Source organism: Spongiactinospora sp. 9N601 (assembly GCF_044326295.1).
Taxonomy (GTDB): domain Bacteria; phylum Actinomycetota; class Actinomycetes; order Streptosporangiales; family Streptosporangiaceae; genus Spongiactinospora; species Spongiactinospora gelatinilytica.
The window spans coordinates 1-53968 of sequence record NZ_JBIRBB010000006.1 but is presented as its reverse complement, the minus strand read 5'-3'; the positions used below and the strand labels follow the sequence as shown (position 1 = coordinate 53968).

Below are 53968 nucleotides of genomic sequence, written 5' to 3'. Positions count from 1 at the left end.
GCCGAAGGACTCGGCGCCCGCGTGGTGGCGGGCGGCGTGCCCGCGCCGCCGTGCTATCCGGCCACCGTGCTCACCGACGTGCCGGACGAGGCGGAGATCGCGCAGGGCGAGACCTTCGGGCCGGTGGTGATCGTGGAGGTGGCGGACTCCGCCGAGCAGGCCGTCGCCCGCGCCAACGGCTCCGACTTCGGGCTGGCGGCCTCGGTCATCACCGGCGACCAGCGCCGCGGCCTGGCCCTGGCCACGATGCTGGACGTCGGCATCGTCCACGTGAACGACCAGCCGGTCAACGACGAGCCGCACATGCCGTTCGGCGGGGTCAAGGACAGCGGGTGGGGGCGGTTCGGGCTGGGGTTCGCCGCCGAGGAGTTCTGTGAACTCCAGTGGGTCACCGTGCGCGACCAGGACCGCGCGTTCCCCTTCTAGTACATCCGGGTCAGCGGCTCCCGGTCATGCCGGAGACCCAGCGCCTGGACTCGGTGGGATAACCGTCGTCGAAGATCAGCCAGGTCCTGGTGGAGCGGACCCCCCGCACCGCGTGGATGCGGGCCAGCACGACATCGCGCAGTGAGGCGTTGTCCGGCGTGCGGACCAGCATGACCAGGTCGAAGTCACCGCCGACGAAGGCCAGGTGCTCGATGTGCGGGACCTCGCGCAGCCGGGTCAGGACCGCCCGCCAGGCGTGCTGGTCGATGGTGACCAGCACGTACGCCCCGGTGCCGAGCCCCGCGCGGACCGGGTCCACCCTGGCCGTGAACCCGGTGATCACGCCCTCGCCGAGCAGGCGCTCCAGCCGCGCGTAGGCGTTGGAACGCGACACGTTGACCCGTTCGGCGAGCGCGCGGATGGACAGCCGGCCGTCGGTCTGCAACTCGCGGATGATCGCCCTGTCGATGTCGTCCAGGACGGCCGCAGTTCGTCCTGCCGGAACCGGGGCAGGTGGGCCTGGGGTGTGCAACTGGTCCATGAAAGCTCCGCTCGACGGCCATATGTCCTTGCTTTCGGCCGAGTGTTGAGACTTATGGCCGAACTGCTTCATATTCCTAACACTGATGTAGTGCGGAGGTGAAGTCACATGACGGGTCCAGCGCAAGCCCTGCTTCCCTCGGCGGAACCGGTACGGTTCCTGACCGACGAGGGGGCCGTGGCCAAAGGCCGTCATCGGCACCCGCTCCCCGATCCCGGGCTGCTGCGCCGGGCGTATCGGGCGATGGTCGTCGGCCGCCGGTTCGACGCGCAGGCGACCGCGCTGACCAAGCAGGGACGGCTGGCGGTATATCCGTCCAGCCACGGGCAGGAGGCGTGCCAGGTCGGCTCGGTCCTCGTCCTTTCCGAAGGCGACTGGTTCTTCCCCACCTACCGGGAGTCGGTCGCGCTGGTGACCCGGGGCATCGACCCGGTGGAGGTGCTGTCCCTGCTCCGCGGCGACGCGCACTGCGGGTACGACCCGGTGCGCCATCACGTGGCCCCGCAGTGCACCCCGCTGGCCACCCAGTCCGTGCACGCGGCCGGGCTCGCGTACGCTGAGCGGCGCAAGGGCACCGGGCGCGTCGCGCTGGTCTGCGTGGGCGACGGCGCGACCAGCGAGGGCGACTTCCACGAGGCGCTCAACTTCGCGGCGGTGTTCAAGGCGCCGGTGGTCTTCCTGGTGCAGAACAACCACTACGCCATCTCGGTGCCGCTGGAGCGCCAGACCGCCGCCCCGTCGCTGGCGTACAAGGGCATCGGGTACGGCGTGCCGTCCGAGCGGGTGGACGGCAACGACCCGGTCGCGGTGCTCGCCGTGCTCACCTCGGCCGTCGAGCACGCCCGCGCCGGGCAGGGGCCCTACCTGGTGGAGGCGCACACCTACCGGCTGGAATCGCACACCAACGCCGACGACGCCTCCCGCTACCGCACCGACGACGAGGCCGAGAAGTGGCGGCGGCGCGACCCGATCGCCCGCCTGGGCCGGTACCTGCGGCGGCGCGGTCACCTCACCGACGCCGACGCCGACGCGTGGTCCGCCGAGGCGGAGGAACTGGCCGCCGGCCTGCGGGCGCGGATGAACGCCGATCCCGAACTCGCCCCGCTCGGGCTGTTCGACCATGTCTACAGCGCACCGACCCCGCAGCTCACCGAGCAGCGCGAGGTCCTGCGGGCCGAACTTTCGGCCGAGCGGGCCGCCGAAGAGGCCGAGGAGGCACTGACGTGATCACAATGGCCCAGGCGCTCAACGCGGCCCTCGGCGAGGCCATGGCCGAAGACGAGCAGGTCGTGGTCTTCGGCGAGGACGTCGGCGCGCTCGGCGGGGTGTTCCGCATCACCGACGGGCTGACCGCGAAGTACGGCGAGGACCGCTGTTTCGACACGCCGCTCGCCGAGTCGGGGATCGTGGGGTTCGCCGTCGGCATGGCCATGGGCGGCTTCCGGCCCGTGGTGGAGATGCAGTTCGACGCGTTCGCCTATCCGGCCTTCGAGCAGATCGCCTCGCACGTGGCCAAGACCCGCAACCGCACGCGCGGGCGGGTCGGGCTGCCGCTGGTCATCCGCATCCCCTACGGGGGCGGGATCGGCGGCGTGGAGCACCACTGCGACTCCAGTGAGGCGTACTACGCGCACACGCCCGGCCTGAAGGTCGTCACGCCCGCGACCGTCCAGGACGCGTACTCGCTGCTGCGCGAGGCGATCGACGATCCCGACCCGGTCGTCTTCATGGAACCCAAGAAGCTGTACTGGTCCAAGGCGGACATCGGGCGGCTCACGCGGACCGAGCCGTTCGGGCGCGCCGCCGTCCGGCGGGCCGGGAGTGACGCCACGCTCATCGCGTACGGCCCGAGCGTCCCCGTCGCCCTGGAGACCGCCGAGGCCGCCGCCCAGGAGGGCTGGGACCTGGAGGTGATCGACCTGCGCACGATCGTGCCGTTCGACGACGCGACCGTCACCGCGTCGGTCCGCCGTACGGGCCGTTGCGTGGTGGTGGGCGAGGCCGCGGGCTTCGCGGGCGTCGGCGCGGAGATCGCCGCCCGGGTGCAGGAGCGCTGTTTCCACAGCCTGGCCGCCCCGGTGCTGCGGGTCACCGGCTTCGACGTGCCCTATCCGCCTCCCATGCTGGAACACCACCACCTGCCGAGCGTCGATCGCATTCTGGACACCCTCGACCGGCTCCAGCGCGACGACCTGCCCGACACGCGGTTCCTGGCCCTGGGCGGCGCGGCGTGAGCGCGACGGTCTTCCGGCTGCCCGACCTGGGCGAGGGCCTCACCGAGGCCGAGATCCTGGAGTGGAAGGTGTCGGTCGGCGACACCGTGGCGATCGACCAGATCGTGGTGGAGGTGGAGACGGCCAAGGCCGCGGTGGACGTCCCGGTCCCGCTCGCGGGCACCGTGGCCGAGCTGTACGCCGAGGTGGGCAAGGTCGTGGCGGTGGGCTCGCCGCTCATCGCGGTGAGCGGGCCCGGCGAGGGGCCGGACCCGGCGGCGGCCCGGTACCGCGAGGAGGAGCGGGCCGGTTCCGGCAATGTGCTGGTCGGGTACGGCACGAAGGAGGGCAGGCGGTCGCGCAGGCGCGCGGCCCGCAAGGCGCCGCCCACAGAGACCGCCCCAGTGACCACCCCAGAGCCCGCCGTGGCGCGGGCGCGCGGCGAGGCCCCCCGGGTGATCTCGCCCGTGGTGCGCCGGCTGGCCAAGGAGGGCGGCGTCGACGTCGGCGCGCTCCCCGCGAGCGGCCCGGGCGGCGTGGTGCTGCGCCAGGACGTCGAGGCGGCCATCGCCGCCGGGCAGGCCCCCCGGCAGGACGACACCGACGTGGTACGCGTGCCCCTGACCGGGATACGGCGGACGATCGCCGACAAGATGTCCCGCAGCCGCCGGGAGATCCCGGACGCGACCACCTGGGTCGAGGTGGACGCCACCCCCCTGGTGCGGCTGAAGGACGACATCAAGCGCGCCGACCCCGACGCGCGGGTCGGCATGCTGGCCCTGTTCGCCCGGATCTGCCTGGCCGGGCTGCGCCGCTTCCCCGAGCTGAACGCCACGGTGGACACCGAGCGGCAGGAGATCGTCCGGATGTCGCGGGTCCACCTGGGGTTCGCCGCGCAGACCGACCGGGGCCTGGTGGTGCCGGTCGTCCGCGACGCCCACCGGCTGACGCTCGCCGAACTCGCCGCCGCGCTGCGCGAGCGCACCGACCGGGCGCGCGAGGCGCGGCTCGCGCCGGCCGACCTCACCGGGGGCACGTTCACGCTCAACAACTACGGGGTGTTCGGGGTGGACGGCTCCACTCCGATCATCAACCACCCCGAGGCGGCCATGCTGGGCGTCGGCCGGATCGCCGACAAACCATGGGCGTTCGAGGGCGAGGTCCGCCTGCGCAAGGTGGCGCAGCTCTCGCTCACCTTCGACCACCGGGTCTGCGACGGCGCCGTCGCGGGAGGCTTCCTGCGGTTCGTCGCCGACTGCGTGGAGCGGCCCGAGGTACTGGTCACCCACCTGTGACGGGTACGGCGGCGCGCGCCGCCGTACCCTGCGGGGTCAGCCGTCGTAGTCCAGGGTCAGCTCGTCGGAGGCCGGGACGGCCTGGCAGGTGAGGACGAATCCGGCGGCCAGCTCTTCGGGTTCCAGCGCGAAGTTGCGCCGCATGTCCACCTCGCCGCTGACCAGCCGGGCCCGGCAGGTGCCGCAGACGCCGCTGCGGCACGCGTACGGCGCGTCGGGACGGACCCGCCGCGCGGCGTCCAGCAGCCGGGTCTCGCGCGTGGCGCGCAGCGTGGTGGCCCGGCCGTCCAGCACGATCGTCACCTCGCTGCCCTGCGCCTCCTCGGCCGGCTCGTCGTGCCGCCGCGGGGCGGGGGCCTCGTCCTCGACGTAGAACAGCTCCTGGTGGACGCGCTCGCGCGGCACGCCGAGATCGGCGAGCACCCGGCGGGTCTCCATGACCAGGTCCAGCGGCCCGCACAGCCACCAGTGCCCCACCTCGGCCACCGGGTACAGCCTGGGCAGCAGACCCGCCAGGGCGGCGTGGTCGAGCCTGCCGCCGAGCCCGGCCTCCCTCGGCTCCCGCGACAGCACGTGCGCCACGTCGAACCGGTCCAGGTGGGCGTCCTTCAGGTCGGCCAGCTCGTCGGCGAACATCACCGTCTGGCCGCGGCGGTTGGCGTACAGCAGGGAGACTCGCGCGCCGGGGTCGCGCAGGACGGCCCCGGCGATGGACATGATCGGCGTGATGCCGGACCCGGCGGCGATCAGGACGTGGTGCTGCGGCCGGTCCAGGGGCGGGGTGAAGTTCCCGGAAGGCGGCAGTGCCTCGATCACGTCGCCGGGGCGGACCTCGTGGACCAGCCAGGAGGAGAACAGGCCGGAGGGCACCTCGCGCACCCCGATCCGCAGGGCCTCCCCGCCGGGGGCGCAGATCGAGTAGGAGCGGCGTTCCTCCCGGCCTTCGACCAGCCGCCGCAGAGTCAGGAACTGCCCGGGCGCGAAGGCGAACGCCCCGGACGCTGCCGCGGGGACGTCGAAGGTGATCGCGACGGCGTCGTCGCACAACCGCTCGACCTCCTGGACGGGCAGCGGGTGAAAGCGGCTCACGGCTTCAGATCTCCTTGACGCGTTCGAACGGTTCGAGACAGCGGCGGCAGCGGTGCAGCGCCTTGCAGGCGGTGGAGCCGAACGGCGACAGCTCGATGGTGTCGGCCGAGTCGCAGCGCGGGCAGCGCACCACCCGCCTGATCGGCCCCAGCTCGACCGCCCCCGGGCGGCGGGCCGCGCCGGGGGGCGCTATCCCGGCCGCGTGCAGCTTCTCCCGGCCCGCCGCGGAGATCCAGTCGGTGGTCCACGGCGGGTCCAGTACCGTGCGCACCTCGACCCTGGGGTAGCCCTCCTCGCGCAGCCGGGCGCGCAGGTCCTCCCGCATCGCCTCGATCGCGGGGCAGCCGGTGTAGGTGGGCGTGATGGACACCACCACCACGCCGTCCGTCTCGCGCACGTCGCGCAGCACGCCCAGCTCGGCCAGGGTCAGCACGGGCAGTTCGGGGTCCATCACGGTCTCCGCGGCCTGCCTGGCGGTCACCATGTCGCCTCCGGGTGGGCACGGGCCACGCTCTGCAGCTCGCCGAGCAGCGCGGGCATGGCGGCCGAGTGCTCGCCGTACCGGCCGGTGCCACCGCGCGGCGGCTCGGGCAGCGGCCGATGGCGCAGCGTGGCCGCCGCGGCGACCTGGGCCAGCACCTGTTCCAGTTCGGGGCGCGCGGTGGCCGGGTCGACGCCGATCCCGGCGACCGCCATCCGGAGTTCGACGGGGTGGGCGTGCAGCAGTTCGGCGGCGCCGTCCAGGATGGAGTCCCAGGCGAGCTGGGCGCGCCGGTGGGAGACGTCGGTGCCGTCGCCGAGCCTGACGACCCACTGCGCGGCATGGTCGCGGTGGTAGGCCAGTTCCTTGACGGCCTTCTTGGCCACGGCCGCCAGGCCGGCGTCCCGCGAGCGGGTCAGCCCGCCGAACACGGTCAGCCGCCAGGTGGCGAACACCAGCAGCCCGGTCATGGCCACCGCGAAGTCGCCGGTCGTCTCGGTGAACCGCACGTTGCGGAACTCCGCGGCCTCCCGGAAGAACGCCAGCCGGTCCTCGTCCCGCCCGGCCCCTTCGGCCTCGCCCGCCATGGTGAGCAGCAGGCGGGCCTGGCCGAGCAGGTCGAGCGCGATGTTGGCGAGCGCGACCTCTTCTTCGATCTCCGGGGCGCGGGCGCACCACTCCTGAAGGCGGTGCGACATGATCAGCGCGTCGTCGCCGAGCATCAGGCAGTACGCCGCCAGGTCCGCGGACTCGACGGGCTCTGTGGACTCAGATGTGAGGGACGTCATCGGGGATCTCGTAGAACGTGGGGTGACGGTAGATCTTGTCGGCGTTCGGGGCGAAGAACGGGTCGCGCTCCTCTGGGCTGGAGGCGGTGATGTGCTCGCTGCGCACCACCCAGATGCTCACGCCCTCGCCCCTGCGGGTGTAGAGGTCGCGCGCGTTGTGCAGGGCCATGGCCTCGTCGGCGGCGCGCAGCGAGCCGGCGTGCACGTGGTTCAGGCCGCGCCTGGCGCGGACGAACACCTCCCACAGCGGCCAGCTCATGCCGCCCGCCCTACCTGCTTGGCGGCGTGCGCCGAGGCCGCCTCGCGCACCCAGGCGCCCTCCTCGTGCGCGGATCGCCGTACGGCGATCCGCTCGGCGTTGCACGGCCCGTCGCCGGCGATCACGCGGCGGAACTCCTCCCAGTCCACCTCGCCGAAGTCGTAGTGCCCGCGCTCTTCGTTCCAGCGCAGCTCCGGGTCGGGCAGCCGGATCCCGAGGGCGCCGGCCTGCGGCACGCTCATGTCCACGAACCGCTGCCGCAGCTCGTCGTTGGAGTGCCGCTTGATCTTCCAGGCCATCGACCGGGCGGTGTTGGGCGACTCGGCGTCCGGCGGGCCGAACATCATCAGCGACGGCCACCACCACCGGTCCACCGCGTCCTGGACCATCTCGCGCTGCGCCGGGGTGCCGCGCATCATCGTCATCAGCAGCTCATAGCCCTGCCGCTGGTGGAAGGACTCCTCCTTGCAGATGCGGATCATCGCCCGCGCGTAGGGGCCGTAGGAGGTACGGCACAGCGGCACCTGGTTGCAGATCGCCGCCCCGTCCACCAGCCAGCCGATCACCCCGACGTCGGCGAAGGTCAGGGACGGGTAGTTGAAGATGGAGGAGTACTTCTGCGCGCCGGAGATCAGCTTGGCGGTGAGGTCGGCCCGGTCCGCGCCGAGGGTCTCGGCCGCCGCGTACAGGTACAGGCCGTGGCCGGCCTCGTCCTGGACCTTGGCCAGCAGGATCGCCTTGCGCCGCAGCGAGGGGGCCCGGGTGATCCAGCGGCCCTCCGGCTGCATGCCGATGATCTCGGAGTGGGCGTGCTGGGCGATCTGCCGGACCATCGTGGTGCGGTAGGCGTCCGGCATCCGGTCACGGGGCTCGATCCGCTGGTCGCGGGCGATGATCGCGTCGAAGTCGGTCATTCCGTCCCCTCCTTTCCGACCATGGTGAGCACGTCGTAGGCGGCCACCACGGCCCCGTCCTGGTTGGTCACCCGGGTGTCCCAGCGCACCTCGCCGTAGTCGGCGTCCTCGCGGGGGGTGATCTGCTTGGCGGTCAGGGTCACGCTCAGGTCGTCGCCGGGGTAGACGGGCGTCAGGAAGCGCAGGTTCTCCAGGCCGTAGTTGGCCAGCACCGGACCGGGGTCGGGGTCCACGAACAGGCCCGCGGCCAGCGAGACGATCAGGTAGCCGTGCGCCACCCGGCCCTCGAAGAACGGGTTGGCGGCGGCGGCCTCCTGGTTCATGTGCGCGTAGAAGGTGTCGCCGGTGAACTCCGCGAAGTGCTCGACGTCCGCGAGCGTCACGGTGCGCGGGCCCGCGGTCACCGAGTCGCCCACCCGGAGTTCGCCGAGGTGCTTGCGGAAGGGGTGGACGCCCTCGGCGCGCGGCGCGCCCTGGGTCCACCGCCCGGTGAGGGCGCTCATCATGGCCGGTCCGGCCTGCACCGCCGTGCGCTGCATGTGGTGCAGCACGCCCCGGATGCCGCCCAGTTCCTCGCCGCCCCCGGCCCTGCCGGGACCGCCGTGCACGAGCATCGGCAGCGGCGAGCCGTGACCGGTGGACTCCGCGGCGTCCTCGGCGTTGAGCACCAGGATGCGGCCGTGCCAGGGCGCGACCCCGAACACCACCTCGCGGGCGAAGCCGGTGTCGGCGGTCACGACCGAGCCGACCAGGCTGCCCCGGCCGCGCGCCGCCAGTTCGACCGCCTCCCGCGTCGAGTTGTACGGGATCAGCGTGGCGACCGGTCCGAACGCCTCCACCTCGTGGACCTCGCCGCGCCCGGGGTCGTCCGCCCGCAGCAGGATCGGCGACAGGAACGCCCCCCGCTCGGCGTCGGCGTCGATCACCGCCACCCGGCCGGGGTCGCCGTAGATCGTGTCGGCCGCGCCCATCAGGGCCTTGACCGCGCGGCGGACCTCGTCGCGCTGCTCGCGGGCGGCCAGCGGGCCCATGGTGACCCCGTCGCCGGCCGGGTTTCCGATCTTCACGGCGGCCAGGCGTTCCGCGGTGGCCTCGGCCACCGCGGCGAGCAGGCCGGCCGGGACGATGGCGCGGCGGATCGCGGTGCACTTCTGCCCGGCCTTGGCGGTCATCTCGGTGACGAGCTGCTGGACGTACAGGTCGAACTCCGGCGTGCCGGGCCGGGCGTCGGGGCCGAGCACGGAGCAGTTCAGCGAGTCGGCCTCGGCGTTGAAACGCACCGAACGGGCCGCGACCGTGGGGTGGTGGCGCAGCCGGGCCGCCGTGGCGGCCGAGCCGGTGAACCCCACGACGTCCTGCTCGGTGAGGTGGTCGAGCAGGTCGCCCGCCTCGCCGCAGAGCAGTTGCACGGTCCCCTCGGGCAGCAGACCGGACGCAACGATCAGCTCGACCAGCTTGTGGGTGAGGTACGCCGTCGGGGTGGCGGGCTTGATCAGGCTCGGCATCCCGGCCAGGAAGGCGGGCGCGAGCTTCTCCAGCGGCCCCCACATCGGGAAGTTGAAGGCGTTGATCTGCACCGCGACGCCCGGCAGCGGCGTGCACAGGTGCCGGCCGACGAAGGTGCCGCCCTTGCCCAGCGGCTCCACCTCGCCTTCGACCAGCACGGTGTCGTTGGGCAGCTCGCGGCGGCCCTTGCTGCCGTAGGAGAGCAGCACGCCGATGCCGCCGTCCACGTCGATGCGGGAGTCGGCGAGGGTCGCGCCGGTGCGCGCCGACAGCGTGTACAGCTCCTTGCGGTGCTCGCGCAGGTACAGGGCGAGCTGCTTGAGCAGCAGGGCGCGCTGGTGGAAGGTCAGCTCGCGCAGCGCGGGGCCGCCGGTCGAGCGCCCGTACGCGAGCGCCGCCGCCCGGTCCACGCCGGTGGCGGAGATCCGGGCCACCTCCTCCCCGGTCACCGCGTCCAGAACCGGGCGTCCCTCATCCGGCGGGACGTGCCATCGGCCTGACACGAAGCTACGCAGTGCGGTCAACGTGGCCTCCTTGATTAACCTACCGGACGTTCAGTTAGTAATGTAACGTAGCCACATGACAGATGGAAGCCTCATCGCGGTCTCCACCGAGGGGCCGGTGGCCACGGTCACGCTGACCCGTCCCGCGCTCACCGCCCCGCTGAAGGACGAACTGCGCGACGCCGCCGACACGCTGGGGCGCGACCCCGAGGTGCGGGCGGTGGTCCTCACCGGCACGGGAAGGGCCTTCTGCGTGGGCCAGGACCTGGCCGAGCACGCCGCCGCGCTGGACGCCGATCCGGAGCACGCCTTCGACACGCTGCGCGAGCACTATCACCCCATCGTCCAGGCGCTGGCCACGATGCCCAAGCCGGTGATCGCCGCGGTGAACGGCTCCTGCGCGGGGGCGGGGCTCAGCATCGCCCTGGCGTGCGACCTGCGGATCGCGGCGGAGGGGGCACGGTTCGCCACCGCCTTCACCGGCATCGGCCTGACCTGTGACTCCGGGCTGTCGGCGAGCCTGGTCCGGGCGGTGGGCACGGCCCGCGCGGCCGAACTGGTGCTGCTCGGCGAGCCGTTCACCGCCGGGCAGGCCGCGGAGTGGGGCCTGGTGACCCGCGTCGTACCGGCGGGCGAGCTGACCGCCGCGGCGGCGGAACTGGCGGCTCGGCTGGCCGCCGGGCCGACCCTGGCCTTCGCCGAGGCCAAGCGGGCCATGGCCGCCGCCGCCACCCCGCCGCTGCCGGAGATCCTTGAGCGGGAGGCGGCGGCCCAGGCCCGGCTGGGGCGGACCACCGACCATCGCGACGCCGTGCGGGCCTTCCTGGACAAGCGCCGGCCGGTGTTCACCGGCCGCGCCGATCAGCTCCAGTCGTGAAAGCCCCGGCCGGTCTTGCGGCCCAGCTCGCCGCGGGCCACCTTGTCGCGCAGCAGTCGCGGCGGCGCGAACCGCTCGCCCAGCGTGCGGTGCAGGTACTCGGCGATGGCCAGGCGAACGTCGAGGCCGACCAGGTCGGTTGAGCGCAGCGGCCCCATCGGGTGCCGGTAGCCGAGTTCCATCGCCCGGTCGATGGACTCGGCGTCGGCCACGCCCTCTTCGAGCATCCTGATGGCCTCCAGGCCGAGCAGCACGCCGAGCCGGCTGGTGGCGAATCCCGGGGAGTCCGCCACCACCACCTCGGACTTGCCCAGCGCGCGCACCCAGCCCAGCGCCCGGTCCCGGGTCCGCTCCTCGGTGGCGGCGCCCATCACCACCTCCACCAGGCGGGAGGCGGGGACCGGGTTGAAGAAGTGCATGCCGAGGAAGCGCCCGGGGCGGCGGAGCACGGCGGCCAGCTCGCCGATCGACAGCGAGCTGGTGTTGCTGGCGATCACGGTGTCCTCGGTCACGACCCGTTCGGCCGCGGCCAGCACCTCCGCCTTCAGGGCGGCCTGCTCGGGCACCGCCTCCACGACGAGTTCCGCCGTGGCGGGCAGTTCGGCCACGGCGGTGACCACGCGCACCCGGCCGAGCACCACCACCGCGTCCTCGGCCAGCCTGCCCTTGCCCGCGGCGGTCCGCACGCCTTCGGCGATCCGCTCGGCGGCGGCCTCTGCGGCGACCGGCTCCGCCACGACCACCCGGGAACCGAGCGCCGCGAAACACTGGGCGATGCCCGCGCCCATCCGCCCGCCGCCGATCACCCCGACCTCGGCCGGGATCCCCGTCATGACGACCTCCTGTCCAGGAAGGCCCGCATGCGTTCCGCCTTGTCCTGCCCCTCGAAGAGCACGGCCTGGGCCAGGTCGTCGGCCACCGGGTGCGGGCCGCGGGCGTCCAGCACCAGCTTGGTCAGCCGCAGCGCCACCGGGGAGGAGGACGCCATCCGGTCCAGCAGCGCGTGCGCGCGCTCCAGCAGCCGGTCGGCCGGTACGACCTCGGCGACCAGCCCGGACCCGTGCGCCGCGGCGGCGTCCAGCCGCCTGCCGCCGAGCAGCACCTGTTTGGCGACCGACCGGCCGGCCAGCTCCGCCAGCCGCCAGCACGCCCCCGCCGCGGCGAGGATGCCGAGGCCCGGCTCGGGGTTGCCGAACACCGCCGACTCGCTCGCCAGCCTGATGTCGCAGGCGTAGGCCAGTTCGGCGCCGCCGCCGAGCGCGTAGCCGTCCACCGCGGCCACGGTGGGCATCGGGAGCCGGGCGATCCGGTCGAACAGCCTGCTGTTGATGCCCGCCAGCGCCTCCTCCCGGCCGCGCTCCAGCAGTTCCCGGATGTCCGCGCCGGCCGCGAACACTCCACCCGCCCCGGTCAGCAGCAGCAGGCGGGGACGCCGCTCCAGCTCGCCGCACAGCGTGTGCAGTTCGTCGACCATCGCGGCGTCGATGGCGTTACGCGCCTCAGGTCTGTTCAGCGTGACGACGACCCGGTCGTCCCGTTCTTCGACCAGTAGCGTCCGGTGGCTCATGCGTGCTCCATCCTTGCGACCTGGGCCCACCATATACTTACCGTACGTTCGGTTGGTTAGCTGGATCCGGACATGCCCCATAATGAACAAGGTGACGACGTTGGACCGAAGCCGGCCACGGCGGGGACGCCCGGGCTACAACAGGGAGAGCCTGCTCCAGGTGGCGGTCCAGGTCTTCAACGAGCGCGGCTATGACGGCACGAGCATGGACGACCTGTCCAAGAAGCTCGGCATCAGCAAGGCCGCCATCTACCACCACGTCTCCAGCAAGGACGAGCTGCTGGAGCTGGGCGTCAACCGCGCTCTCGACGGGCTCTTCGCGGCGGCGGCCGACGCGACCGCCGCCGAGGTCCCCGCGATCGACCGCCTCGCACAGCTCATCCGGGCCAGCGTCACGGTGCTGGTCGAGCGGCTGCCGTACGTCACCCTGCTGCTCAGGGTCCGGGGCAACACCGAGGTGGAGCAACGCGCGCTCGACCGGCGGCGGCAGTTCGACCGGCTGGTGGCCGGGCTGGTCGCCGAGGCCAAGGCCGACGGCGACATCCGCCCCGACGTCGATCCCGCGATCGCCGGCCGGCTGCTGTTCGGCATGGTCAACTCCGTGGTGGAGTGGTACCGGCCGAACGAGGCGACCAGCGCGGCCGAGCTGGCCGAGGCCATCCGCACGATGGCCTTCGACGGCTTCCGGCGCTGAGCACCCGGCGTGGCGGGCCGCCCGCCCCGCCACGCACGGCCTGCGGTCACCTGCCCACGTACACCGGGTCGCGCCCCTCGCGCAGCGCGGCCAGCCGCTCGGCGAAGTCCTGGGTGCCGAGCAACCGGTAGAGGGCGGGCACCAGTTCGGCGAAGACCTGGTGCGCGTGGCCCTCCAAGGCCAGGCGGCCCACCCGCAGCGTCTCGCGCAGCGCCAGCGGCGGGTGCGCGGCGATCGTCTCGGCGAGCGCCACGGCCCTGGCGAGCTGCCGCCCCGGCTCGACGACCTCCTGGACCAGGCCGAGCCGTAGCGCCTCGGCGGCGTCCCACGGCTCGCCGGTGAGGATCCAGCGCATCGCGTTGCCCCAGCCCACCTCCAGCGGCATGCGCAGGCCGCCGCCTCCCGCGGGCGTGGTCCCCCGGCTCACCTCCCCCTGGCTGAAGCTGGTGTCCGACGCGGCGACGCGGATGTCGGCGGCGAGCATCAGCTCGTGCGCCATCGCGCCGACGCGTCCCTGCACGGCGGCGACCAGGGGTTTGGACAGCCGCGTCGTCGTGCCGAACGGGTTGATCCTGCCCGGGCCGTCGGGGCTGTAGGTCCGGGCCTGGAGGGTGGGCAGGAAGCTCACCGGGTCCAGGCCGACGGAGAAGTCGGGGCCTGCCGCGTGCAGCACGACGACCACGACCGCCTCGTCGTTGTCGGCCCGGTGGTAGCACTCGCCCAGGGCCTGGAGCGTGGGCGGGTCTATGGCGTTGGCGGCGTCCGGCCGGTCCAGCCGGATCAGCGCCAGCCCGTCCCGCCGCTCGTAGCGGACCGTTTCCTGCTCGGTCGGGTTCATCTGTGGGTGTGACTCCTCGCTCATAGGGCCGGGCGGGGCAGCGGCGGCAGCGCCCGCTCGACCGCCTCGCCGATGGCCAGCAGCCGGCCGTCGGAACGGGCGGGGCCGACCAGCTCAAGGCCGATCGGCAGGCCGTCGGCGGACAGTCCCGACGGGACCGACAGGCATGGCAGCCCCGCGTTGCTCGGCGGGTCGGTGTTCCTGATGTAGGTGAAGAAGGTGTCCACGCTCGCGCCGTTGAGCTCCACCGTGCGGTCCTCCCCCGCCGGCCGGTGCGGGCGCGCCGGCAGCGGGGTCGTCGGTACCACGACGGCGCTCACGTCGTGGTCGGCGAAGTAGGCGCCGTAGGCCGCGCGCAGCGCCGGACGGTGGACGGTGAGCGCCTCCCGGTAGTCGGCGGCGGAGATCTGGTCCTCGTCCAGGATGGACTCCAGCGTCTCGCGTACCGTGTCGGTGGCGACCTGGGCCACCAGGTCGCGCAGCGAGATGGGCGCGGAGTGCTGGTAGAGGTAGGCCGACAGCTCCCGGCCCACCTCGTACAGCACCACGGCGAAGCTCACCAGCTCGTTGAGCCGCCGTACGTCCGGGATGTCCCGCTCGACCAGCACCGCGCCGCGCGCGGCCAGGCCGGCGAGCGCGCGTTCGGTCACCGCCGCGACGTCCGGGTCCAGGTCCTCGTAGAAGTGCCCGGCGGGAACGCCCAGCCGCAGGCCACGGAGGTCGGCGGTCACGGTCGGGTCGTCGCCCGCGGGGGCGCAGATCGCGTCGATCAGCCGGACGTCCGCCACCGAGCGGGCGATCGGCCCCGCGGTGTCCCGGCTGGAGGAGATCGGGATCATGCCGCGCCGGTCATAGCGTCCGTGCGAGGGCCGGAAGCCGACGCAGCCGCACAGCGCGGCCGGGATGCGGCAGGACCCGCCCGTGTCGGCCCCGATCCCGGCGGGGACCAGCCCGGCGGCCACCCCCGCCGCGGTGCCGCCGCTGCTGCCGCCCGGCAGGTGGCCGGGGGCGTAGGGGTTGCCCACCGCGCCGAACGCGGGGCTGTTGCCGGTGATCCCGAACGACAGCTCGCCGAGGGTCTGCTTGCCCATCAGCGTGCCGCCCGCGTCCAGCAGCCGCTGCGCGATCGGCGCGTTGCTGCGGGGCCGCCACTCGCGCAGCGCGGGCGTGGTCGCCGTGGTGGGCAGGTCCGCGGTGTCGATCGCGTCCTTGAGCGCGAACGGCAGGCCGTACAGGGGGCCGGGCCGGGGCCTGGCCTCGCGCACGGACCGCCGGATGAGCGCGGGGTCGTGCGTGACGTAGGTGTTGAGCGCCGCCAATCGGGCGGTCCGCTCGATCAGGGCCTCCACATAGTCTTCCAGCTTCAGATCACCGTCGCGCAGCAGGCGCACGGCCTCGACCGCGGACAGCCAGTGCGGCTCGGTTCCCATCGGATCACCCGCCTACAGTGCGATGGTGAGCGCGAACGGGACCATGCCGCGACGCCGCATGATCGCCGTGGCGAGCAACATGCCCGCCTCCGGACCCCTCGCGGTGGTGACGTCCCCCAGGTCCTCGATCCACTCGGCGGGCCACCCGAGGTCGCCCAGCAGCCCGGTGACCTCCGCCTTGGCGTCGTCGTCATCGCCGGACAGGAACGCCCGGGGGGCCTCCTTGAGCCGGTGCGGGTCGGTCATGACCGGGAAGAGCATGGTGCTGAGGGCCTTGACGACCTTGGTGTCCGGCAGCGCGGCCTGCAGGTGCTCGGCCAGGCTGCTGTTGGGGTAGGTCAGCGGGCCCGGCATGCCGCCCGGCCCCCGCTCGGTGGCGTTGGCCACGTCGATCAGGATCTTCCCGGACAGCTCATCGCCCAGCGCGCGCAGCCGGTCCACGGACGAGTCGCCGGGCGTGGCGTTGACGACCACCGAGGCCGCCCGCACGGCGTCGGCCGGGGTCGTGACCGTCACCGGCCTGCCCTCCCAGGCGGCGGAGACCTCGGTGGGGTTCCTGCTGCCGATGGCGACCTCATGCCCGGCCTCGGCGAACTTGGCGGCCAGGGTGCCGCCGACGCGCCCGGAACCGAGAACGGCGATGTTCGTCATTGTGTGCTCCTCATGGTGAGTGGGGGTGGTGGGGGTTCGTGGGGGGACCGGCGGGTCAGCCGGTTCCGTTCCGGGACAGCCACTGGTCGGCCTTGGCCAGCGTGGCCTCGCGGTCGAAGGAGTTGATCTGCTGGAGGAGGTCCCGCTTCAGGAACGCGTTCAGATCGACGGGACGCTCGATCACCTTGGCCTCCAGCAGCAGCCGCTGGGCCTCTCCCCAGCGATCGGCCTTGACCTCGCCGAAGGACTTCCCGTCGAAGGGGACGAGGGTCTTAGCCAGGGCTTCGAGCAGCGCCCGGGACTGCTCCGGCTCGCTCCACTGCTCGGGGGCCACCTGCCGCAGCGCCGCCTCGGCCACCTTCGGGCGCTCGATACCGGCGTAGGTGCCCCTGGCCAGCGCCCGGAAGAACCGGACCAGAGTGTCGCCATCGCTCAGCGACCGGGCGCGCACGATGTAGCCGCCGACGGGCAGCCCGCCGAGTCCCTGCGGGGTGATGTCCCGCACCGGCAGGCCCGCCTCGTCGAAGGCGAAGAAGTCGGTGAGCGTCCCGGCGTAGGCCGCGATCCGCCCGGACTGGAGTGTCTGCGCCACCGAGGGACTGCCCGGCCCGACCATCGTCGTGGTGACGTCGCCGATGGTCATGCCGGCCTTCTTCAGCGCGGCGGTGAGGTAGGCCCGGTCCTGGTCGGGTGAGGCCAGGCCGACGTTCTTGCCCTTGAGGTCGGCGACGCTCCTGATCCCGCTCTTCTCCGGGACGACGAGGCCGATCAGGAAGCCGTTGCCGCCGGTCCGCTCGTCGTACGGCAGGCGCAGGTCGTCCGTGCGGAGTGCGGCCGAGATCGCGTCCGTGGCCGCGACCAGGCCGATGTCGGCCTTGCCGTTCTGCACCAGGGCGGCGATCGGGATGTTGTCGGCCACCGGCGCGAGTTCGACCTTGAGCCCTTCCTCCTCGAAGAACCCGAGCTTGCGGGCCAGGACCTCGTTGAAGGTGAACAGCGAGTTCGGCGCCGGGGTGGCGAGCGTGAGCGTGCCGTCGGCCGCGCCGTCCGCGCCGCCGGTGCCGCCACCGGAGGAGCCGCAGGCGGCCAGGGCGAGCGCCAGCAGCGGGGCGAGCAGGCGGGCACGGCGGGGCCGCGATCTTTTCATGGGAGCCTCTTCTTCTGGGCCGCCGGATACGTGGGGGACCCGGGGGGCGCCGCGAGCCGGCGCAGGACGCGCTTCTCCCTGCGCCTGGTCATGGCGGGCAGGCCGGCGGCGTGCCGCCAGAAGACGACCGTGTGGTCGGCCCGGTTGATGGCCCCGTACAGCAGCAGGCCCATCCCGGTGAGGATGAGGACGACGGCGAAGGCGTCGTCCTGGTTCAACTGGGCGCTGTAGCGCTGGACGAGGAAGCCGAGCCCCTCCTGCGAGGACACGATCTCCGCGACGACCGCGCCCGCCAGCGCAAGGGTCAGCCCGATCCGCAGCCCCGCGAAGATCATCGGTGCGGCGGTGGGCAGCAGCAGGGCGGTGAAGGTCCGCTTCCTGCCGACGCGCAGGGACCGGAACAGCTCTTCGGCGTCAGGGTCGGGGGTCAGCAGGCCGGTGAGCGCGTTCACGAAGATCGGGAAGAAGGCGATCAGCCCGGCGATGACGATCTTGGAGGTGTACCCGAAGCCGAAGGCCGAGATCAGGATCGGCGCGATCGACAGCATCGGGAGAACTTGCAGGGTGACCGCGTACGGATAGATCATCTGGCGGAGCGGCCTGGACGACCCGGCCGCGATGGCGAGGCCGGTCCCGAGCACCGCGGCCAGCGCGAACCCCGCCAGCGTCTCGAAGAGGGTGGCCCCGAAGTGCGGCCAGATCAGGCCCTCGGCGAGGTGTTCGTAGATCGAGGCCACGACCTCGCCGGGCCTGGGCAGGATCAGGTCGCTGATCCAGCCCTGGGTGTTGGCGAGGTCCCAGAGGACCACGATGACCACGAACAGGGCGACCGGGGCGGCCACCCGGCCGCGGCCCGACGTCGGCATGCCGTTCGCGGCCGGGCGGGACCGCGCCGCGGATGTGAGTCGCCGGAACATTCCGATCAACCCCCTTCGCCGCAGGGAGGTTCGAGGCCGGCGCGCACGGTCAGGGCGAGTTCCTGGAACTCGGCCGTGTGCGCCGTCGCCAGTGAGCGGGGCCGGGGCAGCGGGATCGCCACGTCGGCCGCGATCGTCCCGGGCCGCGCGGTCATCACGATGACCCGGTCGGAGAGCAGGACGGCTTCGGAGATGTTGTGGGTGATGAAGACGGTGGCCGAGGCCGAGCGCTCGTGGAGCCGCGCGAGCTGGAGGTTCAGGCTCTCCCGGGTCAACTCGTCGAGCGCGCCGAACGGCTCGTCGAGCAGGCGGACGTGCGCTCCGGTCATCAGCAGCCGGGCCAGGGCCACGCGCTGCTGCATGCCCCCGGACAACTGCTGCGGAAAACGGTGCTCGAAGCCCTGGAGGTGGAACAGGCCGAGCAGCCGCATGGCCTCGCGCAGATCGTCCTCGCGTACCCGGCGGTGCAGGCCGACCGGGAGCAGGACGTTCTCCAGGGAGGTCTTCCAGGCCAGCAGGGCGGGGCGCTGGAACATCATGCCCACGTCCCTGCGGGGCGCGGTGACCGGCTCGCCGTCCACCTCGACCGAGCCGCTGGTGCTGGGGACCAGCCCGGCGATGATCCGGAGCAGGGTCGACTTCCCGCAGCCGCTGGAGCCGACGATCGAGACGAACTCCCCGGGCGCAACGGTGAGGCTCAGGTCCTTCACCGCCTCGACCCCGCTGTCGAACCTCTTGCCGACCGCGCGCAGCCGTACGGCGGCGCCCCCGGACACCTCGCCGGTGGTCACGGCGGCGCTCGCCGCCTTCGGGTTTGCGGGTGTGGTGTTGATGTGCGCCTCCTCGGGTGAGGCCAACGGAACGACCGTTCGCCGCGGGCCGATCGCTCTCTCGGTGGCGTGGGTCTATCTACCGGGCTCGGCCGGGCCCGTGCGGGGCGGCCGTTCATCGAGGACGCGCCGCATCTTCCCGGCCGACCGCTCGATCTCGCCGGGCGCGACCACCTCGACCGCGACGCTGACGCCGATCACGTTCTTGATCGACTTGCGCAGGTCGGCGGCGGCGCCCACCGCGTCGCGGGCGGTCGCGGCGGGCCGCCGTTCCACCCGCACGGTCAGCGCGTCGAGCGCGCCCTCGCGGGTCAGCACGCACTGGAAGTGCGGGGCCAGGTCCGCCGTCGTGAGCAGCAGTTCCTCGATCTGCGTGGGGAACAGGTTCACCCCGCGCAGGATGATCATGTCGTCGGTGCGGCCGGAGATGCGCTCGATCCTGCGCATCGGCCGGGCGGTGCCCGGGAGCAGCCGGGTACGGTCGCGGGTGCGGTACCGGAGCACCGGCATGGCCTGTTTGGTCAGCGAGGTGAACACCAGTTCGCCTTCCTCTCCGTCCGGCAGCACCTCGCCGGTCTCCGGGTCGACGATCTCGGGGTAGAAGTGGTCCTCCCAGACGTGCAGGCCGTCCTTGGTCTCGACGCACTCCTGCGCCACGCCCGGCCCGATGATCTCCGAGAGCCCGTAGATGTCGACCGCGTCGATGCCGGTCCGCTCCTCGATCTCCCGCCGCATCTCGTTCGTCCACGGTTCGGCGCCGAAGATCCCGATGCGCAGGGACGTCGTACGCGGGTCCACGCCCTGGCGTTCCATCTCCTCGATCAGCGCGAGCATGTAGGACGGGGTGACCGAGATGATGTCCGGCCGCAGGTCCTGGATCAGGCGGACCTGCCGTTCGGTCATCCCGCCGGAGACCGGGATCACCGTGCAGCCCAGTTTCTCCGCCCCGGCGTGCAGCCCGAGACCGCCGGTGAACAGGCCGTAGCCGTAGGCGTTGTGCAGGCGGTCGCCCGGCCGGCCGCCCGCCGCGCGGATGCTCCGGGCGACCACGGTGGCCCAGGTGTCCAGGTCCTCCCGGGTGTATCCGACGATGGTCGGCCGCCCGGTCGTGCCCGATGAGGCGTGGACGCGGGCCAGCCGCTCCGGCGGGACGGCGAACATACCGTACGGATAATCGGCCGCCCGCAGGTCGTCCTTGGTGGTGAAGGGGAGCCTCGCGAGGTCGGGCAGGGCCCTGATGTCGCCGGGGGCCACGCCCGCCTCGTCCAGGGCCCTGCGGTAGTGGGGCACGTTGTCGTAGGCGTGCCGTACCGAGCGGCGCAGCCGCCTGAGCTGCAGATCGCGCAGCTCGCCGATGGTCGCCGTCTCTATCGGCTCAAGGTTCCCTGCGGAGGTGGACGAGGTCATGGGGGCGCCTTCCCGCCCGAGGGGGATCGGGCATCGGGTGGTTTCACGAGAAGATGGCCGAGATGCGGGCGTGGTCCTTCTCATCGAGCCGGATGGTCTGGGCCTCCTTGACCGCGTCCCACTGCTCGAAGGTCCGTGGCGCGACGATCGGCGCGCTGACCGCCGGGTGGTCGCGGAGCCAGGCCAGCGCGAGACCGGAGACGCTGACCGTCAGTTCGCGCGCGATCTCCCGGAGCGCGGTGACCCTTTCCAGGTTCTCCGGTGTGTAGAAGCCCTTGTAGTAGATGTTCCCGGCCACCGCGATCCGGCTGCCGGCCTGCGGCTCGGCGCCGTCGAGGTAGCGTTCGGACAGCACCCCGCCGGCCAGCGGGGAGAACGGCGTGTACCCCAGGCCCTCGCTCATCACCAGCGGGAGGACCCGCGCCTCGTCCTCGCGATCGAGGAGGTTCAGCCGGTTCTCGACCGTGACGGGCCGGTGCAGCCCCTTTGCGTCCGCCGTGTGCAGGATGATCTCCAACTGCTCGCCACTGACGTTGCTGACACCGTACGCCCCGATCGCCCCGGATTCCTGGGCGCGGCTGAACGCCTCCAGCGTCTCCTCGATCGGCGTGTCCGGGTCGGGCACGTGCGACAGGAACAGGTCGACCCGGCCCAGGCGCTCGGCGCTCCGCGCCAGCCGCCCCTCGATGTGCTCCCTGGACAGGTCGAACCCGCGGGAGCCGTCGGGCCTGCTGATCAGCCCCACCTTGGTCGAGATCAGGACGCCGGCGGGCCGCCGGTCGTGCAGCCAGCGCCCGACGACCTTCTCGCTCTCGCCCCCGCCGTAGGAGTCGGCGGTGTCGATCATGTTGATCCCGAGGTCCATCGCCTCGTCGAGCCGCTCGAATCCCTCCTCGGCGCTCAGGCCGAAGCGGCGGGTGCTCGTGGACGCGCCGATTCCGCCGATCGAACCGGCGCCGAAGACGAACTCGCTGATCTCGATGCCGGACGCACCGAGGGGGACCTTACGCATGGCTCGAACACCACTCTTCCTGGAGGTCTGCTGGTTTCAATGGGGACTTACCGCTTCTGACCGGCGGGAATACGCGCTCAGCCGATCGTGGCGAGGACTTCGACCACGGCCGCCTGTAGCGCCGGGGTCGTCGCCAGGAAGTCCTCGCTTTCCAGGCTCCAGGGCCGCCCGCGTGTGTCGGAGACGACGCCGCCGGCCTCCGCGACCAGCAGCGCGCCCGCGAGCAGCCCGGAACGCACCTGGCTGTACTGCCAGAACGCCTCCATCCGGCCGGCGGCGATCTGGATGAGCTGCAAGGTGGCGGGCACCGAGACCCGGATCACCATGGCGGCGTTGAGCATCGCGGTGACGGAGGCGCCGATGCGCTCGAAGGTCTCGGCGGACTCCCCCGGCCTGGCCTGGCCGGTTCCGACGAGCGCGCCCTCGATGCCCTTCTTCGGGGAGTGCCGCAGCGGGACGCCGTCGAGGAAGGCGCCGCCCCCCTGGACGGCGGTGTAGGTCTCGCCGGTCAGCGGCAGGTGCACCGCCGTGAGGACGGGCGTGTTGTCCCGCACCAGCGTGGCCGTCACGCCCCAGTCGTGCATGCCGTGGACGTGGTTGATGTTGCCCTCGACCGGGTCGGTCACCCACCACTCCCCGCCGGGGAGCGCGCCGCTTTCCAGCTCGTCCTCCACCCAGCCGGCCTCGGGCCGCAGCCGGGCGAGTTCCGGCCGCAGCACCGCGAGCGAGGCGTCGTCGTTGGCGTGGATCCCGGCCACCACCTCGTCCCGTCCACCGAGGTCGGGCGTCGTGGAGAACCGTTCGAGCACCCGCGCTCCGGTCTTGCGCACCACGGCGGCGACCTCCAGGGCGAGCTTCCGGTCGCCGGGGGTCCGCGCGCCGGGTTTCGTCGTGCCGTTCGGGTACGGTGACATGCTCGATCACTCCAATGGGGGTACACGCCGGGCGGGGCCGTGCGCCCGGCGGGCGGGTCGGGAGGTACCGCTCAGCGCGAGCCGGCCGGCTCGACGGGGATCGCGAGGCCGGCCCGGGCCTCGATCACCTCCGACGCCGTGAACACGGCCTCTTCCTCGAAGGGGCGGCCGATGACCTGCACACCGACGGGCGCGCCCGCCGTACCGAGGGCGACCGGCAGGCCGAGCGCCGGCAGACCGAGGACCGGCACGGACATCAGCGGCCACTGCCGTCCCATCAGCTCCGCCGTACGCTCGGCGGACTCGGCGTCCGCGCCCATCGTGAACGGCGGCTCGCCGGACACCGGGGTGAGGACGAGGTGGTGGCGGTCGGCGAAGACCGACATCTCCCGGCGCAGCATGCCGCGCCGGGACCACCCGGCGACGAACCCGGGCAGGTCCACCTGCCCGAACTCCTCGCGGTAGGCGGCGTACATGAGGTCGAAGAAGCGCCGGAAGCCGGGGTCGCCGACGCGCGCGACCTCCGCCACCATGCCGATCTCGAACTCGGTGAGCGCCAGCAGCCACCACAGCCGGGCGGCCTCGCCGAGCAGCGGCAGCTCGACCTCCTCGACCGTGTAGCCGGCGTCGGCCAGCCAGCCGGCGGCGGTGCGCGCGGCCTCGACGCTCTCCGGCGTGGATGAGCCGCGCAGCCCCGGCCCGCCCGGATCGGTCACGACCGCGACCCTGGGGCGCTCCGGCGAGCCGGGGATCCGGCTGCCTGCGGCGACCGCCCGGGGGTCCCTGGCGTCGTAGGTCTCCATCGCCCGCAGCCCGAGGCGCAGGTCGGCCACGGTCCGCGCGATCGGGCCCTGCTCGACGAACGCCTGAACCGCCATCGGCGGGTCGAAGGACGGCGACCCGGACCAGGCGGGCACCCGCCCGGGCGTCGGCCGGAGGCCCGCCACCCCGCAGCACGCCGCCGGGTAGCGGATCGAGCCGCCGATGTCGCTGCCCTGCGCGAGCGCGCACATGCCGAGCGCCACGGCCGCCGCCGCGCCGCCGCTGGAGCCGCCGGGGGTCACCGCCGGGTTCCAGGGGTTGACCGTCGCGCCGTACAGGTCGTTCTCCGTGGTCCAGCGGGTGGCGAACGGCGGGCTGTTGGTACGGCCGACGAAGATCGCTCCGGCATCGAGCCAGCTCGACACCTGCGGGTCGTTCTCGGTCGCGATGTGGCCGGCGTAGGCCGCGACCCCTTCGGTGGTGGGCAGCCCGGCCACGTTGGTGTTGACCTTGAAGGTCACCGGCACGCCGTGCAGCGGGCCGAGCGGCGCGCCCCGGCGCTGGCGGTCGTCGGCCGCCCGCGCGGCGTCGAGCGCCTCGTCCGCGCGTACCTCGACGAGCGCGTTCGCCTTGCCGTTGACCTCCTCGACGCGGGCGAGCACCGACCGGGTCGCCTCGGCCGCCGAGAAGGCGCCGGTACGCACTCCCCGGGCCATGTCCATGGCGGACATCTGCCAGATCTCCATGCCGCGCCGCTCCTTGCTCATCCGCCGGCTGGGGTACAGCCCCGACCCTAGGAGCGGGCAATGCTTATGGCCAGTGCATGTTTGGTAGGGGTAAATTTACTCTGGTGCAATTGGATTTGAATCTGCTCACCGCGCTGGACGCCCTGCTGGAGGAAAGCAGCGTGGCGGGGGCGGCGGAACGGCTCAACCTCTCCGCGCCGGCCATGAGCCGGACGCTCGGCCGGATCCGGCGCATCACGGGCGACCAGATCCTCGTGCGCACCGGCCGCACGATGATCCCGACACCGCACGCCCTGGCGATCCGTGATGAGGTCCACCACCTGGTGCAGCAGGCGCGCGGACTGCTCCAGCGGGAGCGCGAGCTGGACCTCGCGCACCTGAACCGGGTCTTTTCGGTACGCGGCCACGACGCGGTGACGGCCGTGATCGGCCCCAGCCTGACCACCGCCTTCCGCGAACAGGCCCCCGGTGTGTCGATCAGGCTCCTGGCCGAGGCCACCACCGACACCAACGAGCTACGGCACGGCCGGGTCGATCTGGAGATCGGTTCGACGGAGCCCGCCCTGCCGGAGATCAGCCACGACACGGTCGGTCACGACCGGCTCGTCGCGGCGGTCGGGCCCGGCCATCCGCTGGCCACCGGCGACCTCACCGCCGAGCGGTTCGCCGGGGCGGATCACGTCATCGTCTCGCGGCGCGGCAGGCTGAAGGACCCGCTGGACGACCTGCTCAGACAGCGCGGGCTGCGGCGGCGGGTCGTCGCCTCGGCCCCCTCCAGCACCGCCGGGCTGTACATGGCCGCCGGCAACGAACTGGTGGTCGCGGTGCCCGAGCACATGTGCGCGCCCACGATCGGCATGCTGGGCCTGCGCGTCCGGCCGCTGCCGTTCGACCTGCCCCCGGTACCGATCATCATGGCCTGGCACCAGCGCTACGACAACGACAGGGCGCACATGTGGCTGCGCGACCGCATCCGCGACGCGCTGGCGTTCTACGAGCGCGGGGAGTGAGGCGACGGCATGGACCGGGAACACGGCGAGGCGGTGGTGGTTCAGAGGGTCGGCGGCCTGGAGGTCATCGCGCTGCGCGACTCCGCCGACGTCTTTCCCTCCGGCAGGGAGGAGATGTTCCCCGATGCGACGGCGGCCGACTGGTCGCGGGCGCGGGGGGCCGACCCCGGGGCGTTCGGTCCCGGCCTTGTGTGGCGGCTGGACTTCCGGTGTTACGCCGTCCGGCGGCCGGGGGGCGAGGTCGTGCTCGTGGACGCCGGGGTGGGGCCGCCCGGTAGCCCCGGGTCGAAGTGGGCCGCGCCGGGGCGGCTGCCCGAACTCCTCGCCACGGCCCGTATCGACGTGGCCGATGTGGATCTGGTGGTGCTGACCCACGTACACGAGGACCACATGGGCTGGTCGGTGAGCCCCGCCGGGGTGCCGATGTTCCCGGAGGCGGAGTATGTGGTCCAGCGGACGGAGGTGGCGCGGCTCGCCGCGGACGGCCCGATGCGGGAGTACCTGATCGTCCCGCTCCAGCGGGCCGGCCTGCTGCGGGAGATCTCCGGCCGGCGGCGGCTGGCGGGCGCCGGGGGCGGCCGGATCACCGCCGTCCCGACGCCTGGGCACACCGCCGGACACCAGTCGGTCCTGGTGGAGGACCGCGGCAGGCACCTGGTGATCACCGGGGACGTGCTGGTGCACGCCGTGCAACTGGTCAGCCCGCGGGTCGGCTACGCGCTGGAGGACGACCGGGCGGTGGCCGCCGCGACCCGCGTGGAACTGCTCGCGGACGCGCGGCGGCGCGGTGCCACGCTCGCGACGGCCCACCTGACCCGCCCGTTCGTCGGCTTCGCCGAGGCAGGTGTCTAGCGGTACACCCTGGCGCGCTTGATCTCGGCGGGCAGGACCGGCTTGCCGTCCACCGGCGGGGTCGGGCCGTCGGGCGCGGGCTGGATGCCGCCGGCCGCGACGCGGTCCAGGGCGGCGAGCCCGGGGCCGTCGACCGTGCCGAAGACGGTGTACAAGGGCGGCAGCCCGGAGTCGCCGTAGACCAGGAAGAACTGGCTGCCGTTGGTGTCGGGCCCGGCGTTGGCCATGGCCAGCACGCCGCGGGCGTACGTCTTGCGGGTGCCCGTGGTGTCGCCCGGCCACGGCGGCAGGTCGGTGGGCAGCTCGTCCTTGTAGCGGTAGCCGGGGCCGCCCTCGCCGGTGAAGCTCGGGTCGCCGCACTGCAGGACCTTCAGCCGGTCGTAGGCGGTGAGCCGGTGGCAGGCGGTGAAGTCGTAGAACTTGTGCCTGATCAGGTGGACGAAGCTCTGCACCGTGCAGGGCGCCTTGGCCGCGTGCAGGGTCAGCCCGATGGGGCCGTGGTTGGTCTTGAGCACCGCGTGGACGGGACGTGTCGGGGTGCGGCGCGGGTCGGGCGGGAGCGGCACCCTGCGCACGGGCGGATCGTCGGGGGTCTGCGTGTAGGCGCAGGGGCCCTTGGTCGTCCGGGGCGGCTTGTCCCCGCCGGCCGAGGCGGGCATCGCGCCCGCGGCGATCAGCGACCCGGTCGCCACCGCGGTGACGGCGAGTCGTAACAGCGCTCTGCTCGGCATGCTGTCCTCCAAGGGGGGTGGCCGACGGGCTCCCTGAGGTTTATTCGATCTGTTGCACGCCGTCAAGGGTCTCTGTCTCCGGGCCGTCGGCGAGGCGGGCGAGGGGGACGCCGGGCCTGCCGCCGAGGGCGGCGCTGATCAGGTCGCTGACTCCGGGCAGGCCGGTCAGCCGGATTCCGGCCCGGCGGATCAGCAGGGCGGCCGGCGAGGCGGGCAGGAACCAGTTCGCCCCGCGCCGGGCGCCGCGCTGCCGGGAGGCGACGATCGGCCGCCATACGCGCTCGTAGGCGGCGAGCGCCGCCTGGACACCGCCCGTGGTCTCCAGCCGCCGCGCCAGCAGGTGGCCGCCGGCCAGCGCGAGCGACGCGCCCTGGCTGGCCAGCGGGGACACCGCCGCGCACGCGTCGCCGAGCAGGGTGACCCTTCCCCGGCTCCAGCGGGGCAGCTCGATCTGGGCCATCTGGTCGTAGTAGATGTCCTCGGCGGCGGGGAGCGCGCCGAGGGCGCGGGGCACGATCCAGCGCAGCGAGCCGTACTCCTCGCGCAGCGCCTTCCGGACGTCGGCGGGGATGCGGGGATCGCCGGTACGGTGCACGGCGAAGGCCGTCACCCGCCCGTCCCCGACCCCGTACACGCCGAGCTGCCTGCCGTAGGAGTCGGTGAAACAGAACCGGCCCGCCAGCCGCCGGTGGACCTCCGGGTCGTCGAACAGCCAGGCGGCCATGTGGAAGCCCAGATGGCGAAGGTACCGGCGCTCCGGCCCGAAGATCATGCCCCGGACCGCGGAGTGGACGCCGTCCGCGCCGACCAGCAGGTCGGCCTGCTCCGCCGTGCCGTCGGAGAGGGTGAGGCGCACCGGGCCGCCCGCCTCCCCGGTGTCCTGCACCGACGCGATCGTGCGGCCGTAGCGGAGGTCCACGTCGCCGCCGATCCGCTCGCGCACCGCCAGTTCGATGTGCGGGCGCGGGACGGTCAGCAGCCGCCCGCGCTGGGCCTTGAGGAAGCCGCGCTGGTCAAGCCCGGCGACCCGGACGCCGGACTCGTTCACATACGTCCACTCGCGGACGGGGTGGCTCAGCTCCTTCAGCCGGGGCAGGACGCCCATCAGCTCGGCCGCGTCGTACCCCAGGCCCCAAAAATCGATCATGTAGCCCTGCTCGCGGGGCGCGGGGGCCTTCTCCACGACCACGACCCGCCAGCCCTGCGCGCCGAGCCGCTGGGCGAGGCCGAGCCCGGCGATCCCCGCGCCGGAGATCACGGCCTTCATCGGGGGCTCCCTTCCGAGGGCCGGCGGGGGACGAACCGCACGAACGCGATGAGGCGCCCCACCTCCTCGTAGTCGGCCGTGCCGCCGTCCACCGCGAACCCCATGAAGCGGGCGAGCCTCCTGGCCAGGCGGGGATGCCTGCGCCCGTAGCGGGCCATGAGCCGCGCGCCTTCCTCGGGGGACAGCGGCTCGGCGGTCATGGGCCGCGGGCGCGCGCCGAGCCGCACGACCACCTCGGGGTTGCGCAGCACGTTGCGGTACCAGTCGGAGCGGGTGCCGTAGCCCGACGGCCCGATGTGACCGCCGGTGACCGGGTCGTGCTCGATCGCCTCGATGACGACCTGGCGGGGCTTTCCGCTCACCCGGCCGATGTGGGTGAGCAGCATGAGCCGCCCGCCGAACAGGCCGCCGAGGCGCGCCCGGAACAGCAGGACGGGCAGCCGGAACGCCAGCCGCCGCAGGCCGGTGGGCGGGGCCGGCGTCGCGATTCGCCTCATGATCACCTCCCGGTCCCGGCAATCGACTTGGACGATCGCCTTGGGCAATTGTCCAAAACAGTAGCACGACCTCGCCCGGTGCTACTTTTGGGCGACCCCCCAGGGCGGTCGCCCGAGAAGCCGGAGGGTCCCGGGGAGGGGTGGAGATGGCGGAAAGATCGGCGGACCGGGGGCGGGCCACCCGGCAGCGCCTGCTCGCGGCGGCCGGCCCCCTGGTGGGCGAGGTGGGCTGGAGCGGGGTGACCACCCGGCTGGTCGCCGAGCGGGCGGGGCTCGCCCCGGGCCTCGTGCACTACCACTTCGCGTCCGTGACCGACCTCCTGGTCGCCGCGTGCACGGCCCATGCCCGCGCGATGCTCGACGAGACCGCGCGGCGGCTGACCGCGCACACCGACGTGTCCGCCGGCATCACCTGGCTGCTCGGCGAGCTGTCCCGCTACACCGGCGCCGACCCGGCCTCGCTCCTGCTGAACGAGGCGTTCATGGCCGCGGCGCGGGTGCCCGCGCTGCGGGCCGAGCTGGCCGGGCTGCTGGCCGGTTTCCGCTCGGAGGTCACCGGCTGGCTGCGCCGCGAGCGGCCGGAGGCGGACGCCGAGGCGCTGGCCGTACTGCTGGCCGCCGTCATCGACGGCATCATGCTGCACCGGGCCGTCGATCCCGCAACGGATCTGGCGGCGCTGGAAGGGCCGCTGCGCCTGCTGTTCGCCGGACGCGGCTGACCCGCCCGTACCACGCCCGCATCCCGGCCATATCGCCCGGCGATAACCGAAATGGACTGTTGACCGGCCCCTGGCCCCCACCTAGCATCCGAGCCGCAAGGCCGATCGGGCCGGAGTGACACGTCCGCCGCTCGTTCGAGCCTCCTGTCGCGGCGGCCGGAAAGAGGCATCGTGAGGTCATCCAAGGGATCGGCGGTCGCGGTCGCGCTCGCCGCGGGCATCGGCGTCGCAGCCGTCCCGGCGCAGGCCGACGCGCGATCCGCTACCGACGGCCCGGTCACGATCACCGCGACCGGCCACCACAACGGGCCGGTGCGGATCGACGTCACCGAGTCGGGTGAGAACTATCTCCTGATCGATCCGACCCGCCCCGGCACCAGGTGCGCCACCCCGGACGGCAGGACGGTGTCCATTCCCAAGGACCGCCCGCCCGGCCCCGGCAGCGAGACCTTCACGGCCTGCGTGGACATCATGTACGGCGCTCAGCGCCAGTGGGACATGCTGCGCGACTGGCTCGGCCGCAGCGGCCAGCTTGGCAACGGCCGCAACGCGCCCGCGGTCTACGACCCCGGCGGACGCGGCCCGATCTGGGGCGGTTACGTGGTGTTCGGCCGCATGCCCACCGGCGGAGCGCCCGCGACGACTTTGGACCTGGCCGGCCACCAGTTCGGCCATCTCGTCTACCAGAGCACGCCGGGCGGGACGGGCTCGGGCAACGAGAGCGGCGGCCTGTTCGAGGGGGCGTCCGACATCTTCGGCGTGCTCACCGACCACTACGCCGACCATCCACGAAACCGGCCCAACTATGTGATCGGCGATTCCCCGAGCCTGATGGGGAACCGCCCGCTGCGCTACATGTACAACCCGAGCCTGCTCGGTGATCCGAACTGCTACTCCAGCGCGATTCCCAGCACCGAGGTACACGCCGCGGCGGGTCCGCTGAACCACTGGTTCTACCTGCTGGCCGAGGGCGCGAATCCGGGCGGCGGCAAGCCGTCCAGCCCGGTCTGCGGGGGCGACCCGGCGGCCCTGACCGGCATCGGCATCCGGCAGGCCGGCCGGATCTTCATGGGCGCGCTCCAGCGGAAGACCACCCAGTGGAGCTACGCCAAGACCCGGGTGGCCTCTGTGGCCGCCGCGATCGACCTGTTCGGTCCCGGTTCGGCCGAGTGCGCGATCACCAAGGCGGCCTGGAGGGCCGTCAACGTGCAGGAGCAGCCGGGCGAGGCGTCCTGCGCCGGACCGGCCCCCTCCCCGGCTCCGGCCGTTCCCTAGCGGCCGGTCCCGCCGTGCCCGTCCGGCGAATGTGGCCGGACGCGGGCGGTGGAACCGTTACGCTGTCGGCCCAAGGACGCCCAAAGACGCGCAGGCAGGCATCGCCATTCCGTGATACGCGCTAGCATTCCATTAAGCGGAATTGCGAGGAGAGAGTGCAGTGGCTGATGCCCAATCCCCCGTGGGGAGCGTCGATCGTGCCCTGTTGATCCTGCAGGAGATCGGCAAACACAGCAGAGGGATCACGCTGGACGAACTCGCGACCCGGCTCGGCCTGCCCAAGAGTTCCCTGCACCGGCTGCTCGGCGCGCTCAAGCACCGCGGGTTCGCCGCGCAGCCGGAGACCAGCGGGCCCTACTTCCTGGGCACCGAGATGCTGGCCACGGCCTTCCGGTTCTACGAGGCGATGGACCTGCGCACCCTGGTCCGGCCGCTGCTGCTGCGGCTGGGCGAGGAGTTCGCCGAGACCGTGCACATGGCCACGCTCGACGGCGGCGAGGTCGTCTACCTGGACAAGGTCGAGGCGATCAGGTCGATCACGATGACCTCGGTGATCGGCGGGCGCAACTCGGCCCACTGCACCGGCGTGGGCAAGGCGCTGCTGGCGTGGACGTACCCGACGGACGAGGCGCTTCGGGCGTGGGCGGACCGGTACGGCCCGCTGGGCACCCGGACCCGCAACACCATCACCAACCCCGCCAAGCTGGCCACCCACCTGGACCAGGTCAGGCAGCGCGGCTACGCGCTGGACCTGGAGGAGAACGAGCCGGGGGTGCGGTGCGTGGCGGCCCCGGTGTTCATGGGCCGGTCCGCCCCGGTGGCGGCGGTGAGCGTGACCGCGATCAAGGACCGCATGTCGCCGGCCAGGATGGAGGAGGTCGGCCACGGCCTGCGCCGCGCGATAGCCGAGCAGGTCTGAACCCCGCCCCCGGGCGGGGCGGGGTGTGGCGGCGGGTCCGGCACACGGCCCCGCCGCGTGTTCAGCCCTTGACCGCGCCGGTCAGCGCCTGGACGAAGCGGCGCTGGCCGACCAGGAACACCACGAGCACCGGCAGCGTGACCATGACCGCGCCCGCCATGATCGCGGGCCAGTTGGCCCGGTGCAGCCCCTGGAAGGTGGTCAGGCCCACCTGAAGGGTGTAGTTGGCCTCGGAGTTGATCGCCACCAGCGGCCAGAACAGGTCGTTCCAGGCGGTGATGAACGTGATGATGCCCAGCGCGGCCAGCGCGGGCCGCGCCACCGGGAGCACGACCCGGAACAGCACGCCGAGCCGGGAGCACCCGTCGATCCGCGCGGCCTCCTCCAGTTCGCCGGGGAAGGACCGGAAGAACGACGTCATCAGGTAGATGCCCACCGCCGAGCTGAGCTGCGGCACGATCAGCGCGCCCAGCGTGTCGGTGAGCCCCACCTTGCTGAAGATCAGGAAGGTGGGGATGACGGTGAGCTGGAACGGGATCAGCGAGGTCGCGATGACCAGCACCAGCGTGAGCCTGGAGCCGATGAACCTGATCCTGGCGAACGCGTAGCCCGCCATGCTGCACAGCACGAGCTGCGCGAGCACGATCGAGGCCGACACGATCAGGCTGTTGAGGAACCAGCGGGGGAAGTCGGAGCGCTCCATGACGCTGCGGTAGCCGTCCAGGTCGATGGCCTGCGGCCAGAACGCCGGAGGGAAGCGGTTCAGCTCTGTCTGGGTCATCACCGAGCTGAGCAGCAGCCACACGAACGGCAGCACGGTGACGATCGACATCGGCACGAGGATCAGGTGCCACTTGCTGGGGAGCCTGAGGCGCCGCCTGCGTCCGCTCATGCCCTGGCCCTCCTTCGCAGCAGCACGACCAGCCCGCCGAGCAGCATCAGCAGCAACATCCCGGCGAACAGGGTGTAGGCCACGGCCGCGCCGTACCCGGCCGCGGAGAACTTGAAGACCAGTTGCCAGACGTAGTAGACGATCGTCACGGTGGAGTTGGCCGGGCCGCCCTGCGTGGTGGTCATCACCAGGTCGAAGAACTGCAGGGCGTCGATCAGGCCCCAGACCGCCAGGAAGATCGTCATCGGCCGCACCGACGGCACGATGATGTGCCGGAAGGTGCTCCACCGCCCGGCGCCGTCGATCGCGGCGGCGTCGAGCACCTCCTTGCTGATCTCCTGGATGGCGGCCAGGTAGATCACCACGGTGAACCCGAAGCGGGTCCACAGGAACACCGCGGTCAGCACCAGCATGGCCTGCGACGGGCTGCCGAGCAGGCCCTGCACCGGCAGCCCGAGGGTCGCCAGCACGCCGTTCAGCAGCCCGAAGTCACGGTCGAAGATGTAGCCCATCAGCAGGCCGACGGAGGTGGCCGAGACCACGTAGGGGACCAGGAAGCAGGTGCGGTAGAAGCCGATCCCGCGTACCTTGCGGTTCAGCAGCACCGCGACCGTCAGCCCGATGACCAGCGACGCGGGGAGGTAGAGGACCACGATGAGCCCGGTGTTGCGCAGCGCCTGGAAGAACACCGGGTCCTGCAGCAGCGCCTGGTAGTTGGCCGCCCCGACGTTGGTGCCGGCCCGCATCAGGTCGGAGTCGGTGAACGACAGCGCCAGTGCCCAGGCCATCGGGACCAGCGAGAACCCCAGGAGGATCAGCGTGGCGGGGCCCGCGAAGGACCAGCCGGCCACGTGGTCGCCCAGCTTGCGCCGGTTCCAGCCGAGCGCGTGCCGGGCGGCGGGCGCACCGGCCGCGATGCCGCTCACGATCCCGGTACGGCCAGCGCCGCCTCCGACTTGCGGACCGCCTCGTCCAGCGCCGTCTTGACGTCGGACCTGCCCAGGAGTGCCTGGGCGATGGCCTCGGCCACGAAGGAGGACACCCGCGGGTACTTGGTGGTCGGCGGCCTGACCCGCTTGGCGTTGGCCAGGTTGGCGGAGATCACCTCAATGCCCGGATATTTCTTGAGATAGTCCTTGTATCCGGGCAGCTTGCTGATCGATTCGCGGATCGGCAGCGAGCCGGTGTCGATCATCCACTCCAACTGCCGCTCCGCCGAGGTCAGCCAGGACAGGAACTCCGCGGCGGCCTTCACCCGGCGCTCGTCGTGCTGGAACACCACCCAGTTGTCCGGCCCGGAGACCGTCTCGTGGTTGCCCGCGGTGCCCGGCAGTTGCGCCACGCCGTAGTCCAGCTCGGCCGCCTGGAGGTCGGGCAGCACCCACGGGCCGGACAGGAACATCCCGATCCGGTCGGACTCGAACAGCTTCTGCGACTTCTCGGCGGCCGTGCTGTCGAGGTAGATGGACTTGTCGTCGACCGCCATGTCCCGCAGCAGGCCGAGCGCCTTCTGCCCGGCCGCGGAGTTGAACACGGCCTTCTTGTGGTCGGGGGACAGGATGTCGCCGCCGTTCTGCCAGACCAGCGGCCACAGGCCCCAGACCGCCTCCTCGCCCCCGCTGATCGGCCAGGTGGTCCCGAAGACCCCCTTCTTCGCGTCGGTCGTCTTCTTGGCGGCGGCCCGGAAGTCCTCCCACGTCCAGTCCGGCCCCGGCTCCTTCACGCCGGCCTGGGCGAACATTCTCTTGTTGTAGAGGACGACCATGTTGTCCACCACGGCTGGAAAGCCGATGACCTTCCCCTCGATGGTGGCCGCCTCGCGCTCGCTGGCCCAGAAGTCGGACCAGCCGACGGCCGGGTTCTTGACGAACCCGGTGAGGTCGGCCGTCTTGGGGTTCCTGGCCACGTTGGGCGCCCAGGAGCCGTAGAGGTAGGCGATGTCGGGGTAGGCGTCGGAGGTCAGCGCCGCGGTGATCTTGGGCAGCATGCCATCGGGGGTGACGCCACCGGACTCGCTGCGCACCTTGATGCCGTGATCGCCCTTGTTGAACCGCGCGACCAGCTTCTCGATCGACTTGGCGGCCACACCCGCCTGGCCGTGCCACAGGGTGATCTCCACAGGGCCGCTCGCGGGCGGCTCCTCTCCCCCGCCACAGGCCGCGACGGCCAGGGACAGGGCGATCACCGCGGCGAGTACGGCCGGCCGCGTCGTACGCCACCTCATCGGACGCCCTCCGGCATCAGGTCGCCGTGGGCGGCGATCATCTCGTCCACGAGATCGTGGATCTGCTGGAGGGTCAGCGTGGCCGAGGCGTTCGGGTCCAGCATGGCCGCGTGGTAGACGTGGTCCCTGCGGCCTTCGAGCGCGGCTCGCACGGTCAGGTCGCCGACGTTCAGGAACGTCTGGTTCAGCGCGGCGAGCTGCGGCGGCAGCTCGCCGATGCGGGTCGGGCGCACCCCCGCCCGATCCACCAGGCAGGGCACCTCCACGCAGGCGTCGGGCGGCAGGTTGGCGATGAGCCCGTCGTTGCGGACGTTGCCGTGGACGACCCGGGGCGTGCCGGTCTCGATGGAGTGGATGACCTCCGAGGCCAGCTCCATCATCGGCTCGATCTCGACGCCCTCTCCCGCGTCGAGCCTGCGCCTGGTCTCGGCGTAGGTGTCGAGATTCTCCTCCGACCAGCGCAGGTAGACCTCCACCGGGATGCGGAAGTGGGCGACCTGGTCGTCGTGGTGCAGGAACCACGGAAGGTACTCCGAGCCGTGCTCGCTGGACTCGGTCGGGAAGTGGCCGAAGCGGCGGTACATCTCCACCCTGACGGTCCGGCGCAGCTCGGGGTCGCGCTCGATGACCTCGTCCAGGACCGGGTAGAGGTCACGGCCCTGGTGCTCGAAGCGGAGCACGAACGCCTGGTGGTTGGCGCCCGCCGTGACGAAGGAGACCTCCTCCTCCGGGACGCCCACCAGCGAGGCGAGCCGTTTTTGGGTGTCGCGCACCGAGTGGCACAGGCCCACCACGCGCCGGAACGGCGTGCCCTGGTAGACCGCGCGGGGGATCATCGCCATCGGGTTGGTGTAGTTGAGCAGCAGGGCGTCCGGGGCCAGTTCCGCCAGGTCGTTGCCCAGCCCGACCATGACCGGGATGGTGCGCAGCGCGCGGAAGATCCCGCCGACGCCCAGGGTGTCGGCGATGGTCTGGCGCAGGCCGTAGCGGCGCGGGATCTCGAAGTCCAGGCGGGTCGCCGCGTGGCCGCCGACCGCGATCTCGTTGATCACGTAGTCGGCGCCCGCCACGGCGGCGCGGCGGTCGGCGTGCGCCTCCACCTTGGCCGCGCTGCCCAGCTCGGTGACCATCCACCCGGCCATCGCCTCGGCCGTGGCGAGCCGCTGCGCATCGATATCGTGCAGGACCAGCGTGGACTCCCCCAGCCCGGGGAGGGTGAGGATGTCGGAGAGGACGTTCTTGGTGAATTCGACGCTGCCCGCGCCGATGAAGACGATGCGTGCCACGGGGTGATTCCCTCCACAGAGCACGGCGGGCATTTGGGGCCGCCCGCTGCGTGCGGTGAGTATAGCCATCCATCCGCCATGCAGACCAGAGTTCCACATTACGGAAAGATTGATTGAACGTTCAGCGAATGGCGTGGATCCGGCCGCCCATCAGGTAGACGGATCTCTTGACATCGAGATATTTGTTGACAACATCCTTTCCCCGTGTATTTTTCTAGATCACGGAACTTATTTCCACGACACGGAACGAGAGTGAGTGCATGGTCAGTCCTCGGAAGTTCTTCACGCGAGTGGCCATGGTCGTGGCTCTGGCCGCCGCCATGGGCCCGGTGGCGACCTCCACGGCCACCGCCGGTACGGACCCCGCGCCCGCGAAGGGCCCCGCGGCCGAGAACGCCATTTGGCGCCCGCCCCTGAACAGCCGCTGGCAGTACCAGCTCCAGGGCACCAGCGACTTCCCCGCGACGGGCGGCGTCAACGTCGACGTGTGCACGGTGGTGCAGCCCGGTGGCGAGTGCGTGCGACCCACCGTGTTCGATATCGACCTGTACGCCGCACAGGAGGTCACGGGCAACAACCACACGCTCAACACCGCGGCCGTCAAGGCCATCCACGCCAATGGGGCCAAGGCGATCTGTTACATCGACGCGGGCAGCATCGAGACCTACCGGCCCGACTACCAGCAGTTCCTCGACTGGCACAACGCCAACGGCAAGTCGCTGCTGGGCAAGCCGTTCGACGAGAACTTCCCCGACGAGAACTGGGCGAACATCAACAACGACCGGGGGCAGCGTGACTTCCTGCTGAAGATGATGGCGGCCCGCGTGGACAAGTGCGTCCAGGCCGGCTTCGACGGCGTCGAGTACGACGTCGTGCACGCGCACGAGGAGGACGAGTGCACCACCGGCTGGAAGATCTCCTACGACACCCAGCTCATCTACAACCGTGCGCTGGCCAAGATCGCCCACGACCGGGGACTGTCCGTCGCGCTGAAATACGACCTCGGCCAGATCAAGGATCTGTTGCCGGACTTCGACTACGCGGTCAACGAATCGTGCCACTTCGAGAACGAGTGCGCTGAACTGCTCCCCTTCGTCAAGGCGGGCAAGCCGGTGTTCCACGTCGAGTACAAGAGCGATCCGGCCGAGTACTGTTCCGACCCGATCGTCCGGCAGTTCAACTCGATCAAGAAGCCTGAGGACCTGAGCCTCTACGACGACTTCCAGCCCTGTAGCTGACCCCGCACGGTGGCCCCGTCCGGCACGGGGCCACCCCCGTGCGCCGTCACCGCACGGCCGGTGCCGGGCAAGGGCGCGTCCGCTGTGCTTCACGGGACGAGCAGCGCCTTGACCGGGACGGTACCGCCGTTCATCAGCCCGGTGAAGACCTTCGCGCCGTCTTCCAGCGGGAAGGCCTTCACCCAGCTCAGGTCCCAGTCGCCGACCAGGGCGGCGGCCGAGGCGAAGTCGGCGTCGCCGTAGGCGAACGACCCGATCACCCGCTGCTCGCCGCGCACCAGGCCGGAGGCGTCGAAACCGGCCGTCGAATCGGCGAGGCCGAGCCAGACGGCCACCCCGCCGGGCCGCAGCAGCGCGAGCGAGGCCCGGTGAGTGCCGGCCGTGCCGACGGCGTCGAAGACCACGTCGTACTCGCCGGTCAGTTCGGCCACCGCCGCGTGCGCGCCCAGCTCGGCCGCGATCGACCTGCGGTCCTCGGCCCGGTCGGCGATCTCCACGCGGGCGGCCCCGCCGGAGAGCGCGACCTGGGAGCAGGCCAGCCCGATCGCGCCGGCGCCGATGATCCCGACGCGGGCCCCGGCCGGCGCGCCGGCCAGTGACCAGGCGTGCACGGCGTTCGCCACGGGTTCCACCACGCCGGCCGCGTCCCAGGACAGGCCCGCGGGCATCTCGGTCAGGGCGCCGGCCGGTACGGCCGCCCGCTCGGCGAATCCGCCGGGCAGGTGGACTCCGATGATCCGCCGCCGCCGGCACACGTTGCGCAGGCCGAGCCCGCACACGTCACAGTCGCCGCACGACAGGATCGGGTTGACGATCACCTGCCGCCCGTCGTCGGTACGGCCCGCGAACTCGTGCCCCATCACCAGCGGGGGCACCCGGAAACCGGGCGTCTTGACCCCGTGGAGTTCGCTTCCGCAGATGCCCGAGGCCATCACGTGCACCAGGACCTCGCCGGCCCCGACCTCCGGCTCGGCCACGTCGCGCATCTCCACGGTGCCCGGCCCGGTGAAGACCAGCGCCCTCATCGGCGGCCACCCGCCGCGGGACCGGCCGTCCTGGCGAATCTCATACTGACCTCGATTCCGTATCACAGAATGCTATTCCGAATGAGCGACAGGACACCAGCACCCGGTGCCGCTGTCAAGAGCCATCGCAGCTTCACCCGAGTTCCGCTGGCCGGAATGCTGGTGCATGATACGGAATCAGTGTTAGCTTGAGGTGACGAGGAAGGAACGTCATGCGCGGACTCGCCGGCAAGAGAGTGCTGATCAGCGGCGGCAGCAGCGGCATCGGCGCGGCCACCGCCCGCCGGTTCCTGGAGGAGGGCGCCCGCGTGGTGCTGGGCGGCCTTGATCAGGCCGAGGTGGACCGTACCGTGGGCGAGCTGTCCACGCTGTCGGCCCTGTCCGGGTCGTCTGGGCCCGCGGAGGTGACCGGCCTGGCCGGTGACGTCAGCTCGGAGAGCGGCGCGGCGGCGCTGGTGGACGGCGCGATCGCCGCGCTGGGCGGGATCGACGTACTGGTCAACAACGCGGGCACGGCCTGGCGCGAGCCGTTCCTGGAGATCACCCCCGCGCACTGGGACCGGATCATCTCCGTCAACCTGCGCGGCATGTTCCTGGTCGCCCAGGCCGCGGCCCGCCACATGGTCGAGCGCGGGACGGGCGGGGTGATCGTCAACATGTCCTCCACCAACGGGCTCGGCGGCGAGGCGGACTACGCCCACTACAACGCCTCCAAGGGCGGCGTGCTGCTGCTCACCAAGACCATGGCGGTCGAGCTGGGCCGGCACGGCATCCGCGTCAACGCGCTGTGCCCCGGCTACATCAAGACCCCGCTCAACTCGCAGATCTCGGAAGGGCTCGCCGACGACTTCGTCTCCGGCTACGAGCGCGACCACATCCCGCTCGGCCGGGCCGGGCTGGCCGAGGAGGTCGCGGCCGGGTACGCGTTCCTGGCGTCCGATGACGCCTCGTTCGTCCACGGCACCGAGCTGGTGATCGACGGAGGCCAGTTGGCGATCATGTGATCGCCCCGTCGCACCGACCCGCGGGTGTGCCCCAGCTCCGCACCCTATATGATCACCAGAGCCATCGGACGAGCTGGTACGGAGGTCATACCATGGCCGACGAAAGCGCCTCGACGCCCCCCGTCACCCCGGAGGGCCGATCCACGCCGAAGATCAACACCAAGGTGGCCCACCCCGCGCGGATCTACGACTACTACCTGGGCGGCAAGGACAACTTCCCGTCCGACCGGGAGGCCGCGGAGAAGATGATCTCCGCCACCCGGGGCGGCGTCCGGGCGGGCGCGCGGCAGAACCGCGCGTTCCTGGTGCGCGCCGTACGCGCGCTCACCGATGCCGGGATCAGGCAGTTCCTCGACATCGGCACCGGGATTCCCACCTCGCCCAACGTCCATGAGGTCGCCCAGCAGGCCGTTCCCGACGCCCGGGTGGCCTATGTGGACAACGATCCGATCGTCCTGGTCCACGCCCGCGCGCTGATGACCGGGACCGGCGGGACCAGCATCATCCAGGCCGACCTGCGCGAGCCCGGCACCATTCTGGAGGACCCGCAGACCCGCGCCACGATCGACTTCACCCAGCCGGTGGGCGTCCTGCTGGTGGCGGTGCTGCAGTTCTTCACCGAGGCCGACGACCCGCACGGCATCGTGCGCCGGCTGCTGGCCGCCGTCCCCGCGGGCAGCCACCTGGTCGTCTCGCACTACACCGCCGACTTCAACCCCGCCGCCGCGACGCGCGGCGCGGTGGGCGCCTACGACAAGGCCACCGCTCCCCTGGTCCCGCGTGACCGCGAGGAGGTCGGCCGTTTCTTCACCGGGCTCGACATGCTCGACCCCGGTGTCGTACAGGCCTCCCAGTGGCGGCCCGACGGCCCGGTGCCGGACATCCCCGGCGGGCACCCGTGGGTGTGGGCGGGCGCGGGCGTCAAGCCCTGACCTCGGCCGGGCCTCTGGCGCGGCCTCAGCCCGGCTCGGTGGCGCGGGCCAGGACGATGCCGCCCACGATCAGCGAAAGGGCCGCGACCCGGGCGAGCGTGACCGGGTCGCGGTGGATCACGACGCCGAGGACGACGGCCCCGACCGCTCCGATTCCGGTGAACACCGCGTAGGCGGTGCCGACCGGCAGCGTACGCATCGACAGCGACAGCAGGTAGACGGCCACGGCGGCGAGCGCGAAGCAGATCAGCGTGGGCAGCGGCCTGGTGAAGTTCTCCGTCGGCTTGATGCTCTGCGACCAGGCGATCTCCACGGCTCCGGCGGCCAGCAGCAGCGCCCAGCTCATCAGTGCTCACCTCCCAGTGCGCGAGCGGCGCGCAGCGCGGCGGCGTAGGACTCCTCGTGCTCGGCCCGCAGGTGGGCGAGCGCCGGATCGACGCGGGCGTTGGTCAGTTCGGCGTTGACGAAGACGGTGTCGCGCACCGCGAGGTGCCCGGCGAGGAAGTCGCGCAGGTAGCGCTCCTGATGGTCGTAGGGCTCCTTCGGGGTGCCCGGGCCGTACGCGCCGCCGCGCGCGGTGGCGATCACGAACCGGCGGCCGGCCAGTGACATCCTCGGGAACGTCACCTGGTCGATCCACGCCTTCAGCGTCGCCGGGACCGAGTAGTTGTACATGGGCGTGGCGATCAGCACCACGTCGGCGTTCACCAGCTCGGCGAGCAGTGGCTCGACGATCGCCCAGGCCGCCGCCCCGGCCGGGCCGCGGACCGCGTCCTTGAGGCGGCCGATGTCGGTGATGCCGTGTTCGAGGACGTGATCGCACAGCTCGGTCCACGCCTCGCCGGGCGGCGGGACGGGCCGTTCGTGCAGGTCACGGTAGACGTAGCCGCCGTCGGGGTGGGCGGTCCGCCAGGCGTCGGCGAACGTCCGGCCCAGGTGGCGGCTGAGCGAACGGCGGCGGGCGCTCGCGTCCAGGTGCAGCAGGGTGGTCATGGGGAGGCTCCTCGAAATCAAGTGGACATTGTGTCCGCTTCTGACTGTAGCGGCCAACCGGACACTGCGTCCAGTTCTCTGGGTGGGCTACAGTCACCGGCATGCGACGCCGTACCGACCTGCTGTCCGGAGAGCCGACGCCCGAGCGGGCCGACGCCGCCCGCAACCGGGCCAAGGTGCTGCGCGCCGCCGCCGGCCTGTTCGCCACGCGCGACCCGCGCGGCGTCACCATGGACGAGATCGCCAAGGCCGCCGGCGTGGGCCGCGGCACCCTGTACCGGCGCTATCCCGACACGGGCTCGATCGCGCTCGCGCTGCTCGACGAGTACGAACGCGACCTTCAGGAACGGCTGCTGCGCGGCGAGCCGCCGCTCGGCCCCGGCGCGCCGCCCGGCCGGCGGCTGGCCGCCTTCTACGCCGCCATGGTCGACCTGCTGGAAAAGCACGGCCACCTGGTGCTCGGCGCGGAGGCCGGGCGGATGCGTTACGCCAGCGGCGCGTACGGCTTCTGGCACGCGCACGTCCGCGCGCTGCTGGTCGCGGGGGCGGTCCCCGACCCGGACGCGCTCACGGACACACTGCTCGCCCCGCTCGCCGCGGAGGTCTACCTCCGCCAGCGCGAACGCGGGCTCACCCCCGGGCGGATCGCGGCGGCGCTGGCCCGGCTGGCCGAGGGCGTACTGCCGCCAGGGTGAGCAACGCATGGTCATACCGCATGAAAAATGCCTATGCCTCCTGTGGGGACCGGTCGCTCATATATGAATGAGAGGACGACTCGCAGACAGGAGACCCCACGATGCGGGAAGTGATCGGGGCGGCCACCCCGGGAAGTGCGGCGTGACCGTCGGCAGGGCGAGCGCTTCCTGGCTGGGCGCGGCGATCGTGCTGGCCGTGGCCTTCGGGGCGGGCCTGGTGCTCCAACCGTTGCTGCCGGCGCTGCGGGTCTCCCTGTGCGAGCTGGTCTCCGTACGCCGGGCGGCGGTCCCCGTGCCTCCGAAGAACGCCACGCCCCAGGAGACCGTCACGGCGTACCTGCGGGCGGTGGCGGCCAGGGACGACGACGCGATCCAGGAGATGAGCACGCCTTCGTTCCTGCGCGCCCACGGCGCCCGGGGGCACGGCTGCGAATACCAGAGCCTGACCCGCATCCGTGTCGGCGCACCGTACCCGGACACGGTCCCGGGCTTCCGCCTGGGCGCGGGCGTCCCGGCCGAGTACTGGGTCGTGCAGGTCGACACCGGCCCGGAGCCCGACGGCCCCCGCGCCTACACCTTCCTGGTCGTCCGCGACACCCCCACCGAACGCTGGCGAGTAGCCGACTTCGGCCACGGCTGACCCCCACCCGCCGTACACGCCACCGGGCGGTCGGCGGGCCCGGTTTCAGGCGGTACCGCAGGCGGCCTTACCCGGCTTGACCTTGCCCCAGGGGCAAGGCTCGACGATGTTCCACATGAACAGCAACGCACTGCGCGCCGTCGAGGCCCAGATCCGCGAGCAGGCCGCCGCCTACTGCGAGTCCGACAGCGTCCCCGGGTTCGTCGCCGGCGTCCACCACGCCGGCGAGCAGATCGTCGTCGCCCACGGCACCGCGAACACCGCCACCGGCGCACCGATGCTCGACGACACCGGATTTCTCTTCGGCTCGGTCACCAAGGTCATGACCACCACGCTGGTCCTGCAGCAGGTCGATCGGGGACTGCTGGACCTGGAGGCGCCGGTGGTGAAGTACCTCCCCGAGTTCGCCCTGACCGCATCGGGCGCGGCGGACAAGATCCTGGTCCGGCACCTGATCTCCCACACCAACGGCATCGACGCGGACCTGTACTTCCCCGACGCCAAGGGCCGCGACGCCCTGAAGACCTACGTCACCGGCCTCGCGCGCGGCTGCGGCAGCCTGTTCGAGCCCGGCGAGCAGCTCAGCTACTCCAACGGCGGCATGATCGTCGCGGGCCGCCTGCTGGAAGTGGTGACCGGCACGCACTTCCCCGACCTGCTCGAACGCGACGTCTATGCACCCGTCGGCATGAAGGACTCCAGCACCTCGGCCGAGCGGGCCATCTTGCGCAGCACGGCTGTCGGCCACTTCCCGGACCCCGAGACCGGGGCGGCCAGGCCCACCGGCATGTTCATGCTGCCCGACACCTGGGGGCCGGCCGGCGGCACGCCGATCGGCACGATCGGCGACCTGCTCGCCTTCGGGCGCACCCACCTGGCGGGCGGCGTGTCCCCCTCTGGCACACGCGTCCTGTCGGTGGAGTCGACCGCGCTGATGCAGCGGGTCTCGCACGACATGGCGACCCCGAACGTCCCGCCGATGGGCCTGGGCTGGGTGCGGTACCCGTTCGGCGGCACGACCGTCCTGGCCATGTCCGGCGCGTCGCCCGGCGGCGTGTCCATCCTGTGCGTCGTACCCGAGCACGACCTGGTCTTCGCCGCCTTCGGCAACACCCCGGGGGCGATCATGCTGCAGGACCGGATCCTGCAGCGGCTGCTGAGCGAGCATCTCGGCGTCCAGATCCCCGCTCTGGTCACCGATGTACAGAAGGACGTCGACCTCACCCCATATGTGGGCACCTACCGCTCCGATCAGCTCCGCATCGACGTCGGCATCGTCGATGGCCGGCTTGAGGAGCGGACGACCTACGAACCGGCGGACGAATCGCAGGAGCAGATCTTCACCGAGTTCGCCGGCGGCACGACCTCCGCCCCGCCACAGCGCTACGTGCCCATCCGGCCCGGCCTCTTCGCGCCCGCCGGATACCCGCTGGAGACGTTCGACGGATACCTGCGGCTGCTGCTCGTCTCCTACCACGACATCCGCGACGGCCAAGCGCGCTTCCGCAACGGCGGCGGCCGCCTGACCCGGCGGGCCTGACCGTTCCGGCCGGCCTGACAGCCGGGTGGAAGGATGGCGAGCATGCTCACGATCGGCCAACTCGCGGACTACGCCGGGGTGACCACCAAGGCCGTCCGCCACTATCACGAGCGCGGCCTGCTCGCCGAGCCCGGCCGCGACTCCTCCGGCTACCGGCGCTACACCGCCCAAGACGCCATCGACCTCGTCAAGATCAGAACCCTGGCCAATGCGGGCGTGCCACTGGCCCGCATCAAAGACCTTCTTGACGCCGGCCCGGACGCGCTCACGGCAGCCATCGCCGAGATCGACCGAAACCTCCGAGATCGCATCGCACAGCTACGGCGAACCCGAGATCAACTCGCCCGGCTCCGCGGCGGCGACCGGCTTTTCGTCTCCCCGGAGGTCGCCGGCCATCTCGACGGCTTGCGTGAGCTCGGTGTCAGCGAGCGCCAGATCCACCTGGAACGCGACGGCTGGATCCTCATGCAGACCGCCTCACCCGAGGAGGCCTCCGTGTGGATCGCCGAAAAACGCGAGCTCATGACCGACCCCGAGTTCCGCGCCCTTTACCTCGAACATGACGCCGCCTACAACTGGTCGCCGGACGACCCCCGCCTCCCCGCCCTCGCGGACCGTACCCGGAACTGGTTCACCGGCCACCACAGCCGATCCGAGACCCGCCCCGTCCACAACCCGACCATCGCCCGATTGGCCGCGCAATCCCAGCCTGGAGCCTCATCCCCCGCTTGGGACCGCCTGGCCCGACTCATGGAAGGCTAGCCTCGATTCCGCGTCCTGCCTGGCAGCGGGCTCTGACGCGCAGTTCGTTCGGTGAGCGGGGTTTCTGTGACGCCATCGTGTACGTGGACCGCACCGGCGTCCCCTGGCTTCACCCGCCCACCTGACGCGTGCCGCCGAGGGCCGCGCCCTGGGATGGCTGATGTTCCACCGGCGCCCGGCCCGCGAACACGAGGCCCTGCCGGCCGGTTCCGAAGCCCTGATCCATATCGCCGTGACCGATCTCATCACCCGCCGTCTCACCAGCGAATCCACCCCGGCATGGCGCGGCGCCTGACTCCGGGATCAGACAGGGCTGAACACCCACCAAGGGGCATTTTTCCACAAGGCGGCCGCTCGGCCACTGCCGGAAATTGGAAACTTCGGCAGTAAAGAGGTAAACTCAAATTACCGAGGACTTTTCGAGCGTTGGCACTCAGGTCGGCGTCGCCCCCGGCGAACCACCACCGCGTCCTTCCAAGGGCCCGGATAGGCCAGGGCGACCATGACGCCGGGAGTTCCTGCTGATCGCAACCCACCGAACGCCGCCGCCGACGCTTCTGCCGCGATCGACTCTACGGTCCGGCTCAGGCTGGATCCTCGCCTTTGCCGGCGGGGCACCGTAGACGGGGCGTGGTGGCCTCGCTCTCGCGACGCCGCCGCCGAACTACCCGCTCTCATCGCCGTCGTCGACCAGCGGCTGGCGCAGATCACGATGCGCGTCGGCCTGCACGGCGACGCATGGGACGACGCTCCGCACCACATCCCGGCCCGCGGACGCCAGATCCGGGTGGGCCGGTTCCGCCACGCCAACGCACACCTGATCAGCCTGGTCTCCATGGGTGCCGAGCCGATCAGGCTGCTGGTCATCCCGCCGGATACCGCCGTCGGCCCGGCAGCCGCCGCGCTGGCCCTTTCCGTCCGTGGCGCGCCCGGCCGGCGCCCCGCCGACATCCTCGGTGCCGCACACCGCACGGCCGCGGCCGGCCTCGGTACCCCGGATGCGGACGGCCCAGTCCAGTGGGAGGACGAGAGCGGAAACATCAGCGATCAGCCGTCCACCGCCTGACACCGGCCTACCGGCACCCGGCCCGATCGGCCTGGCCGGCAAGCCCTTCCAGATGTTCTCCGAATGGAGCGATCATGATCATTATCGACAGGCCCATCATCGACAGACCCCGCGCCACCGTGGACGGCATGCGCACCGGCAAAGGCGGCCCGCGGGCCGGCGCCGTCCCTGCCGGGTCGTGCGCCGCCGCGACGACCATCCGCTTGACCGGTGAGATCGACATCTTCACCAGCCACGCGCTTCGTAAGCGTCTGCTGCGGGTCCTGTGCTACAGCACGAACCTGCTCATTCTCGACCTGTCCGAGGTATCGTTCTGCGATGCCTCCGGACTGGCCGTCCTGGTCGGCATCCAACGCCGCGCCCGGGCGATGGGCATCACCCTCGCCCTGACCACCCCCCGCCCGTACATGTCCAAACTGCTGCGCATCACCGGCCTGGACCGCAGCCTCCGGGTGCTGGCCTGACCGATCCGCGCACCAACTCCGCCAGGGACCCGCTGTCCACCCGAGCACGGGACCGGGCGGCGGGAGATCTCTATCCGAGCGCCGCTCCACCAACGCCTGCTCACTGAAAGGCCATCGTGGACATCCTGCACCGTCTCCGTAACAGATCCGAGCCATCCCCCGAAACGGCGGAGGGCACTGCGCCCCACGGTGATGAGGCACCGGCGACGGCCCCGCACCCTACGGACGTGGGCTCAAGCGCCGAGGACTCCAGGCCGGTACCCGTCACCCGCACCAGCGTGGCCTGGGCGGGCGTGTGGGCCGCCGCGCTCGCGTCCATCGCCTTCATCGTGTTCATACTGCAGAACACCACCCTTACGCAGGTGTCCTTTCTCGGCCTGCACGGCACGCTGCCGCTGGCGGTCGCGATGCTGATCGCCATGGTCAGTGGGATCTTGCTCACCTTGGTGCTCGGTACCGCCCGTATCACTCAACTCCGTCGCCTGGCCCGTCCGCGCCGGCATCACAACCGGTAACGGAGAGCGCTCCCCGCATCGGGCTCTTCGCCATGAGACCACCTTGGAAGTCCCGAACTTGCTGATCCCCAATAGCGCCAGGGGTGCGATCATCGTGTGAATGGGCAGGTGAACCGCCTCCAAGGGCGTGATAGGGGCACAGCCGTGCGGCCTCGCATGTCGAGCGCCAGCGCTGAGGCCCTGGCCGGTGTCCTGAAAGGCGATCGCCGCAGCCTCGCGCACTCTTGCCCTGCAGAACGCGGCGAACATAGCTGCCGCGGTGACCGGCAGCGACCGGTCGCCTGCCTGGAGGCGATGACCGCCTCTGCAACTCCTGGAGGTGGCCGCCGCCCGGTCGCTCGGCATCGCAACCGACCAGGCGCTCGCCAGGAGGGCCGTAGCGGTTGCGCGGCTTCCCGCCAGACGCGCGCTTAGGACGCGTAGTCGCCGCAGGCGGGCTGTCGGTGTCCGCTCGTCTTCATTGTCCCATTCTGCCTAGGCTCAGCGGTGGCATCGTGGCCTGCGGCGATGGGGATCCCACCGGGACGGGTACGCCCCCGAAATCGCCCGGCATCGCGTGGCGGTCATGCGAGCACCTTGTGAGCCACGCGGGGTGCTCGGTGCGAAGGTGGATCAGTATCCGAAGGAAGATGGCCATGAGCTCGTTCGTCGGCTGAGTGCCGCTCTGGGCGGCCTGCCCGCGTTCTATTCCCGGTCGGCGAGGGCACCCGCTGATCGACGTTCACGCACCGCGCGCGAAATGGTCCGCAAGGTGCACCGAGATCGTGGTCCATTGCTTCCGGGCGGTCCGTCGAGACGCGGGAGCGAGCCGGACGCGTGCCGGATACGGCACGTTGGCGACGCGCCTGCGGACGGCTATCGCCGCGAGTGATGAGACTTGCTCGGAATCGACGTTTCCACCGGCTCGCGGATCGCATTGACTGAGGAGTGATCAGCCGGCGCAGCTTGCGTCGCTGCCACCGTGGGGGGGGTCGTGATGAGCCTGGACGCAGAAGGGACGAACGCGACCGCGCGCGCCGGTCTGAACGGCCAGGAGCCGCGTTGCACTCACATCGACCTGCTCCCGGCCATGGAGCCCGGGTCGCCCGAATGCAAGGAATGTCTGGCCCTCGGCCGGACCTGGACGCGGTTGCTGGTGTGCCTGAGCTGCGGGTGGGTGGCCTGCAGCGACGATGCGCGGCCCGGTCACGCCAAGGCTCACTACCAGGAAACCGACCACCCGGTGGTCGCCGCCCTGGATCCGGGCTCGACCTGGCGCTGGTGCTACGTGCATCGGCGAACCGTATAGACAAGACAGAAGAGACCTCATGACCATTGACCAACAGCCGGTGAGAGATCGGCTGGACTATGACGGCGTATCCCCATTTCCCGGGGCGACGGAGCACCATGCGGTCGGCAGGGCTCAGCTCGGGCTGACGGCGGCGATCGTCATCCTGCCGTTGTTCGCGCTCGGCGCCGCGATCGTCCTGGCGTGGGGGCAGGGCGTCGCGCTCACCGACCTGCTGCTGGCAGCGGTCTTCTACGTGGTGACCGGGCTGGGGGTGACGGTGGGGTTCCACCGGCTGCTCACCCACGGCTCCTTCACCGCCCTGCCATGGCTGCGCACGGCGCTGGCCGTCGCGGGATCGATGGGATTTCAGGGCAACGTGATCGACTGGGTCGCCGTCCACCGCCGCCATCACGCCTTCACCGACCGGCCAGGCGATCCCCATTCTCCCTACCGGTACGGTACCGGCCTGCGCGGGCAGCTTCGGGGGCTTGCCCACGCCCACCTTGGCTGGCTGTTCACCGGCGACGCGACGACATCCGCCGAACGCTATGCCCCCGACCTGCTGGCGGACCCGGCGATGACCCGCGTGGCCCGCGCGTTCCCCGCGCTGTGCGCGCTGTCGCTGGCGTTGCCGTTCCTGGCCGGGTGGGCGATCACCGGCACCCTGCACGGCGCCCTGACCGCCTTCTTGTGGGCCGGGTTGATCCGCGTCGCTCTGCTCCAGCATGTCACCTGGAGCGTCAATTCCCTGTGCCACCTGATCGGGAACCGCCCCTTCACGACCCGCCGCTACGACCGGGCCACGAACCTGTGGCCGCTGGCCCTGCTGTCCTTCGGCGAGAGCTGGCACAACGGCCACCACAGCGAGCCCACCTGCGCCCGTCACGGCCTCGACCGAGGCCAGATCGACCCGTCCAGCGGGCTGATCCGCCTGTTCGAACGGCTCGGCTGGGTGAGCGACGTGCGCTGGCCCGACCCCGAACGCATCCAGCGCCGCCGTACCGGCCCGCTCTCACCGGCCCGCGCCCCGAACGCGGACTGAAACCGATGACCCTGCCGGTTCCGCCGCCGATATGGCCGCCGGCCGGTGCGGCGGTGGCCGTGGTGATCGTCATCGGCCTTGTGGCAGGGCCCGGCATGTGAGCGGGGGCGTCTGTCCCACTAGGGATGGTCGCCGGTGCGGATTCGGCGGTGCGGTTCTTCGCCGGTTTCCGCACCGAACACAGCCCGTCGGTCGGCGACCTGTTCGTCCTCGGGGTCGTCGTCGCGGGCTTCGCCGTGCCGACCGCGTTGCAGGCCCGCGTGCCGCTCGTCGGCATCGCCGCCCCGCTCGTCCCGCGCGGATCGTTGATACTGGCCGGAGCCGCCGCCACCTTCTACCCGTCGGCGCGTTCCTGATCTTCACCACGGTCCTGCCCGCTCGACCGGCTGATCCACCTCTCCCACGGGCCGGCGCTCCTCCCGGCCTCCAGCGGGGGCGAACCCGCTCATCGGTTCCGGTGACAACCGGTGCCGCCATTGCTCGTTTCCCCTACCAGACCGGGCCATGGCAGACGGGCATGCGGTTCACACGCCCACGCCGCGCCCTAGAGTGGGAGACAACGGCCCGGGGCGGCGCCGCCCGGACCGGGAAGGGGTGGCGGGCATGGAATTACGGCAGCTCCGCTACTTCGTGACGCTGGCCGAAGAACTCCACTTCGGCCGGGCCGCGGCACGCGAGCACATCGTCCAGTCCGCGCTGAGCCAGCAGATCCAGCGGCTGGAGCGCGAACTCGGAGTGCGGTTGCTGGACCGCAGCACCCACCACGTCAACCTGACCCCCGCGGGCGCCGCCTTCCTCATCCAGGCACGCCAAATCCTCGATCACGTGGGCCGGGCCGGGCAGGCCGCACGCCACGCCGCCGCCTCAGCGCCCACGCTGCGCGTCGGCATCATCGACGCCGGCTACGACACCATGCCGCAGATTCTGCGCGAACTCCAGCGCGGTCATCCCGACATCACCATCCATCAGATCGAAGCGGGCAGCCCCGAGCAGTACCGGCAACTGGCCGATGGGCGCCTGGACATCGCCATCGGACACGCCGCCAAAGCCCCGGCCGAGGTGACCTCCAAGCTCATCAGGCTCGATCCGCTCGGCGTTCTGCTACCCGATGACCACCGCTTCGCCGACATGGACGGCGTACCCGTGACCGCCCTTTCCGGCGAGCTCCTGTTGCTGGGCGAGGAATCCCAGACGCCTGAGCTCAACGAATTCGTCATCACGCTGTGCCGCTCGGCCGGGTTCGCACCCACCGCCTATGAGGGAACCGTCGAGAGCACCCGTGCCGCCGCCGACCTCGTCCGCCAGCGCCGCTGCGTACACTGCGTCCCCTCCTCCTTCCGCACCTCGAACCGGCTCGGCACCACCTGGCGGCCCCTGGAGCCCGCCACGCACTACCCCTGGTCACTGCTGTGGCACCAGGACAACCCCTCTCCCCACATCGCCACCGTCATCGACAGCGCCCGGCAACTCGCCGCGCAACTCGGCTGGCTGGAACCCACCGCCCCGCCCAGCGGACCCGACGGACCAAGGCCCGGCGCAGACGCCCCCACGGCCACCGGCCACAGTGATGGGCCTGTCTGATGTCCTGCTGATCGGTTCTGGAGATGGGTTCTTCCCGGATCGCCTGTTTCCCCTACGGCACGCGCGGGTGTTGGCTCGAAGTGAACGAGCCTGACCGCCGGCGATCGCGCGGCGGCCGGCCCCTGCTTCGACCGGTCCGGAAGACCGATCCCACGCAGCCGTCGATGCACCGCCACAGGAGTTCGGCCATGGGCATCATCGCTTGGATCATTCTTGGACTGGTCGCCGGGGTGGTGGCCAGAATGCTGGTCCCCGGCAAGGACGCGCAAGGTTTGATCACCGCTTTCGGGCTTGGCATCGCCGGCGCGCTACTGGGTGGGTTCATCGCCACCGAGGTGTTGCACGTCTCGGGCATCCAGGGGTTCTTCCACCTGGCCACCTGGCTGTGCGCCATCGCCGGAGCGGCAGCCCTGCTGCTCGGTCACAACCTGATCACCGGCCGGCGCTCCGGCCGCTGGGCCGGCCGCCGATGACCCCGCCCGGCACGCTCCGCAACCCATTCCAGCGCTCACGTGCCTGTCGTGGCAGGGGTGGGGCGTGATGCCCATCGCCGCAGCCGTCGCGGTCATCGTCGTCGGCGCCGTCCTCACCTTCGCCCTGGCCGACGGCTCGGTGGGCGGCTCGGCAGGCGGCGTCGAACAGCGCATCGTGGGCGTCATCCTGATGCTCGGTGGCATCCTCGGGCTGTTGCTGCCCCTGTTCCGTACCCGGTCGCGCTGGAGCGGGTCGACCGTCCGAAGCCGGCAGGACGCCATCGACGACCAGTCACCGCCCGGCCCCCTCGCTCCGCCCGGCCGCAACACCAGGCGGCGCGGCAGCCGCGGGCCCACCACCGACTCCGACCGCCCGAGTGCGCCCGGCGGATCGGCCAGGCAGGACGGCTGAAATGGATCGATCCCGGAAGCGGACAAGGCTTGTTCCAGGAACTCCTCGCCGACACACCCCCCGGCCCCGACCAGCCGCCCCTCTCCACGACGACCGACGATATACCAGGCAAATCCCCTCAAAACGCCCCCGGAAGGCGACGCGCCATGAATCTCCGCAACGACGACAAACACCTTCAGGAAACCACCGCCCGGCCACCGCTCCCACCCGAGCCCGAGCCCGAGCCTGGACGCGGCCACGACGGCAAGCGCAGGCCGCCGCCACCGCCCGACAAACTCGTCTACAGCCCGGTGATCCAGCCTGGCGCACCGCCGACGCCGCCCGCGCCGCTGCTCACCCCTGAGCCTGCCGGCTGATCCACCCGCCGGCACCCGCTCAGGTTCCGCATCGCCCGCCAGGGCTCCCTTATGGACGCACCATGGCGACAGAGCCGCGTGCGCCGTACAAGAGCCCGAGAGCGACGGATCCGAGCATCACGGTGCCGATCGCCCCTCGGCCCTGAGAGCCTACGACGACCAGATCCGCCTGAGCCGAAGCGCTGATGAGCGCATCGACGGGGCGGGCACGACGGACGTCCTCGATCACCGGAATCTGCGGATACCGTCGCTGCCACCCGCCAAGGGCGGCCGCCGGGGGCCGGCACCAGGCAGCGTGGATCTCCTCCAGATCATAGGCGCGTCCGGGGATGTGAGCATGCGCCGGCGGTCGCCGCACATGGACCGCGCCCAGCGTGCTCGCGCGGTGCATCGCCTGCTCGAAGGCGTAGGCGAGGGCGGGCTCGCAGGCCTGATAGCCGTCGAGCCCGACGACGACCTGCCCATGGGCGGTGCCGAGGCCGGTGTCGCGGCCGGTGCCCGGACCGGTGTCGCGGCCGGTGTCGCGGCCGGTGCCCGGACCGGTGCCCGGACCGGATCGGACGACGACCACCGGGCCGCGCACGTGCCCGGCCACGTGGGCGCTCACCGACCCCGGCACGGCGCCGGGGAAGCCGCCGAGACCGCTGCCGCCGATCACGATCTCGGCGGAGTCGCCGGCCTGGCCCCGCAACGTCGCCGCGTCGCCGCATCGCCGCCCTGAAGCAGTTCGCAGTCGACGTCGATGCCGGGCTGCCGCTTGCCCGCCACCGCCTCGGCGTCGCTCAGCACCCGCTGCGCGCTGCGCATGACATCACCCTGACCTTGGGCGGAGAACATCGCCATCGCGTACGGTGTGCGGTCCACGGCGTGAACGATGCGGAGCCGGGCACCCGCGCGAGCGGCATCATCGGCCGCCCCACTCAACGGCCGCGGTCGCGGCATCCGAACCGTCGACGCCCACGACGATGACACGATTCATGGCAACTCCAGATCTGTGCCCGCAATTCGCGGGTCATTTGAGGCGAGAATGTGCCGGGCCAGGCCGACCCGGCACATTTCGATGTCGTTGCCGGTCGCCGCGGTCAGCGCTTGGGCATCTTCCCGGTTTTCCCGGCGCGCCGCCCCAGGTCGCTTTCAGATTCAGACCGGATGGCCATGCCTTTGGACTCCAGGTACTGGTTCCCGGTGGCGCGGCCGAAGTTGAGCATGATCCACCCCTGAACGGCCCGCACCCTGGATTTGATCTTCATTGTCGGGCTCATGGCGCTTCCCTTCGACTGCTCTCGGACGCGACGCGACCTGGTCCCAGGATGTTCTTCCTGACAAAAGCAGGAAACAGGCGATCACTGACCTGGTCATCACCGCGATCGATAACAGCGCCGATCATCCCGATGGCGACCTGACGCCCCTCCGTGCCTCATCAAAAGAGGTAGAATAGAAAACACCGAGGACATTTCGTGCGCTGGCATTCAGTTGGCGTCGCCCGCGGCGACAGACCATTTCGGCCCACGTAAGGGCCTGACAGGCCAGGCGACCATCATGACGACACTCCTCTCCCCGCCCAGCCCTGTACTCGCGGCTCAGGCCGCGCCCAGGCTCAGCCTCAACGCCGTCCTCGACCAGCGAGGTACCGTCGACGGCGCGTGGTGGCCGCGCTCCCGTGACGCCGCCGCCGAACTGCCCGCGCTCATCTCGGCCGTCGACCGGCGGCTCGACAGGGCCGTCCTGCGTGTGGGCCTGCATGCGGACGCGTGGGAGCACATTCCGCACCGCATCCCGGCCCGCGGCCGCCAGGTCCGAGTAGGCTGGTTCAACAGCGCCGACCCGCATCTGATCACCCTGAGCATCGCGGGAACCGTGCCGATATCCCTGCTGGTCATCCCACCCGGCACCGCACACGGCCCGGCCATGGCCGCGCTCGCGCTCGCCGCCGCAGGCACGATCGGCGTCCGTCCGGCCGACATGCTCCACCCCGCGGTCCCTGCGGAAGGCTCACCTGGCCGGGACGGCTCGGCCTCCTGGGAGAACGAGGGCGGCCACATCGCCGACCCCGCGCCCGCACGGCCCGCCACCACCTGGTCGTAGCGCAAGGTCCGGCCGGTCGGCCGATGGCGTGGCCCGCGTGGGCGCGGCCATCATGGCCGATGCTCGCCGTCCGCCCGTTCTCGTCTGGCCGCGGCCGTGATCTGCTCCGCGGCATGCTCGTTCTTCGGCGCGGGCCTGGGCGGGTATCGCGGCGGCCCCGGCCTGGGCTTGTCCCCGCATCTGGCGGCGTGGCCGATCCAGCTCGGCCACCGGTGCTCCGGGATGGCGGGATGCAACGCACCTGTCGGTCTGCCGGGCTCGCCGGCAGAGGAGCCGTCAGCACTTCGGAGGCATCCGTCGGTGTGGTGGTTCCTGAGCGTGGCCAGGTGGATCAGGTCCGGGCGGCGGCGCGTGCAGGTGAAGGCCGGGCGCCTTGTGCCAGCCGGTGAGGTTGAG

62 protein-coding genes (1 of these 62 cut by a window edge) are annotated in these 53968 nt (G+C 71.7%); 30 read left to right on the top strand and 32 right to left on the bottom strand.

What is annotated here, in order from left to right; all coding sequences use genetic code 11:
* A protein-coding gene (locus ACH34R_RS15200; RefSeq protein WP_397562058.1) for an aldehyde dehydrogenase family protein crosses the window boundary here: on the top strand, positions 1-426 show its 3' end. 1065 nt of this gene lie to the left of the window's left edge; 426 of the gene's 1491 nt are visible here — the last part of the coding sequence; its start codon lies off the left edge, out of view; its stop codon occupies positions 424-426.
* A gap of 10 nt (positions 427-436) precedes the next feature.
* Here ACH34R_RS15200 and ACH34R_RS15195 read toward each other — a convergent pair whose 3' ends face one another.
* Positions 437-967 carry an Lrp/AsnC family transcriptional regulator gene (locus ACH34R_RS15195; protein ID WP_397562057.1) on the bottom strand — a complete coding sequence of 177 codons (531 nt, stop codon included), beginning with the start codon at positions 965-967 and terminating at the stop codon, positions 437-439.
* A 108-nt stretch (positions 968-1075) separates the two neighbouring features.
* Here ACH34R_RS15195 and pdhA point away from each other — a divergent pair, with 108 nt between their 5' ends.
* From pdhA to ACH34R_RS15180, 3 genes are read left to right on the top strand one after another with little or no spacing between them, the layout of a single operon-like run.
* Positions 1076-2194: a pyruvate dehydrogenase (acetyl-transferring) E1 component subunit alpha gene (gene pdhA, locus ACH34R_RS15190; protein WP_397562056.1), complete on the top strand. Its 1119-nt coding sequence runs from the start codon at positions 1076-1078 to the stop codon at positions 2192-2194.
* Between the two features lie 5 nt (positions 2195-2199).
* On the top strand, positions 2200-3201 hold the full coding sequence (locus ACH34R_RS15185) for an alpha-ketoacid dehydrogenase subunit beta (protein WP_397562452.1): 1002 nt from the start codon (positions 2200-2202) through the stop codon (positions 3199-3201).
* Positions 3198-4475, top strand: coding sequence for a dihydrolipoamide acetyltransferase family protein (locus ACH34R_RS15180; protein ID WP_397562055.1), 1278 nt, complete (start codon positions 3198-3200; stop codon positions 4473-4475). The genes ACH34R_RS15185 and ACH34R_RS15180 overlap by 4 nt, the downstream gene beginning before the upstream one ends.
* A gap of 36 nt (positions 4476-4511) precedes the next feature.
* On the opposite strand, the gene paaE is transcribed toward ACH34R_RS15180, so the two are convergent.
* Genes paaE through paaZ form a run of 6 tightly spaced genes read right to left on the bottom strand, consistent with a single transcriptional unit; the run spans position 4512 to position 10036 of the window.
* On the bottom strand, positions 4512-5564 hold the full coding sequence (paaE, locus tag ACH34R_RS15175) for a 1,2-phenylacetyl-CoA epoxidase subunit PaaE (protein WP_397562054.1): 1053 nt from the start codon (positions 5562-5564) through the stop codon (positions 4512-4514).
* 4 nt (positions 5565-5568) lie between these two features.
* On the bottom strand, positions 5569-6048 hold the full coding sequence (gene paaD, locus ACH34R_RS15170) for a 1,2-phenylacetyl-CoA epoxidase subunit PaaD (RefSeq protein ID WP_397562053.1): 480 nt from the start codon (positions 6046-6048) through the stop codon (positions 5569-5571).
* A complete protein-coding gene (gene paaC, locus ACH34R_RS15165; protein ID WP_397562052.1) occupies positions 6042-6833 on the bottom strand; it encodes a 1,2-phenylacetyl-CoA epoxidase subunit PaaC in 792 nt (263 codons plus the stop codon). Before paaC ends, paaD begins: the two co-directional genes overlap by 7 nt.
* Positions 6814-7092, bottom strand: coding sequence for a 1,2-phenylacetyl-CoA epoxidase subunit PaaB (gene paaB, locus ACH34R_RS15160; protein ID WP_397562051.1), 279 nt, complete (start codon positions 7090-7092; stop codon positions 6814-6816). The genes paaC and paaB overlap by 20 nt, the downstream gene beginning before the upstream one ends.
* Complete coding sequence (paaA, locus tag ACH34R_RS15155) at positions 7089-8006, bottom strand: 1,2-phenylacetyl-CoA epoxidase subunit PaaA (RefSeq protein WP_397562050.1); 918 nt, start codon at positions 8004-8006, stop codon at positions 7089-7091. Before paaA ends, paaB begins: the two co-directional genes overlap by 4 nt.
* Positions 8003-10036, bottom strand: coding sequence for a phenylacetic acid degradation bifunctional protein PaaZ (gene paaZ / locus ACH34R_RS15150; protein ID WP_397562049.1), 2034 nt, complete (start codon positions 10034-10036; stop codon positions 8003-8005). Before paaZ ends, paaA begins: the two co-directional genes overlap by 4 nt.
* 55 nt (positions 10037-10091) lie before the next feature.
* Between paaZ and ACH34R_RS15145 the strand changes: the two genes are divergently transcribed.
* Positions 10092-10892: an enoyl-CoA hydratase/isomerase family protein gene (locus ACH34R_RS15145; RefSeq protein WP_397562048.1), complete on the top strand. Its 801-nt coding sequence runs from the start codon at positions 10092-10094 to the stop codon at positions 10890-10892.
* Here ACH34R_RS15145 and ACH34R_RS15140 read toward each other — a convergent pair.
* Together ACH34R_RS15140 and ACH34R_RS15135 are read right to left on the bottom strand one after the other, a co-directional pair.
* Positions 10877-11725 carry a 3-hydroxyacyl-CoA dehydrogenase family protein gene (locus tag ACH34R_RS15140; RefSeq protein ID WP_397562047.1) on the bottom strand — a complete coding sequence of 283 codons (849 nt, stop codon included), beginning with the start codon at positions 11723-11725 and terminating at the stop codon, positions 10877-10879. The two genes, ACH34R_RS15145 and ACH34R_RS15140, sit on opposite strands and share 16 nt — an antisense overlap.
* Positions 11722-12459: an enoyl-CoA hydratase/isomerase family protein gene (locus tag ACH34R_RS15135; protein WP_397562046.1), complete on the bottom strand. Its 738-nt coding sequence runs from the start codon at positions 12457-12459 to the stop codon at positions 11722-11724. The genes ACH34R_RS15140 and ACH34R_RS15135 overlap by 4 nt, the downstream gene beginning before the upstream one ends.
* An 82-nt stretch (positions 12460-12541) precedes the next feature.
* On the opposite strand from ACH34R_RS15135, the gene ACH34R_RS15130 reads away from it, so the two are divergent.
* Entirely contained in the window at positions 12542-13153 is a 612-nt protein-coding gene (locus ACH34R_RS15130) for a TetR/AcrR family transcriptional regulator (RefSeq protein WP_397562045.1), read from the top strand.
* A 46-nt stretch (positions 13154-13199) separates the two neighbouring features.
* On the opposite strand, the gene ACH34R_RS15125 is transcribed toward ACH34R_RS15130, so the two are convergent.
* The 10 genes from ACH34R_RS15125 to ACH34R_RS15080 all read right to left on the bottom strand — a co-directional run bounded on the left by ACH34R_RS15125 (position 13200) and on the right by ACH34R_RS15080 (position 23807).
* Positions 13200-13991 carry an enoyl-CoA hydratase-related protein gene (locus ACH34R_RS15125; protein ID WP_397562044.1) on the bottom strand — a complete coding sequence of 264 codons (792 nt, stop codon included), beginning with the start codon at positions 13989-13991 and terminating at the stop codon, positions 13200-13202.
* A 20-nt stretch (positions 13992-14011) separates the two neighbouring features.
* On the bottom strand, positions 14012-15421 hold the full coding sequence (gene iaaH, locus ACH34R_RS15120) for an indoleacetamide hydrolase (protein ID WP_397562043.1): 1410 nt from the start codon (positions 15419-15421) through the stop codon (positions 14012-14014).
* Between the two features lie 12 nt (positions 15422-15433).
* A complete protein-coding gene (locus tag ACH34R_RS15115; protein WP_397562042.1) occupies positions 15434-16072 on the bottom strand; it encodes an NADPH-dependent F420 reductase in 639 nt (212 codons plus the stop codon).
* Positions 16073-16127: 55 nt separating this feature from the next.
* Positions 16128-17219, bottom strand: coding sequence for an ABC transporter substrate-binding protein (locus ACH34R_RS15110; RefSeq protein ID WP_397562041.1), 1092 nt, complete (start codon positions 17217-17219; stop codon positions 16128-16130).
* Positions 17216-18136 carry an ABC transporter permease gene (locus ACH34R_RS15105; protein ID WP_397562040.1) on the bottom strand — a complete coding sequence of 307 codons (921 nt, stop codon included), beginning with the start codon at positions 18134-18136 and terminating at the stop codon, positions 17216-17218. The genes ACH34R_RS15110 and ACH34R_RS15105 overlap by 4 nt, the downstream gene beginning before the upstream one ends.
* Positions 18137-18141: 5 nt before the next feature.
* On the bottom strand, positions 18142-18993 hold the full coding sequence (locus ACH34R_RS15100; RefSeq protein WP_397562039.1) for an ABC transporter ATP-binding protein: 852 nt from the start codon (positions 18991-18993) through the stop codon (positions 18142-18144).
* 48 nt (positions 18994-19041) lie between these two features.
* Positions 19042-20373: a phenylacetate--CoA ligase PaaK gene (gene paaK, locus ACH34R_RS15095; protein WP_397562038.1), complete on the bottom strand. Its 1332-nt coding sequence runs from the start codon at positions 20371-20373 to the stop codon at positions 19042-19044.
* A 43-nt stretch (positions 20374-20416) separates the two neighbouring features.
* A complete protein-coding gene (locus ACH34R_RS15090) occupies positions 20417-21385 on the bottom strand; it encodes an aldo/keto reductase (protein ID WP_397562037.1) in 969 nt (322 codons plus the stop codon).
* Positions 21386-21462: 77 nt separating this feature from the next.
* Entirely contained in the window at positions 21463-22299 is an 837-nt protein-coding gene (locus ACH34R_RS15085; protein ID WP_397562036.1) for an inositol monophosphatase family protein, read from the bottom strand.
* A 71-nt stretch (positions 22300-22370) separates the two neighbouring features.
* A complete protein-coding gene (locus ACH34R_RS15080) occupies positions 22371-23807 on the bottom strand; it encodes an amidase (RefSeq protein ID WP_397562035.1) in 1437 nt (478 codons plus the stop codon).
* A 104-nt stretch (positions 23808-23911) separates the two neighbouring features.
* On the opposite strand from ACH34R_RS15080, the gene ACH34R_RS15075 reads away from it, so the two are divergent.
* Positions 23912-24817, top strand: coding sequence for a LysR family transcriptional regulator (locus ACH34R_RS15075; protein WP_397562034.1), 906 nt, complete (start codon positions 23912-23914; stop codon positions 24815-24817).
* Positions 24818-24826: 9 nt separating this feature from the next.
* Positions 24827-25669 carry an MBL fold metallo-hydrolase gene (locus ACH34R_RS15070; protein ID WP_397562033.1) on the top strand — a complete coding sequence of 281 codons (843 nt, stop codon included), beginning with the start codon at positions 24827-24829 and terminating at the stop codon, positions 25667-25669.
* Here the strand turns inward: ACH34R_RS15070 and ACH34R_RS15065 are convergent.
* Genes ACH34R_RS15065 through ACH34R_RS15055 form a run of 3 tightly spaced genes read right to left on the bottom strand, consistent with a single transcriptional unit; the run spans position 25666 to position 28164 of the window.
* On the bottom strand, positions 25666-26400 hold the full coding sequence (locus tag ACH34R_RS15065; protein WP_397562032.1) for a peptidylprolyl isomerase: 735 nt from the start codon (positions 26398-26400) through the stop codon (positions 25666-25668). The genes ACH34R_RS15070 and ACH34R_RS15065 overlap by 4 nt on opposite strands.
* Before the next feature lie 40 nt (positions 26401-26440).
* Complete coding sequence (locus ACH34R_RS15060; RefSeq protein WP_397562031.1) at positions 26441-27667, bottom strand: FAD-dependent monooxygenase; 1227 nt, start codon at positions 27665-27667, stop codon at positions 26441-26443.
* Positions 27664-28164, bottom strand: coding sequence for a nitroreductase family deazaflavin-dependent oxidoreductase (locus ACH34R_RS15055; RefSeq protein ID WP_397562030.1), 501 nt, complete (start codon positions 28162-28164; stop codon positions 27664-27666). Before ACH34R_RS15055 ends, ACH34R_RS15060 begins: the two co-directional genes overlap by 4 nt.
* 146 nt (positions 28165-28310) lie before the next feature.
* Between ACH34R_RS15055 and ACH34R_RS15050 the strand changes: the two genes are divergently transcribed.
* The 3 genes from ACH34R_RS15050 to ACH34R_RS15040 all read left to right on the top strand — a co-directional run bounded on the left by ACH34R_RS15050 (position 28311) and on the right by ACH34R_RS15040 (position 31077).
* Positions 28311-28883: a TetR/AcrR family transcriptional regulator gene (locus ACH34R_RS15050; protein WP_397562029.1), complete on the top strand. Its 573-nt coding sequence runs from the start codon at positions 28311-28313 to the stop codon at positions 28881-28883.
* A gap of 171 nt (positions 28884-29054) precedes the next feature.
* Positions 29055-30158, top strand: a complete 1104-nt coding sequence (locus ACH34R_RS15045) for a M4 family metallopeptidase (protein WP_397562028.1) — start codon at positions 29055-29057, stop codon at positions 30156-30158.
* 160 nt (positions 30159-30318) lie between these two features.
* Positions 30319-31077 (top strand): IclR family transcriptional regulator, encoded by a 759-nt coding sequence (locus ACH34R_RS15040; protein WP_397562027.1) that lies wholly within the window; start codon positions 30319-30321, stop codon positions 31075-31077.
* Positions 31078-31138: 61 nt separating this feature from the next.
* Here ACH34R_RS15040 and ACH34R_RS15035 read toward each other — a convergent pair whose 3' ends face one another.
* From ACH34R_RS15035 to ACH34R_RS15020, 4 genes are read right to left on the bottom strand one after another with little or no spacing between them, the layout of a single operon-like run.
* Complete coding sequence (locus ACH34R_RS15035) at positions 31139-31969, bottom strand: carbohydrate ABC transporter permease (protein WP_397562026.1); 831 nt, start codon at positions 31967-31969, stop codon at positions 31139-31141.
* Positions 31966-32895, bottom strand: a complete 930-nt coding sequence (locus tag ACH34R_RS15030; protein WP_397562025.1) for a carbohydrate ABC transporter permease — start codon at positions 32893-32895, stop codon at positions 31966-31968. The genes ACH34R_RS15035 and ACH34R_RS15030 overlap by 4 nt, the downstream gene beginning before the upstream one ends.
* Positions 32892-34193 (bottom strand): ABC transporter substrate-binding protein, encoded by a 1302-nt coding sequence (locus ACH34R_RS15025; protein WP_397562024.1) that lies wholly within the window; start codon positions 34191-34193, stop codon positions 32892-32894. The genes ACH34R_RS15030 and ACH34R_RS15025 overlap by 4 nt, the downstream gene beginning before the upstream one ends.
* Complete coding sequence (locus ACH34R_RS15020; RefSeq protein WP_397562023.1) at positions 34190-35479, bottom strand: alpha-glucosidase/alpha-galactosidase; 1290 nt, start codon at positions 35477-35479, stop codon at positions 34190-34192. The genes ACH34R_RS15025 and ACH34R_RS15020 overlap by 4 nt, the downstream gene beginning before the upstream one ends.
* Before the next feature lie 260 nt (positions 35480-35739).
* Here ACH34R_RS15020 and ACH34R_RS15015 point away from each other — a divergent pair, with 260 nt between their 5' ends.
* Positions 35740-36717 (top strand): endo alpha-1,4 polygalactosaminidase, encoded by a 978-nt coding sequence (locus ACH34R_RS15015; protein WP_397562022.1) that lies wholly within the window; start codon positions 35740-35742, stop codon positions 36715-36717.
* Positions 36718-36806: 89 nt separating this feature from the next.
* Here ACH34R_RS15015 and ACH34R_RS15010 read toward each other — a convergent pair whose 3' ends face one another.
* Entirely contained in the window at positions 36807-37742 is a 936-nt protein-coding gene (locus tag ACH34R_RS15010) for an alcohol dehydrogenase catalytic domain-containing protein (RefSeq protein WP_397562021.1), read from the bottom strand.
* Positions 37743-37954: 212 nt separating this feature from the next.
* On the opposite strand from ACH34R_RS15010, the gene ACH34R_RS15005 reads away from it, so the two are divergent.
* Positions 37955-38746: an SDR family NAD(P)-dependent oxidoreductase gene (locus ACH34R_RS15005; RefSeq protein ID WP_397562020.1), complete on the top strand. Its 792-nt coding sequence runs from the start codon at positions 37955-37957 to the stop codon at positions 38744-38746.
* A 92-nt stretch (positions 38747-38838) separates the two neighbouring features.
* Positions 38839-39678, top strand: coding sequence for an SAM-dependent methyltransferase (locus tag ACH34R_RS15000; RefSeq protein WP_397562019.1), 840 nt, complete (start codon positions 38839-38841; stop codon positions 39676-39678).
* 25 nt (positions 39679-39703) lie between these two features.
* Here the strand turns inward: ACH34R_RS15000 and ACH34R_RS14995 are convergent, their stop codons facing one another.
* Both ACH34R_RS14995 and ACH34R_RS14990 read right to left on the bottom strand, forming a co-directional pair.
* Positions 39704-40024, bottom strand: a complete 321-nt coding sequence (locus ACH34R_RS14995; protein ID WP_397562018.1) for a DMT family transporter — start codon at positions 40022-40024, stop codon at positions 39704-39706.
* Positions 40024-40671, bottom strand: coding sequence for an FMN-dependent NADH-azoreductase (locus ACH34R_RS14990; protein WP_397562017.1), 648 nt, complete (start codon positions 40669-40671; stop codon positions 40024-40026). The genes ACH34R_RS14995 and ACH34R_RS14990 overlap by 1 nt, the downstream gene beginning before the upstream one ends.
* A gap of 101 nt (positions 40672-40772) precedes the next feature.
* Between ACH34R_RS14990 and ACH34R_RS14985 the strand changes: the two genes are divergently transcribed.
* The 15 genes from ACH34R_RS14985 to ACH34R_RS14915 all read left to right on the top strand — a co-directional run bounded on the left by ACH34R_RS14985 (position 40773) and on the right by ACH34R_RS14915 (position 51487).
* Entirely contained in the window at positions 40773-41366 is a 594-nt protein-coding gene (locus ACH34R_RS14985) for a TetR/AcrR family transcriptional regulator (RefSeq protein ID WP_397562016.1), read from the top strand.
* Between the two features lie 142 nt (positions 41367-41508).
* Positions 41509-42006 carry a hypothetical protein gene (locus ACH34R_RS14980; RefSeq protein WP_397562015.1) on the top strand — a complete coding sequence of 166 codons (498 nt, stop codon included), beginning with the start codon at positions 41509-41511 and terminating at the stop codon, positions 42004-42006.
* Between the two features lie 115 nt (positions 42007-42121).
* The gene (locus ACH34R_RS14975) at positions 42122-43546 is read left to right on the top strand and encodes a serine hydrolase domain-containing protein (protein WP_397562014.1); all 1425 of its coding nucleotides are present in this window, start codon (positions 42122-42124) and stop codon (positions 43544-43546) included.
* 42 nt (positions 43547-43588) lie between these two features.
* Positions 43589-44308 (top strand): MerR family transcriptional regulator, encoded by a 720-nt coding sequence (locus ACH34R_RS14970; RefSeq protein WP_397562013.1) that lies wholly within the window; start codon positions 43589-43591, stop codon positions 44306-44308.
* 160 nt (positions 44309-44468) lie between these two features.
* Entirely contained in the window at positions 44469-44603 is a 135-nt protein-coding gene (locus tag ACH34R_RS14965) for a hypothetical protein (RefSeq protein WP_397562012.1), read from the top strand.
* 207 nt (positions 44604-44810) lie between these two features.
* Positions 44811-45374, top strand: a complete 564-nt coding sequence (locus ACH34R_RS14960; RefSeq protein WP_397562011.1) for a DUF5994 family protein — start codon at positions 44811-44813, stop codon at positions 45372-45374.
* Positions 45375-45448: 74 nt separating this feature from the next.
* Positions 45449-45838, top strand: coding sequence for an STAS domain-containing protein (locus ACH34R_RS14955; RefSeq protein WP_397562010.1), 390 nt, complete (start codon positions 45449-45451; stop codon positions 45836-45838).
* Positions 45839-46065: 227 nt separating this feature from the next.
* Complete coding sequence (locus ACH34R_RS14950) at positions 46066-46353, top strand: lipopolysaccharide assembly LapA domain-containing protein (RefSeq protein ID WP_397562009.1); 288 nt, start codon at positions 46066-46068, stop codon at positions 46351-46353.
* Between the two features lie 976 nt (positions 46354-47329).
* Positions 47330-47641, top strand: a complete 312-nt coding sequence (locus ACH34R_RS14945) for a UBP-type zinc finger domain-containing protein (RefSeq protein WP_397562008.1) — start codon at positions 47330-47332, stop codon at positions 47639-47641.
* A 19-nt stretch (positions 47642-47660) separates the two neighbouring features.
* Positions 47661-48665, top strand: coding sequence for an acyl-CoA desaturase (locus ACH34R_RS14940; protein ID WP_397562007.1), 1005 nt, complete (start codon positions 47661-47663; stop codon positions 48663-48665).
* Positions 48666-48790: 125 nt separating this feature from the next.
* Positions 48791-49021: a hypothetical protein gene (locus tag ACH34R_RS14935; RefSeq protein ID WP_397562006.1), complete on the top strand. Its 231-nt coding sequence runs from the start codon at positions 48791-48793 to the stop codon at positions 49019-49021.
* A gap of 247 nt (positions 49022-49268) precedes the next feature.
* Entirely contained in the window at positions 49269-50246 is a 978-nt protein-coding gene (locus ACH34R_RS14930) for a LysR family transcriptional regulator (RefSeq protein WP_397562005.1), read from the top strand.
* Positions 50247-50434: 188 nt separating this feature from the next.
* The gene (locus ACH34R_RS14925; protein ID WP_397562004.1) at positions 50435-50719 is read left to right on the top strand and encodes a GlsB/YeaQ/YmgE family stress response membrane protein; all 285 of its coding nucleotides are present in this window, start codon (positions 50435-50437) and stop codon (positions 50717-50719) included.
* A gap of 67 nt (positions 50720-50786) precedes the next feature.
* Positions 50787-51131 carry a hypothetical protein gene (locus ACH34R_RS14920; RefSeq protein WP_397562003.1) on the top strand — a complete coding sequence of 115 codons (345 nt, stop codon included), beginning with the start codon at positions 50787-50789 and terminating at the stop codon, positions 51129-51131.
* 146 nt (positions 51132-51277) lie between these two features.
* Positions 51278-51487 carry a hypothetical protein gene (locus ACH34R_RS14915; protein WP_397562002.1) on the top strand — a complete coding sequence of 70 codons (210 nt, stop codon included), beginning with the start codon at positions 51278-51280 and terminating at the stop codon, positions 51485-51487.
* A gap of 49 nt (positions 51488-51536) precedes the next feature.
* Here the strand turns inward: ACH34R_RS14915 and ACH34R_RS14910 are convergent, their stop codons facing one another.
* From ACH34R_RS14910 to ACH34R_RS14900, 3 genes are all read right to left on the bottom strand, one after another.
* Complete coding sequence (locus ACH34R_RS14910) at positions 51537-52145, bottom strand: universal stress protein (RefSeq protein WP_397562001.1); 609 nt, start codon at positions 52143-52145, stop codon at positions 51537-51539.
* On the bottom strand, positions 52142-52351 hold the full coding sequence (locus ACH34R_RS14905; RefSeq protein ID WP_397562000.1) for a hypothetical protein: 210 nt from the start codon (positions 52349-52351) through the stop codon (positions 52142-52144). The genes ACH34R_RS14910 and ACH34R_RS14905 overlap by 4 nt, the downstream gene beginning before the upstream one ends.
* A 218-nt stretch (positions 52352-52569) precedes the next feature.
* Complete coding sequence (locus tag ACH34R_RS14900) at positions 52570-52737, bottom strand: hypothetical protein (protein ID WP_397561999.1); 168 nt, start codon at positions 52735-52737, stop codon at positions 52570-52572.
* Positions 52738-53026: 289 nt separating this feature from the next.
* Between ACH34R_RS14900 and ACH34R_RS14895 the strand changes: the two genes are divergently transcribed.
* A complete protein-coding gene (locus ACH34R_RS14895; protein WP_397561998.1) occupies positions 53027-53572 on the top strand; it encodes a DUF5994 family protein in 546 nt (181 codons plus the stop codon).
* Positions 53573-53968: the final 396 nt, after the last annotated feature.

Coding starts and splice junctions, on each gene's coding strand:
- ACH34R_RS15195 (WP_397562057.1), bottom strand. CDS start 967: ATGGACCAGTTGCACACCCCAGGCCCACCTGCCCCGGTTCCGGCAGGA.
- paaA (WP_397562050.1), bottom strand. CDS start 8,006: ATGACCGACTTCGACGCGATCATCGCCCGCGACCAGCGGATCGAGCCC.
- ACH34R_RS15090 (WP_397562037.1), bottom strand. CDS start 21,385: ATGCGTAAGGTCCCCCTCGGTGCGTCCGGCATCGAGATCAGCGAGTTC.
- ACH34R_RS14900 (WP_397561999.1), bottom strand. CDS start 52,737: ATGAAGATCAAATCCAGGGTGCGGGCCGTTCAGGGGTGGATCATGCTC.
- paaB (WP_397562051.1), bottom strand. CDS start 7,092: ATGAGCTGGCCGCTGTGGGAGGTGTTCGTCCGCGCCAGGCGCGGCCTG.
- ACH34R_RS14915 (WP_397562002.1), top strand. CDS start 51,278: ATGAATCTCCGCAACGACGACAAACACCTTCAGGAAACCACCGCCCGG.
- ACH34R_RS15130 (WP_397562045.1), top strand. CDS start 12,542: ATGAACAAGGTGACGACGTTGGACCGAAGCCGGCCACGGCGGGGACGC.
- ACH34R_RS15185 (WP_397562452.1), top strand. CDS start 2,200: ATGGCCCAGGCGCTCAACGCGGCCCTCGGCGAGGCCATGGCCGAAGAC.
- ACH34R_RS15005 (WP_397562020.1), top strand. CDS start 37,955: ATGCGCGGACTCGCCGGCAAGAGAGTGCTGATCAGCGGCGGCAGCAGC.
- paaK (WP_397562038.1), bottom strand. CDS start 20,373: ATGACCTCGTCCACCTCCGCAGGGAACCTTGAGCCGATAGAGACGGCG.
- paaC (WP_397562052.1), bottom strand. CDS start 6,833: ATGACGTCCCTCACATCTGAGTCCACAGAGCCCGTCGAGTCCGCGGAC.
- iaaH (WP_397562043.1), bottom strand. CDS start 15,421: ATGGGAACCGAGCCGCACTGGCTGTCCGCGGTCGAGGCCGTGCGCCTG.
- pdhA (WP_397562056.1), top strand. CDS start 1,076: ATGACGGGTCCAGCGCAAGCCCTGCTTCCCTCGGCGGAACCGGTACGG.
- ACH34R_RS15010 (WP_397562021.1), bottom strand. CDS start 37,742: ATGAGGGCGCTGGTCTTCACCGGGCCGGGCACCGTGGAGATGCGCGAC.
- ACH34R_RS15065 (WP_397562032.1), bottom strand. CDS start 26,400: ATGCCGAGCAGAGCGCTGTTACGACTCGCCGTCACCGCGGTGGCGACC.
- ACH34R_RS14895 (WP_397561998.1), top strand. CDS start 53,027: ATGACGACACTCCTCTCCCCGCCCAGCCCTGTACTCGCGGCTCAGGCC.
- ACH34R_RS14935 (WP_397562006.1), top strand. CDS start 48,791: ATGGTCGCCGGTGCGGATTCGGCGGTGCGGTTCTTCGCCGGTTTCCGC.
- ACH34R_RS15110 (WP_397562041.1), bottom strand. CDS start 17,219: ATGAAAAGATCGCGGCCCCGCCGTGCCCGCCTGCTCGCCCCGCTGCTG.
- ACH34R_RS15125 (WP_397562044.1), bottom strand. CDS start 13,991: ATGAACCCGACCGAGCAGGAAACGGTCCGCTACGAGCGGCGGGACGGG.
- ACH34R_RS14990 (WP_397562017.1), bottom strand. CDS start 40,671: ATGACCACCCTGCTGCACCTGGACGCGAGCGCCCGCCGCCGTTCGCTC.
- ACH34R_RS15015 (WP_397562022.1), top strand. CDS start 35,740: ATGGTCAGTCCTCGGAAGTTCTTCACGCGAGTGGCCATGGTCGTGGCT.
- ACH34R_RS15025 (WP_397562024.1), bottom strand. CDS start 34,193: ATGAGGTGGCGTACGACGCGGCCGGCCGTACTCGCCGCGGTGATCGCC.
- ACH34R_RS14965 (WP_397562012.1), top strand. CDS start 44,469: ATGTTCCACCGGCGCCCGGCCCGCGAACACGAGGCCCTGCCGGCCGGT.
- ACH34R_RS14925 (WP_397562004.1), top strand. CDS start 50,435: ATGGGCATCATCGCTTGGATCATTCTTGGACTGGTCGCCGGGGTGGTG.
- ACH34R_RS15105 (WP_397562040.1), bottom strand. CDS start 18,136: ATGTTCCGGCGACTCACATCCGCGGCGCGGTCCCGCCCGGCCGCGAAC.
- ACH34R_RS14930 (WP_397562005.1), top strand. CDS start 49,269: ATGGAATTACGGCAGCTCCGCTACTTCGTGACGCTGGCCGAAGAACTC.
- ACH34R_RS14985 (WP_397562016.1), top strand. CDS start 40,773: ATGCGACGCCGTACCGACCTGCTGTCCGGAGAGCCGACGCCCGAGCGG.
- ACH34R_RS14945 (WP_397562008.1), top strand. CDS start 47,330: ATGAGCCTGGACGCAGAAGGGACGAACGCGACCGCGCGCGCCGGTCTG.
- ACH34R_RS15070 (WP_397562033.1), top strand. CDS start 24,827: ATGGACCGGGAACACGGCGAGGCGGTGGTGGTTCAGAGGGTCGGCGGC.
- ACH34R_RS14970 (WP_397562013.1), top strand. CDS start 43,589: ATGCTCACGATCGGCCAACTCGCGGACTACGCCGGGGTGACCACCAAG.
- ACH34R_RS15060 (WP_397562031.1), bottom strand. CDS start 27,667: ATGAAGGCCGTGATCTCCGGCGCGGGGATCGCCGGGCTCGGCCTCGCC.
- paaD (WP_397562053.1), bottom strand. CDS start 6,048: ATGGTGACCGCCAGGCAGGCCGCGGAGACCGTGATGGACCCCGAACTG.
- ACH34R_RS15080 (WP_397562035.1), bottom strand. CDS start 23,807: ATGGAGATCTGGCAGATGTCCGCCATGGACATGGCCCGGGGAGTGCGT.
- ACH34R_RS15135 (WP_397562046.1), bottom strand. CDS start 12,459: ATGAGCCACCGGACGCTACTGGTCGAAGAACGGGACGACCGGGTCGTC.
- ACH34R_RS14955 (WP_397562010.1), top strand. CDS start 45,449: ATGATCATTATCGACAGGCCCATCATCGACAGACCCCGCGCCACCGTG.
- ACH34R_RS15140 (WP_397562047.1), bottom strand. CDS start 11,725: ATGACGGGGATCCCGGCCGAGGTCGGGGTGATCGGCGGCGGGCGGATG.
- ACH34R_RS14975 (WP_397562014.1), top strand. CDS start 42,122: ATGAACAGCAACGCACTGCGCGCCGTCGAGGCCCAGATCCGCGAGCAG.
- ACH34R_RS14960 (WP_397562011.1), top strand. CDS start 44,811: ATGACGCCGGGAGTTCCTGCTGATCGCAACCCACCGAACGCCGCCGCC.
- ACH34R_RS15085 (WP_397562036.1), bottom strand. CDS start 22,299: ATGTCACCGTACCCGAACGGCACGACGAAACCCGGCGCGCGGACCCCC.
- ACH34R_RS14940 (WP_397562007.1), top strand. CDS start 47,661: ATGACCATTGACCAACAGCCGGTGAGAGATCGGCTGGACTATGACGGC.
- ACH34R_RS15055 (WP_397562030.1), bottom strand. CDS start 28,164: ATGAGGCGAATCGCGACGCCGGCCCCGCCCACCGGCCTGCGGCGGCTG.
- ACH34R_RS15115 (WP_397562042.1), bottom strand. CDS start 16,072: ATGACGAACATCGCCGTTCTCGGTTCCGGGCGCGTCGGCGGCACCCTG.
- ACH34R_RS15000 (WP_397562019.1), top strand. CDS start 38,839: ATGGCCGACGAAAGCGCCTCGACGCCCCCCGTCACCCCGGAGGGCCGA.
- ACH34R_RS14995 (WP_397562018.1), bottom strand. CDS start 40,024: ATGAGCTGGGCGCTGCTGCTGGCCGCCGGAGCCGTGGAGATCGCCTGG.
- ACH34R_RS14920 (WP_397562003.1), top strand. CDS start 50,787: ATGCCCATCGCCGCAGCCGTCGCGGTCATCGTCGTCGGCGCCGTCCTC.
- ACH34R_RS15035 (WP_397562026.1), bottom strand. CDS start 31,969: ATGAGCGGACGCAGGCGGCGCCTCAGGCTCCCCAGCAAGTGGCACCTG.
- ACH34R_RS15050 (WP_397562029.1), top strand. CDS start 28,311: ATGGCGGAAAGATCGGCGGACCGGGGGCGGGCCACCCGGCAGCGCCTG.
- ACH34R_RS15145 (WP_397562048.1), top strand. CDS start 10,092: ATGACAGATGGAAGCCTCATCGCGGTCTCCACCGAGGGGCCGGTGGCC.